General features: G+C 52.4%; 58 protein-coding genes (1 of these 58 running past the window's edge). 29 read left to right on the top strand and 29 right to left on the bottom strand.

The genetic code is table 11. The annotated features are described in order from the left end of the window. The 6 genes in view from B1C80_RS25000 to B1C80_RS24975 are tightly spaced (at most 56 nt apart) and all read right to left on the bottom strand, a layout consistent with a single transcriptional unit that may run on beyond the window. Positions 1-664: the 5' portion of a hypothetical protein gene (locus B1C80_RS25000; protein ID WP_012931294.1), read on the bottom strand. It extends 116 nt beyond the left edge of the window; only the first 664 of its 780 coding nucleotides appear in the window; it begins with the start codon at positions 662-664; its stop codon lies beyond the left edge, outside the window. A 6-nt stretch (positions 665-670) separates the two neighbouring features. Then, positions 671-1,387, bottom strand: a complete 717-nt coding sequence (locus B1C80_RS24995; RefSeq protein ID WP_012931293.1) for a DUF2231 domain-containing protein — start codon at positions 1,385-1,387, stop codon at positions 671-673. A 56-nt stretch (positions 1,388-1,443) separates the two neighbouring features. Continuing rightward, positions 1,444-1,887, bottom strand: coding sequence for a 5-fold beta-flower protein (locus B1C80_RS24990; RefSeq protein WP_012931292.1), 444 nt, complete (start codon positions 1,885-1,887; stop codon positions 1,444-1,446). After that, positions 1,884-2,567, bottom strand: coding sequence for a class I SAM-dependent methyltransferase (locus B1C80_RS24985; RefSeq protein WP_077923927.1), 684 nt, complete (start codon positions 2,565-2,567; stop codon positions 1,884-1,886). Before B1C80_RS24985 ends, B1C80_RS24990 begins: the two co-directional genes overlap by 4 nt. A 4-nt stretch (positions 2,568-2,571) precedes the next feature. After that, positions 2,572-3,438 carry a DUF2911 domain-containing protein gene (locus B1C80_RS24980; RefSeq protein WP_077923926.1) on the bottom strand — a complete coding sequence of 289 codons (867 nt, stop codon included), beginning with the start codon at positions 3,436-3,438 and terminating at the stop codon, positions 2,572-2,574. A 14-nt stretch (positions 3,439-3,452) separates the two neighbouring features. Beyond that, complete coding sequence (locus tag B1C80_RS24975) at positions 3,453-4,529, bottom strand: YncE family protein (protein WP_077923925.1); 1,077 nt, start codon at positions 4,527-4,529, stop codon at positions 3,453-3,455. 817 nt (positions 4,530-5,346) lie between these two features. Between B1C80_RS24975 and B1C80_RS24970 the strand changes: the two genes are divergently transcribed. Then, the gene (locus B1C80_RS24970; RefSeq protein ID WP_077923924.1) at positions 5,347-5,715 is read left to right on the top strand and encodes a four-helix bundle copper-binding protein; all 369 of its coding nucleotides are present in this window, start codon (positions 5,347-5,349) and stop codon (positions 5,713-5,715) included. Positions 5,716-5,771: 56 nt separating this feature from the next. Here the strand turns inward: B1C80_RS24970 and B1C80_RS24965 are convergent, their stop codons facing one another. Then, on the bottom strand, positions 5,772-6,848 hold the full coding sequence (locus B1C80_RS24965; RefSeq protein WP_236648920.1) for an exo-alpha-sialidase: 1,077 nt from the start codon (positions 6,846-6,848) through the stop codon (positions 5,772-5,774). A gap of 569 nt (positions 6,849-7,417) precedes the next feature. Here B1C80_RS24965 and B1C80_RS24955 point away from each other — a divergent pair. The 14 genes from B1C80_RS24955 (at position 7,418) to B1C80_RS24890 (ending at position 22,052) form a co-directional block, all read left to right on the top strand. Then, positions 7,418-11,842: a CusA/CzcA family heavy metal efflux RND transporter gene (locus tag B1C80_RS24955; protein WP_077923922.1), complete on the top strand. Its 4,425-nt coding sequence runs from the start codon at positions 7,418-7,420 to the stop codon at positions 11,840-11,842. Positions 11,843-11,849: 7 nt separating this feature from the next. Further along, a complete protein-coding gene (locus B1C80_RS24950; protein ID WP_077923921.1) occupies positions 11,850-13,130 on the top strand; it encodes an efflux RND transporter periplasmic adaptor subunit in 1,281 nt (426 codons plus the stop codon). Positions 13,131-13,217: 87 nt separating this feature from the next. Beyond that, positions 13,218-13,577 (top strand): hypothetical protein, encoded by a 360-nt coding sequence (locus B1C80_RS24945; protein ID WP_077923920.1) that lies wholly within the window; start codon positions 13,218-13,220, stop codon positions 13,575-13,577. After that, positions 13,574-13,936, top strand: a complete 363-nt coding sequence (locus B1C80_RS24940; protein WP_077923919.1) for a hypothetical protein — start codon at positions 13,574-13,576, stop codon at positions 13,934-13,936. Before B1C80_RS24945 ends, B1C80_RS24940 begins: the two co-directional genes overlap by 4 nt. Before the next feature lie 6 nt (positions 13,937-13,942). After that, complete coding sequence (locus B1C80_RS24935; RefSeq protein ID WP_077923918.1) at positions 13,943-14,689, top strand: ZIP family metal transporter; 747 nt, start codon at positions 13,943-13,945, stop codon at positions 14,687-14,689. A gap of 28 nt (positions 14,690-14,717) precedes the next feature. After that, complete coding sequence (locus B1C80_RS24930; protein WP_077923917.1) at positions 14,718-15,098, top strand: STAS/SEC14 domain-containing protein; 381 nt, start codon at positions 14,718-14,720, stop codon at positions 15,096-15,098. 42 nt (positions 15,099-15,140) lie between these two features. After that, complete coding sequence (locus B1C80_RS24925) at positions 15,141-15,797, top strand: DUF1345 domain-containing protein (protein WP_077923916.1); 657 nt, start codon at positions 15,141-15,143, stop codon at positions 15,795-15,797. Between the two features lie 15 nt (positions 15,798-15,812). Then, entirely contained in the window at positions 15,813-16,406 is a 594-nt protein-coding gene (gene lpcA, locus B1C80_RS24920; RefSeq protein WP_077923915.1) for a D-sedoheptulose 7-phosphate isomerase, read from the top strand. 3 nt (positions 16,407-16,409) lie between these two features. Then, positions 16,410-17,318, top strand: coding sequence for a cation diffusion facilitator family transporter (locus B1C80_RS24915; RefSeq protein ID WP_077923914.1), 909 nt, complete (start codon positions 16,410-16,412; stop codon positions 17,316-17,318). 32 nt (positions 17,319-17,350) lie between these two features. Continuing rightward, the gene (locus B1C80_RS24910; RefSeq protein WP_139361739.1) at positions 17,351-18,226 is read left to right on the top strand and encodes a PE-PGRS family protein; all 876 of its coding nucleotides are present in this window, start codon (positions 17,351-17,353) and stop codon (positions 18,224-18,226) included. Between the two features lie 11 nt (positions 18,227-18,237). Further along, a complete protein-coding gene (locus tag B1C80_RS24905; protein WP_077923913.1) occupies positions 18,238-19,137 on the top strand; it encodes a bestrophin family protein in 900 nt (299 codons plus the stop codon). Positions 19,138-19,142: 5 nt separating this feature from the next. Further along, positions 19,143-19,397, top strand: coding sequence for a hypothetical protein (locus B1C80_RS24900; RefSeq protein ID WP_077923912.1), 255 nt, complete (start codon positions 19,143-19,145; stop codon positions 19,395-19,397). Between the two features lie 34 nt (positions 19,398-19,431). Further along, positions 19,432-20,058 (top strand): hypothetical protein, encoded by a 627-nt coding sequence (locus B1C80_RS24895; RefSeq protein ID WP_077923911.1) that lies wholly within the window; start codon positions 19,432-19,434, stop codon positions 20,056-20,058. A gap of 8 nt (positions 20,059-20,066) precedes the next feature. After that, positions 20,067-22,052 (top strand): heavy metal translocating P-type ATPase, encoded by a 1,986-nt coding sequence (locus B1C80_RS24890; protein WP_077923910.1) that lies wholly within the window; start codon positions 20,067-20,069, stop codon positions 22,050-22,052. Between the two features lie 71 nt (positions 22,053-22,123). On the opposite strand, the gene B1C80_RS24885 is transcribed toward B1C80_RS24890, so the two are convergent. Further along, positions 22,124-22,345: a hypothetical protein gene (locus B1C80_RS24885; protein WP_077923909.1), complete on the bottom strand. Its 222-nt coding sequence runs from the start codon at positions 22,343-22,345 to the stop codon at positions 22,124-22,126. Positions 22,346-22,422: 77 nt separating this feature from the next. Here B1C80_RS24885 and B1C80_RS24880 point away from each other — a divergent pair, with 77 nt between their 5' ends. The 3 genes from B1C80_RS24880 (at position 22,423) to B1C80_RS24870 (ending at position 23,896) form a co-directional block, all read left to right on the top strand. Next, the gene (locus B1C80_RS24880; RefSeq protein WP_077923908.1) at positions 22,423-23,139 is read left to right on the top strand and encodes a DUF4198 domain-containing protein; all 717 of its coding nucleotides are present in this window, start codon (positions 22,423-22,425) and stop codon (positions 23,137-23,139) included. A gap of 74 nt (positions 23,140-23,213) precedes the next feature. Further along, positions 23,214-23,567, top strand: a complete 354-nt coding sequence (locus B1C80_RS24875; RefSeq protein WP_077923907.1) for a four-helix bundle copper-binding protein — start codon at positions 23,214-23,216, stop codon at positions 23,565-23,567. A 143-nt stretch (positions 23,568-23,710) separates the two neighbouring features. Next, positions 23,711-23,896: a hypothetical protein gene (locus tag B1C80_RS24870; RefSeq protein WP_077923906.1), complete on the top strand. Its 186-nt coding sequence runs from the start codon at positions 23,711-23,713 to the stop codon at positions 23,894-23,896. Positions 23,897-24,071: 175 nt separating this feature from the next. Here the strand turns inward: B1C80_RS24870 and B1C80_RS24865 are convergent, their stop codons facing one another. The 10 genes from B1C80_RS24865 to B1C80_RS24815 all read right to left on the bottom strand — a co-directional run bounded on the left by B1C80_RS24865 (position 24,072) and on the right by B1C80_RS24815 (position 32,079). After that, positions 24,072-24,446 (bottom strand): hypothetical protein, encoded by a 375-nt coding sequence (locus B1C80_RS24865; RefSeq protein ID WP_077923905.1) that lies wholly within the window; start codon positions 24,444-24,446, stop codon positions 24,072-24,074. Between the two features lie 38 nt (positions 24,447-24,484). Next, positions 24,485-24,880 carry a hypothetical protein gene (locus B1C80_RS29040; protein ID WP_369822739.1) on the bottom strand — a complete coding sequence of 132 codons (396 nt, stop codon included), beginning with the start codon at positions 24,878-24,880 and terminating at the stop codon, positions 24,485-24,487. Positions 24,881-25,192: 312 nt separating this feature from the next. Beyond that, entirely contained in the window at positions 25,193-26,443 is a 1,251-nt protein-coding gene (locus tag B1C80_RS24855) for a hypothetical protein (protein ID WP_077923903.1), read from the bottom strand. A 2-nt stretch (positions 26,444-26,445) separates the two neighbouring features. After that, positions 26,446-26,928 (bottom strand): ubiquinol-cytochrome c reductase iron-sulfur subunit, encoded by a 483-nt coding sequence (locus B1C80_RS24850; RefSeq protein WP_139361738.1) that lies wholly within the window; start codon positions 26,926-26,928, stop codon positions 26,446-26,448. Positions 26,929-26,945: 17 nt separating this feature from the next. After that, entirely contained in the window at positions 26,946-28,169 is a 1,224-nt protein-coding gene (locus B1C80_RS24845; RefSeq protein ID WP_077923902.1) for a di-heme oxidoredictase family protein, read from the bottom strand. Positions 28,170-28,317: 148 nt separating this feature from the next. Next, positions 28,318-28,638, bottom strand: coding sequence for a hypothetical protein (locus tag B1C80_RS24840; RefSeq protein ID WP_077923901.1), 321 nt, complete (start codon positions 28,636-28,638; stop codon positions 28,318-28,320). A 720-nt stretch (positions 28,639-29,358) separates the two neighbouring features. Further along, positions 29,359-29,721 (bottom strand): hypothetical protein, encoded by a 363-nt coding sequence (locus tag B1C80_RS24835; protein ID WP_077923900.1) that lies wholly within the window; start codon positions 29,719-29,721, stop codon positions 29,359-29,361. Between the two features lie 433 nt (positions 29,722-30,154). Then, positions 30,155-31,183, bottom strand: coding sequence for a hypothetical protein (locus B1C80_RS24825; protein WP_077923899.1), 1,029 nt, complete (start codon positions 31,181-31,183; stop codon positions 30,155-30,157). Between the two features lie 143 nt (positions 31,184-31,326). Beyond that, on the bottom strand, positions 31,327-31,782 hold the full coding sequence (locus tag B1C80_RS24820) for a hypothetical protein (protein ID WP_077923898.1): 456 nt from the start codon (positions 31,780-31,782) through the stop codon (positions 31,327-31,329). A gap of 45 nt (positions 31,783-31,827) precedes the next feature. Beyond that, positions 31,828-32,079 carry a hypothetical protein gene (locus tag B1C80_RS24815; RefSeq protein WP_236648919.1) on the bottom strand — a complete coding sequence of 84 codons (252 nt, stop codon included), beginning with the start codon at positions 32,077-32,079 and terminating at the stop codon, positions 31,828-31,830. Between the two features lie 213 nt (positions 32,080-32,292). On the opposite strand from B1C80_RS24815, the gene B1C80_RS24810 reads away from it, so the two are divergent. After that, positions 32,293-33,342, top strand: a complete 1,050-nt coding sequence (locus B1C80_RS24810; RefSeq protein ID WP_077923897.1) for a hypothetical protein — start codon at positions 32,293-32,295, stop codon at positions 33,340-33,342. A gap of 23 nt (positions 33,343-33,365) precedes the next feature. On the opposite strand, the gene B1C80_RS28580 is transcribed toward B1C80_RS24810, so the two are convergent. From B1C80_RS28580 to B1C80_RS24755, 11 genes are all read right to left on the bottom strand, one after another. Next, positions 33,366-34,076 (bottom strand): tyrosine-type recombinase/integrase, encoded by a 711-nt coding sequence (locus B1C80_RS28580; RefSeq protein WP_201723589.1) that lies wholly within the window; start codon positions 34,074-34,076, stop codon positions 33,366-33,368. A 36-nt stretch (positions 34,077-34,112) separates the two neighbouring features. Next, positions 34,113-35,711, bottom strand: a complete 1,599-nt coding sequence (locus B1C80_RS28575; protein ID WP_201723588.1) for a hypothetical protein — start codon at positions 35,709-35,711, stop codon at positions 34,113-34,115. 13 nt (positions 35,712-35,724) lie between these two features. Continuing rightward, the gene (locus B1C80_RS24800; RefSeq protein WP_077923896.1) at positions 35,725-36,768 is read right to left on the bottom strand and encodes a tyrosine-type recombinase/integrase; all 1,044 of its coding nucleotides are present in this window, start codon (positions 36,766-36,768) and stop codon (positions 35,725-35,727) included. A gap of 132 nt (positions 36,769-36,900) precedes the next feature. Next, positions 36,901-37,167, bottom strand: a complete 267-nt coding sequence (locus tag B1C80_RS24795) for a hypothetical protein (RefSeq protein WP_236648918.1) — start codon at positions 37,165-37,167, stop codon at positions 36,901-36,903. A 188-nt stretch (positions 37,168-37,355) separates the two neighbouring features. Next, positions 37,356-38,084 carry a LytTR family DNA-binding domain-containing protein gene (locus tag B1C80_RS24790; protein ID WP_077923895.1) on the bottom strand — a complete coding sequence of 243 codons (729 nt, stop codon included), beginning with the start codon at positions 38,082-38,084 and terminating at the stop codon, positions 37,356-37,358. After that, positions 38,084-39,370 carry a sensor histidine kinase gene (locus tag B1C80_RS24785; RefSeq protein ID WP_236648917.1) on the bottom strand — a complete coding sequence of 429 codons (1,287 nt, stop codon included), beginning with the start codon at positions 39,368-39,370 and terminating at the stop codon, positions 38,084-38,086. The genes B1C80_RS24790 and B1C80_RS24785 overlap by 1 nt, the downstream gene beginning before the upstream one ends. Positions 39,371-39,561: 191 nt before the next feature. Next, complete coding sequence (locus B1C80_RS24780; RefSeq protein WP_077923894.1) at positions 39,562-40,632, bottom strand: GNAT family N-acetyltransferase; 1,071 nt, start codon at positions 40,630-40,632, stop codon at positions 39,562-39,564. A gap of 515 nt (positions 40,633-41,147) precedes the next feature. Further along, positions 41,148-42,362, bottom strand: coding sequence for a tyrosine-type recombinase/integrase (locus tag B1C80_RS24770; RefSeq protein WP_077923893.1), 1,215 nt, complete (start codon positions 42,360-42,362; stop codon positions 41,148-41,150). Positions 42,363-42,495: 133 nt separating this feature from the next. Beyond that, positions 42,496-42,990: a hypothetical protein gene (locus B1C80_RS24765; protein WP_077923892.1), complete on the bottom strand. Its 495-nt coding sequence runs from the start codon at positions 42,988-42,990 to the stop codon at positions 42,496-42,498. An 11-nt stretch (positions 42,991-43,001) separates the two neighbouring features. Beyond that, the gene (locus tag B1C80_RS24760; protein ID WP_236648916.1) at positions 43,002-43,547 is read right to left on the bottom strand and encodes a hypothetical protein; all 546 of its coding nucleotides are present in this window, start codon (positions 43,545-43,547) and stop codon (positions 43,002-43,004) included. Continuing rightward, positions 43,522-44,499: a replication initiation protein gene (locus B1C80_RS24755; protein WP_077923890.1), complete on the bottom strand. Its 978-nt coding sequence runs from the start codon at positions 44,497-44,499 to the stop codon at positions 43,522-43,524. The genes B1C80_RS24760 and B1C80_RS24755 overlap by 26 nt, the downstream gene beginning before the upstream one ends. A 729-nt stretch (positions 44,500-45,228) precedes the next feature. Between B1C80_RS24755 and B1C80_RS24750 the strand changes: the two genes are divergently transcribed. From B1C80_RS24750 to B1C80_RS24705, 10 genes are all read left to right on the top strand, one after another. Then, positions 45,229-46,074 (top strand): hypothetical protein, encoded by an 846-nt coding sequence (locus B1C80_RS24750; RefSeq protein WP_077923889.1) that lies wholly within the window; start codon positions 45,229-45,231, stop codon positions 46,072-46,074. A 423-nt stretch (positions 46,075-46,497) separates the two neighbouring features. Beyond that, a complete protein-coding gene (locus tag B1C80_RS24745; protein WP_077923888.1) occupies positions 46,498-47,892 on the top strand; it encodes an ATP/GTP-binding protein in 1,395 nt (464 codons plus the stop codon). Next, on the top strand, positions 47,889-48,605 hold the full coding sequence (locus B1C80_RS24740; protein ID WP_077923887.1) for an RloB family protein: 717 nt from the start codon (positions 47,889-47,891) through the stop codon (positions 48,603-48,605). The genes B1C80_RS24745 and B1C80_RS24740 overlap by 4 nt, the downstream gene beginning before the upstream one ends. Positions 48,606-49,076: 471 nt before the next feature. Continuing rightward, complete coding sequence (locus B1C80_RS24735) at positions 49,077-53,825, top strand: DEAD/DEAH box helicase family protein (RefSeq protein ID WP_236648915.1); 4,749 nt, start codon at positions 49,077-49,079, stop codon at positions 53,823-53,825. Between the two features lie 82 nt (positions 53,826-53,907). After that, positions 53,908-54,177, top strand: a complete 270-nt coding sequence (locus B1C80_RS28225) for a hypothetical protein (RefSeq protein ID WP_139361737.1) — start codon at positions 53,908-53,910, stop codon at positions 54,175-54,177. Positions 54,178-54,504: 327 nt separating this feature from the next. Then, the gene (locus B1C80_RS24730) at positions 54,505-54,783 is read left to right on the top strand and encodes a hypothetical protein (protein WP_077923885.1); all 279 of its coding nucleotides are present in this window, start codon (positions 54,505-54,507) and stop codon (positions 54,781-54,783) included. 379 nt (positions 54,784-55,162) lie between these two features. Further along, a complete protein-coding gene (locus tag B1C80_RS24720; protein WP_077923883.1) occupies positions 55,163-55,495 on the top strand; it encodes a hypothetical protein in 333 nt (110 codons plus the stop codon). A gap of 51 nt (positions 55,496-55,546) precedes the next feature. Beyond that, positions 55,547-55,840, top strand: coding sequence for a hypothetical protein (locus B1C80_RS24715; RefSeq protein WP_077923882.1), 294 nt, complete (start codon positions 55,547-55,549; stop codon positions 55,838-55,840). 129 nt (positions 55,841-55,969) lie between these two features. Next, a complete protein-coding gene (locus tag B1C80_RS24710) occupies positions 55,970-56,305 on the top strand; it encodes a hypothetical protein (RefSeq protein ID WP_236648914.1) in 336 nt (111 codons plus the stop codon). Between the two features lie 377 nt (positions 56,306-56,682). Further along, positions 56,683-57,642, top strand: coding sequence for an ArdC family protein (locus tag B1C80_RS24705; RefSeq protein ID WP_077923881.1), 960 nt, complete (start codon positions 56,683-56,685; stop codon positions 57,640-57,642). Positions 57,643-57,671: the final 29 nt, after the last annotated feature.

The raw sequence follows: 57,671 nt of genomic DNA, 5'->3' as shown, positions 1-57,671 counted from the left end.
AAGCCCGCAGTAAGCCGTTGTTGATGTCGTCGCGGCCTTCGTAGTCCATCGTGTGCAGCATCCACAACAGGTCGAATATTCGCCAGGGATCGGTGCGAACGCTCTGCACGGTGCCCAACTGAGCCGCCACATATACCGTCGCGTGCGCCGGTTGCCGAAACGTTATGGCGTAGGCAGGCAGGGGTTTTTCGCGGTATTCGTGGTGGCCGTTGGTACTTGTCAGATACTCGACTCGCTCGACGGTAGATGGCCCCGCGAAGCGTTGTCTGGCTAACGCAGTAGCCTCCGCCTGCGTCAGTTCACCCCGGAGTTGTCCCGTCGCTGCGTCAGCTAACTGCACCTGCGCCATCGCGTGACCATTGCCATGTTGCATTCGGTAGTTTAGCTGGTAGATAGGCTGGTTCAGCACCTCAATAAGGGCTATGTTCAGGATAGAATCGACACCTTTTTGCTGCAAAGACCGAAGTGGAACCGACGGGGAAACCAGCGACATCGAAGCCGACAATCCGACAGCCGGGCGTTTGAGGTGGTCACCGTGGATGTCGTCCAGATTCGACCAGCTAAAATACAGCCCGCCCACCGTCCAGAGCAGAAACTGGATGCCAATGAACACCCCCAGGTAGCGGTGCGTTTTGCGAATGCGTAAATGCCAGGTTCGATTCATTCTCACTTACTTAGCTTCCTCTGGATGTTTGTGTTCGTGTCGATTTCCATCAGCAGCCCCTTCTTCATGCTGTTCGAGGTATGCCCCGCGCGGCCCAATACCGTACTGGTACGTCAATGCTCCGCCCTGATGCCCGGCCAGCCCTACGGCAATACCGGCCCCGACGAGGGCAATTGCCGTAACGCCCTCCAGCCACTTCAGCGGTCGCCAGAGCGTTACGCCTTTCAGCAGCGTACCGGCCAGCCCCAGCCAGAGGGTGTAATCGGCATAGGTTTCGTGGGTTTCTAAGGCTACCTGAGCAGCCTCGCTCAACCCATCCGTATGCGGATGCACAAACGTACCAGCCACGTATGCCCCCGCCGTTCCACCAAGGGCAACCAGGAAGGTCAACCAGTTCAGCGGACTGGATGGTCTGATCAGGGCAACCAGTTGCAGCAGCGCGGCCAGCAACAGCAGGATGATGGGCGCATGAACAACCATCGGGTGATAGGTTGGGTAGTCCGCTAAGGGGGCAGGCATGGGGGCCATTGCCTGCACCTCGTCCATGTGCATACTATCGGTAGCCATACCCGCGTGAGTCATCGGCCGGGCCGAGGTCATGGCCGAATCGTGTCGGGCCGAGTCTATGGGAGCTTTCTTCTTTTTGTGGCCGCCATGCCCAAAACTGAATTGTACTGACCCAACTAAAAGCAGCAGTACCCAGATGATGTGTCGTTGTCTCATAATCGTAGTATGTGTTAGCTAATCAGCCCGTATAGAAGGGACCTTATTATCCAGATTTATTGCTTATGTGTGTGCCCAGCCTGAAAGCAATGCAACGCACAAGCCGAGCCTTTGTAGCTGTCGTGTACGTTACCGATCTTTTTACCGTTCGCATCAACGATGTCGCAAGTCTCATCGGCGTTGTCCTTAATGGTGAACATCAGGTCGCCGTTGGCATCCATGTATGTTTTGCCATCTTTCCCCATGCGACCCATTTTTTTACCCGTTTTGGCATCTACTAAGTTGCCTTGCCCATCCACGAAAGCGATTTTCTGGCCCTTAGCATCCATAATCATCCGGTCTTTGGAAACCGTGCCAACCGTAGCGCCGGTGCCGTCTTTAACCTGCCCACTGGCATTGATGCTCATGGGATTTTTGTAGTTGGCTGACTGGGCCAGCAACAGCGAAGGCGTGCCCAACAGCAGGGCGAACAGGGCAAAAAACAGGGATTTGGTTTTCATCGTATTGTCGTTTGATTAATGTAGGTTGGTTTGACTGCATAGTACAAGGCCATTGTTCCAAAAAGGGTGTTGACTTGTCCGGTCTGAGTAATCTGCCGAAAACCACCATCGTAGAGCATATTTGGTATAAGCCCGCGTCCATTTGCCCTGGTTGTATCAAAACCGTCAAAGAGTTGAAGCCCGTAGAACAGCAGCCGCATGGCATCGTTGGCGGGTTTCCCCCAATCCGCTAAGGCAAGTGCGCCACCCGGTATCAGCACCCGCCACATCTCCCGGATTGACTGTTTTTTGTCTGTATCCGACAAGTGATGGAGCAATAAACTACAGGTCACAATGTCCATGCTTCCATCGGGATAAGGGAGGGCCGTCGAAAGTCCCTGTTCCAATGTGACGGGCCACCCGGCGTGGGCGTGTTTTTGCCTGGCTATTGCCAAAACGGTCTCGTCACCATCAAGACCAAAAACGCTGGCATCAGGAAAGAGCCGATGCAACAATAGGGCTTGTGTCCCCGTACCGCAACCGACATCCAGTACGTAACGCGGCTTTTGATCCCGTATTGGGTCAAGCAACAGCATTCGGAAGCGGTCTTCCCGCATGGTCAGGGCCATGATTTGGTCGTAAAACCGGGTCAGGCCGTTCCAACGCAAGGCTGGTTTGTAAGTCGGAGAAGACGTTTTCATAAAGTCACAGTTTCTTCTCCCACCCGGCAATGAGTTGATTGTTGAGCGTGACGTACTCGGTGAATTTTTTCTCGGCGGCTAATTCCGACGATTTGCGGGCGGCAGCTATAGCCGCTTTATAATCGCCTGTCTGGGCCAGCAACTTAGCCTGGAGGTGCAGGTAGTGGAAGGCCGGTTTGAGGGTGGCGGCTTTGGTGGCCCAGGCCAACGCCTGTTTCGGGTCTTTGCCCGCGTCAAAATAATACAGGGCCGACTGGTAGAACACGCCTGGCTGCTCGTCGGTAGCCGAGGCTGTGCGCTTCTGAATATCCGCCATAATCCGTTCGTCGGCGTTGCTCACCATCGGAAAATGCACCGACGTGTTGGCCCAGGTCAGGTACAGGTTGGCCTGATTTTTCACCACATCCTGCACCTCAATGGTGAACGATTCGTAGAACCGCGCCGACGAATCGGGTTTGACGGTAAACCGCAGTACATCGTTTTTTGCGTCGTAGCCCGTCGTGCCGTGCCCTTCGGTGTAGGAGTTCAGAATCACCGTCCACTCGGTGCGGGTCGGGATGGTGAAGAGCGAATACTTGCCGGCGGGCAGCGGTTTTCCGGCCACGGTTATCGGGTCGGAGACGGTCAGGATGGTGGCATCCGACGCGCCGGTACGCCACAACTCGCCGTAGGGAACCAGCTTGCCGAAGATGACCCGGCCCTTCACCGCCGGGCGGGAGTAGTTGATAGTCAGGTCGGTAAAGCCGATTTTCTGCATCACCGTAGCCGATGGCGATGGTTCGGGCATACTCAGTTGGGCCGACGCGGGCCGGGCCATTAAGCCAGCCAGCAGGGCAATGGCCAGCATTGATTTTGTTAAGGAATTGGTCATGTGAATTGGTTAGATTAATACTTAAGCACGATGCCGTTGGGCTTCTTGCCAACTGAAATGTCTTTGATTTTAGTGCGCTTGGCTACGTCCAGAACAGACACCGTTGCGGCTCCCTGATTGGTGATATAGGCCGTGGCTCCGTCTTTGGTGAAAACAATAGCGTGGGCATCCAGGCCCGTCATAACCTCGCCCATCTTCATCCAGGCTCCATTCATTCGCTCGAAAATGACCACTTTAGTACCCGTCCCGGCCTGACTGACCCAGAGTTCGTTCCGGGTGGGATGATAAGCGGCATAACCCGGTGTAAAGCCCAGTTTCACGGTTTCGACCACAGCCAGTGTGTTCACATCAATGACGCTGATGCTTTGGCCTTTTTCATTATCCACGTACATTCGGCCATCCGCGCCCGGCCAGGCACCAACCGGGTCTTCACCAACGGCAATAGTCTTTGCCACCGACTTGTCAGACACCTTGATAACGGTTACTGAATTGCTCATGCCGTTGGCGACGAACGCATACTGACCATTGGACGACATCGTTACCTCGGCGGGTTCCATACCGACCGTAATGGTATTTTTCAGGGCCATCGTACTGGCATTGTAAACCAATACCTTGCCGGTCATATCCATTTGGGAAGTCCAGATTTCAGTACCATCGGGCGAGAACACCGCGTTATGGTTCATCACCGGCGTTTGCTGATTCTGGGCTGTTTGGCCCGTTACCGGGTTAACGACCAGCACGCGGCCATTCATGCCGGTTGTGCCCCCCGTATGCCCGCCACTAAGGTCCATGCCCGGCACACCGATGCCCAGCTTGCTGCCATCGGGCGAGAGGTAGATATGGTGCGGCCACATAATCATGTTGCTCATGTTCATGCCCGGCATGGAAGCGTCCCCAAAGGAGATGGTTTCTTTCACCTGTTGCCCTGTCAAGTCAATAACCGACAGGCTATTTCCCTCGGCATTGACCACATAAGCGGCAGGATAGTTGATGTTCAGCATTGGCTGAGTTGCGTTCATGTTGTCCATGTTCATGCAACCTGCCAGGGGGACAAGCGGCAGCAGAGCCACCAGTTTAGTGTACTTAGTCATTGTCTTAATTGGTTTGTTGAACTGTTTAGAAATACCGGATTGCCATACGACGGATGTATATCCGAACAGAAATCAGACGATGCCGGGGAAGAGACTACATGCCAAAAACCACTGACCAGGACGCACTGATGCGTCTGCCAGCGGTAATGGCACAAACAAATCGGCTCAAATAAGCCAACTACAGAGGGAGGTTAATCGGAAACGCCCGGATCGGATTAAGGGGTCGTCAGGCTGTTGGGGAGCGGATGAAAGTTCACTAACCGGTAATAATAAGGATAGGAACCGCGCTAACTGAATAAAAGGAGGAAGATCACTAACAACCGGATTTACCTGAATAGCGTGAACCGAGTTCGACTGTTCAGTTTTTAAATGCTCGTAACGAGCGACTTCCTTACAACAGGGTGTTCTGTGGATTCTCCGGGTTGATTTGTCTTGCGGACAGGCAGCCTCATCCGAACAGGCTTTCAAACACGCCTTAGACATTAAACGGGTCTCGACCTTCTTGCCACTCATCAGGCACCAGTGGTCCACTACGGCAAAACCACTGCTGGCAAACAGCACGGACCCCGCCAGCCATAAACAGAGCAGACGAGTGAACCAGGACCGATGGACAACAGGGTTTTTCACGCTGCAAACATAGGGGTTATTCTGAATAAGTGTTGTTGTAAGATTTTACGAGGGGCTTACAAAACTTTTCGTTTGGCTATCAAAGTCAGCCGTTTACTCCTATTATCCTATCGAGTGGTCTGAGAAGAAAAACCTTACTTCATGCGACCTGTTCATCTCGTAGAAACAAAACCTCAAATCTATTTCCATTATGACAACTGCCTTAGCTCCCCAACAGTATCAGGATTGTATTGAAGCCTGCCAGGCCTGCGCTGTTAGCTGCGATGCCTGCGCCGAAGCCTGTCTGGGCGAACAGGATATAATGATGATGGTGGATTGCATCCGGCTCGACCGGGACTGCGCTAAGATCTGCTACACGGCCATTTCGTTCATGGCCAGTGGCAGTGTTCACGCGGCTGATGTATGCCAGCTTTGCGCTCATATCTGCGAAGCCTGCGCCCAGGAATGCGAAAAACACGCCGACCATATGGACCACTGCCGAGCGTGTGCCGAAGCCTGTCGCCGTTGTGCTGAGGCTTGCCGTAAGATGGCAGCGGGAGCGCATAGCATGGCAGCCTAACCAGTATTTATTCCATCAAAAAGCCCGTAACACAATCCGTTTACGGGCTTTTTGATTCAGAGCTGCACTATATCCATCATCACCTGTCCGTCATCTTCCCAAACGCATACGGCTCCTTGCTTCCCAATGGCAACGCTGGGTATCATCCCTTTCCCCAGTGGAACAGGTGTTCTATTACTTGCTTTCAACCAAACCGTGCCTCCTTCATCCCAGGCCAGTGCTGTCCCCGATGGACTGGTAGCGGCTGTTACGTTCCGACCCGTTGCTACGGCTTGTTCGGGTTCGCCGGGCCGACAGGTGTACAGCGTATTTTCCCGTCGCCAGACGGTAAGGGGTTGCGTCGGTTTTGAGGAGTTTGTTGTTAAAATTACCGCCCCGCCATCCATCGGGCAGGCGTTTAGCTTCCAGGTACCTGTACCCATCTTTTGGGCCGAATCAAACGTCACTCCGCCATCGGCTGAGTGAACAAGGTACAGGTCGCGGGAGCCGCCAAGCCAGTTGCGAAACTGGATGTACACCTCGTTTTGGTTGGCTGCTACTGATACTTTGCAGCACTCACAGACAGTGCCATCAGGTGAACGGTAAACAACCCGATTGGCAGACCAGGTGCGTCCCCCATCATGGGAGGTTGCCATCGCGAGTTTGTTTCGCTTATCGTCCCGCAAGTCGAGCCAGGTTGTGTGGAACGTACCTGTTGATGCACCGGCTACGGCTTGAAAGCCTTCTTTCGCAATCTCCGGCACGTCATTAATCCTGACGGCAGGAGACCATTTACCACTTTGACGATCAAGCGAGTATGCAAACACATCCCCCTCTCGATTAACGGCTGTAATAACGATGTATTTTTCGGTAACAGCCATTTGTGGCCCCCGTTTAGCCCCGGCTACTAAATGTGGTAACGTTCCCACAACAACCGCCTTGTTAAACGGAATGGATTTTTCACTGGCTATTGCATAGTAAATGGTTGAATCCTGACCATAGACTAAATGCAAGATCCCTTTTGAATCAGCAACGACGACGGGTAGATGCCCCCTTGCAACTCGCTGACCTATGTTTGAGTGTTGCCCTATTATGGAAAGGCTACAAAGCTGAAGTGATAAAAAGAGCAAATAACGCATGGTTTTGAAAAGCACTTAGGTTCACCCTTCTACTTGATACTGTAACCTAATGCCCGGTTGCCTGGCTTTTTTTGAGTTTTCTTTTTGACACCCGGTTGCATACTATTATGTCGTACCTTTGTGGCTGTGAAGTGGTTGACAGTCATATTGTCCGTTTATCTCCTCGGTCTGTCTCTTTGGCCGTGTGCAGATGAACCGCTGCTCCCCGTTGGGCAGTCGGGGATAGCCATGATTGGGTCGGCTTCAACCACGGTATCGGATCGGTCCGACGCATCGGCCAGCCATCATCACGAACAGGATGCCTGTTCGCCCTTTTGTACCTGTGCCTGTTGTGCGGCTACAATTACCATCGCCCCCCAATTCCACTACTCGCTTACGCCTTCGGTCGAACTTATCCCGATGGATGTAGTCTTGTTTCACTACGTTTCGGCTCACTTGGCCGACCCATTCTCTGCCATCTGGCAACCACCCAAACTTCGGGTCTGAACACCTCAGCGTTCACGCCACTATTACGCCTTTTTTGAGGGGGCGGTAGTAGCGTGAACGCATCCTTTATTTTCTCATTCATTTGTTCAGATTCCGTTATGCTGGATTCCATTATCCGTTTTTCTATTCAGAATAAACTCATTATCGGGATTTTCACCCTGGCCCTTATTGTCTGGGGTGGTTATTCGTTATCCCGATTGCCCATCGATGCCCTGCCCGACATCACCAACAACCAGGTGCAGGTCATTACCCAAAGCCCCGCCCTATCGGCCCTCGATGTCGAACGGCTCATTAGCTTTCCCATCGAGCAGACCATGGCGACCCTGCCTGATCTGGTGGAGGTTCGTTCCATTTCCCGCTTTGGCCTGTCGGTTGTTACCGTCGTGCTGAAAGATGGCGTAGATATTTATTTAGCCCGCCAGCAGGTCTTCGAGCGGCTGCAACAGGCCCGCTCCCAGATACCGGCTAATGCGGGCAATCCTGAACTGGCCCCCGTTACGACGGGTCTCGGTGAGATTTATCAGTACGTTATCCGGGCTAAACCCGGCTTCGAGCAGCGATACCCCGCGATGGAATTGCGCTCGATTCAGGACTGGATTGTTCGGCGGCAATTGCTGGGAACCAAGGGCGTGGCCGATGTGAGTAGCTTCGGCGGCTTTCTCAAGCAGTACGAAGTGGCCGTCGATCCGCAGCGGCTCAGGGCGGCCGGGGTGACGATGGACGAACTGTTCACCGCCCTCGAAAAAAACAACCAGAACGCGGGCGGTGCCTACATCGACCGGCGACCCAATGCCTACTTCATTCGCTCGGAAGGGCTGATTGGCACCTTGCAGGATATTGGCAAAGTGGTCGTCCGGCGAAGTCCCAACGGGATTCCGGTGCTGGTGCGCGATGTAGCGCAGGTGCAACTGGGGCAAGCCGTGCGCTACGGGGCCATGACCCGCAACGGGGAAGGGGAAGTAGTCGGGGCCATCGTGATGATGCTCAAAGGAGCTAACTCGTCCGAAGTGATCGGCAATGTCAAGCAGCGCATCGAGCAGATTAAAAAATCCCTGCCCGAAGGCATCGAGATTCACGCCTTCCTGGATCGCACCAAACTCGTCAACCGCGCCATTGGTACGGTCGAGAAAAACCTGCTAGAAGGTGCCCTGATCGTCGTGTTCGTCCTGGTGCTGTTGCTGGGTAACTGGCGGGCGGGACTGGTGGTAGCCTCGGTGATTCCGCTGGCGATGCTCTTTGCCGTATCACTGATGAATCTGTTCGGGGTATCGGGTAACCTGATGAGTCTGGGGGCCATCGACTTCGGACTGATTGTGGACGGGGCCGTTATCATTGTGGAGGCTACCCTGCACCACATTGCCCTGAAAAAATTCCGGCATAACCTCTCCCAGGACGAGATGGACGAGGAAGTGTTTGTATCGGCCAGCCGCATTCGATCCTCGGCGGCTTTTGGCGAAATCATCATCCTGATCGTGTACCTGCCCATTCTGGCCTTAGTCGGCATCGAAGGCAAGATGTTTCGCCCCATGGCCCAGACGGTGGCTTTTGCCATTCTGGGGGCGTTCATCCTGTCCTTAACCTACGTACCGATGCTCTCCGCCCTGCTGCTGAGTAAGAAACCTATTCGGGAAGGTAGTAAAAATATTTCCGACCGGATTATTGGCTTTTTCCATCGGGGATACGACCCGGCCATCCGCTGGACGCTTAACCACAGGGGGCTGGTCGTGGGGCTGTCGGTGGCCCTGTTTGCCGCTACGCTCTGGCTGTTCAGCACACTCGGCGGAGAATTCATTCCCCAGTTGGATGAGGGCGACTTTGCCGTTGAGACTCGCGTCATGACCGGTTCGTCGCTGGCTCAATCGGCGGATGCCTCCCTTCAGGCCGGAAAAGTCCTGAAAGAAAACTTTCCGGAAGTAATCGAGACCATCGGCAAAACCGGCGCGGGCGAAATTCCAACCGACCCCATGCCCATTGAAGCAACTGACCTGATGGTCATTCTCAAGGACCGCTCGGAGTGGACATCGGCCACCAGTCGGGAAGAACTGGCCGAGAAGATGCAGGAAAAGCTCAATCAGATTCCGGGCGTGAGCTTTGGCTTTCTGCAACCCATTCAGATGCGTTTCAGCGAACTGATCTCCGGCGTGAAGCAGGACATTGCCATTAAGCTCTACGGCGAAGACCTGAAAGTGCTGGCTGATTACGCGGCCCGAATCGGCCGCGTCGTCGGAACCGTACCGGGGGCGGAAGACCTCTACGTCGAGCAGGTATCGGGGTTACCCCAGATTGTCGTCAAATTTGACCGCGATGCCCTGGCCCGCTTTGGCCTCTCAATTGACGATGCCAATCGGTATCTCCAGGCCGCTTTTGCCGGGTCAGCCGCTGGACTGGTTTACGAAGGCGAACGGCGGTATGATCTGGTGGTGCGGTTGCAGCAGCAAAGCCGTCAGCGGCTCGAAGATGTGCAGAATCTGCTCATCAGTACGGTGGATGACGAGCAGGTGCCGCTGAGTCAGGTAGCGGACGTTTCCTTCCAGAATAGTGTCAACCAGATTCAGCGCGAAGATGCCAAACGGCGCATTATTGTGGCATTCAACGTGCGGGGTCGTGACGTGGAAAGCGTGGTGAAGGAATTGCAGGGCAAAATTGACAGTCAGATTAAACTACCTGTGGGCTATTACGTGACCTACGGCGGCCAGTTTCAGAATTTGCAGGAAGCCAAAGACCGGCTGAGTATCGCCGTGCCGGTGGCCCTTGGGCTGATTTTTCTGCTGCTGTTCTTTACGTTTGGCTCGGTGCGGCAGAGTTTACTGATTTTCTCGGCCATCCCCTTGTCCGCGATTGGCGGGGTAATCGCCCTCTGGCTGCGGGATATGCCGTTCAGTATATCGGCGGGGGTAGGCTTCATCGCCCTGTTCGGGGTCGCGGTACTCAACGGCATCGTGCTGATCGGGGAATTCAATCACCTCAAAGATGAGACGGATCTGGATTTGCGGGAGCGGATTTTGCAGGGGACAGCCACCCGCTTACGCCCCGTGATGATGACGGCCTTGGTAGCCTCGCTGGGCTTTCTGCCGATGGCCCTGGCCACGACGGCGGGGGCCGAGGTACAACGGCCCTTAGCCACAGTCGTGATCGGTGGGTTGTTATCGGCCACGTTGCTGACGCTGCTGGTACTGCCCTGTCTGTACTGGTGGGAGCAAACTAAGTTTGGGAAGAAGAAACCCGTTGTCGCTCCGGCCCCTGTTGTGGGTAAACTGGCCACCTGGTTGCTGATCGCCGGATTAGTGGGCAGTATAGCCATAAATGCGTCGGCTCAGGTTCCCCAACTGGCGACGGGTACACCGACTATCTCGTCACTCTCGCTGGAAGGGGCACTTCAACAGGCAACTACCGGCAACATAACCGCCCGCATCAACGCGCTCAACGTTGCCCAGCAACAGACGGGTCGCCGGGCAGCCCGCGACATTGGGGCGACTAACTTCTCCTGGACAGCGGGGCAGTACAACGGCCCCAACTTCGACAATAACTTCACGCTCTCGCAAAGTTTACCTAACCCCAAACTCATCCGGCAGTTGGAGCGGGTGGCCGATGCCAATGTCGTCGGCAGCGAAGCGCAGGGACGGGTCAATCTGAATGGATTGCGGGCGCAGGTGAAATCGGCCTACTATGACCTGCTCTACATCGCCGAACGCCGACGACTACTCCGAACGCAGGACAGTCTGCTCGTCGCGTTCCGGGCGGCTACGGAGCTTCGCTTAAAAACCGGGGAAGGAACAGCGGTGGAAGTAGCAACGGCTACCAACCAATTGGGGGAATTACGGAACGCGCTGAATCAGACCGAGGCTGACCGGCAGATTGCCCTGAGCCGTCTGCAAACGTTGCTCAACACCAACCAGCCCGTTGGGCTGGCCGACAGTACGCTCACGCGCCGGGCTTTGCCATTAGTGACGGATTCGGCCACATTGGCCCAGACCCCGGAACTCGCTTTTTTACGCCAGCAAACCGAGATTGCCGCCCGCCAGACGGACGTAGAACAGGCCCGGCTACTGCCTTCCTTTTCACTGGGTTACTTTAACCAGTCGCTGAAGGGTACGTACACGGTCGATAATCAGGAAGTCACCTACGGGGGCGGCAAGCGGTTTCAGGGGTTTATTGCGGGCGTTTCCATTCCGCTCTTTACCCGTCCTCAGCGCGCCCGCATCGAAGCCGCCCGGCTCGGTCAGCAACTCGGCGAGGCCACGCTGGCCCTCACCCAGCGCAATTTACAGGGCGAACTGAATGCCGTTATTCAGGAGGTCCGCAAGTTGCAGAGCAGCCTGAGCTACTACGAACAAACCGGACTGCCTACCGCCCGGCTACTGGCGGAGAAAGCAACCCTGGCGTTTCGGGCGGGCGAAATCGGCTACCTCAACTATTCGCAGGCCCTTACCCAGGCTTACCAGACCCGCGCGGGCTACGTCGATGTGCTGGGTCAATACAATCAATCCGTCATTCGCTTAGAGCAGATTCTGGGCTTACCTTAATACAACCATGAAACGAATCATTTTTTGCCTCAGCCTCTTGTGGCTGACTACTGCCTGCAACCAAACGGCCGACCAAAAAACGGCCATCACCGAAGCCAAACCTGAAGCCGAAGCCCCGCACGAAGAAGGCCCGGCCGATGTGGTCGAACTCTCTACCGACCAGCTCCGCATCGGAGCGGTAGAATTGGGCCAGGTGGAAAACCGGAATCTGGGTCAGCAACTACAGCTCAACGGGCGGCTGGCCGTACCGGCCCAAAGTCAGGTGGCCATCACGGCCATACAGGGTGGTTTTGTCAGGAGTCTGCCCCTGCTGCCCGGCCAGCCGGTGCGGAAGGGGCAAGTACTGGCCCGCATTCAAAACCCGGAGTTGGTGGCTCTACAACAGGAATACGCCGAAAACCATAGCCGCCTGACGTACTTAGATGCCGAATTTGCCCGCCAGAAAGAACTCAGCGAGCAGAACGTCAGTGCCCTGAAAGTGTTCCAGCAAACGGCCTCCGAGCGCAATCAGGTACGTTCCCGCTTGGGTGGTTTGGCCCAGCGGCTCCAGTTGGTGGGTTTGTCGCCCCAGGCCGCGTTGAACGGTACGTTCAGTGCTTATTACGTGGTGACGGCTCCGATGTCGGGCATCGTGACGAACGTAGCGGTGACGAACGGGCAGTTTGTGCAGCCCAGCGATGTGATTGCCCAGCTTACGGGTAGTCAGGGCCTGTATGCTGAACTAACGGTGTTCGAGAAAGATTTGCCCCAGATTCGGGAAGGCCAGCGCATCAGCCTCCGGCTCAACAATGAAGGGGGCAAAGAACGATCAGGACGGATTACGTACATCAACCGGGCCATCGATGCCGACCGCTCGGTACGGGTCGTGGCTAAACTCGACCAGCCCGATGCCCGTTTATCGCCCAATACCTTCCTGAAAGCGGGTCTGGATTTGGGCAAGAGCCGGGTGACGGCCCTGCCTGAAGGGGCCATTGTTTCCGCCGAAGGGAAGGATTATATTTTTATCGTTACCGACGAGAAAGCCCCCGAAGAACATGAACACGAAGAAGGGGAGAAAGCGCATTCCGACAAGGAAGAACACGACCACAAAGCGGGCGAAACCGAACAGCACGGCACCACGTTCAAGCAGATTCCCGTGCGCCGGGGAGTCACTGAAGGGGGCTATTCGCAGGTTACCCTGCCCTCCGGGTTCGACCTGGCCAAAGCGCGGGTGGTGGTGAAGGGAGCCTACGCCGTGCTGTCGCAGCTTCAGGCCGCCAGCGGGGAAGAAGAAGGACACGCACACTGATACACAGCCGGGCCTGCCCAATCTCTACGTTGGCAGGCCCGGTTTCACCGCGTCAATTTAGTATGCTAACCCCTTTCTGACAAAGCGATGAAAACAGACGATAATGTACTATTCACGCCGACGGGCCATCAGGTTCACCTGCACGCCCGCGACGGCATCCGCTCAATCCGTATCGACCGGCTTGTGTCGGAGAACGAACTGACATTTGCCCATTACCCGGCCCTGTCGCTGGCTACCTACGACGAATCCGGGTTTATGCTCTGGAGCGACGAGCTGCACCCCTACACTCAACCCGATGGTCCGCAGGAAGCCACCATCAACCGAACGTTTGCAGTGTGGGAAAGTCTGACCATTGGCATTGATGCTCACGGTGAAGCGTTCGATTTTCTGATTCGGCTGTATTATACCATCAACCCGGACGAACCGGCCAACGATACGCAATCATGACAGACCAACAAAAGGGAAGCTGGCTGTTACCCCTGCTCTTTCTGACGGTTGGCTGCGCTTCCTTTCCGCAGTACCGCCCCCTGACACCGCCCGTCAGTATGGCGACTCCCACTGATTCGGCGGGGGTTACCATCTTTCTGCTGGAGCGGGACTTGCCTGCTACAATGGATCGGTTAGGAACGGTTACCATTCATACCTACGGGTCAATTTTTGGCATTCACCAGAAGGTAGAAGATGAACTGCAAAAAGTCGGTCGTCAGAAGGGTGCCAATGGAGCCTACCGAATTGGGCATGGCACCTATGACCATGACAAAGATGGCTTGGTAACGTACCTGCTTTTTCGCTACAAAACCCAGTAACGAATTATGGACCCCTTATTTGAACAAGTAATCTCGTATGCCCTGCTGCCTACCATTGCACTGACGGGCGGGGGCCTGCTGGCCCTGTTTATCCGCTTCGGTGTTCAGGCGCGTTCTGCCATTCTGCACTTTGCCGCCGGGGTGGTCTTTTCGGTCGTGGCCGTCGAGATTCTGCCCGATGTGGTGCGGCTGCATGACCCGTGGCTGACCGCCCTGGGTTTTGGGGCGGGTATTGGCCTGATGCTGCTCATCCGCCAACTGACCGAAGCACCCGCTGAAACGTTACCCATCACCGAAATGACCACCGCACCAGCCGGCCGGTTTCCGCTGGCTTTTCTGCTGGCGATTGGGGTCGATATTTTTATCGATGGGTTGCTGCTGGGTGTCGGTTTCGCAGCCGGGGCCAAAGAAGGGGTGTTGCTGGCGTTTGCGCTGGGCGTGGAGGTACTATCCCTGGGGCTGGCTACCGCTACCTCCCTGACCAACGATGGCGTGGCCCGGTCCCGAATCATTCGCCTGCTGCTGGGTTTATCGGTGCTGTTTTTTGTGAGTGCTGTCGGCGGGGCCACGCTGCTGCATAACCTGCCCGAAGCGGGTTTAGACATCGTGCTATCCTTCGGACTGGCGGCCCTGCTGTTTTTAGTGACGGAGGAACTGCTGGTCGAAGCCCACGAAGGGCCGGAAAAGCCGTGGCTGACGGCTACGTTCTTCGCGGGGTTTCTCTTGTTTTTGATCCTGGGGATTGTGGCCTGATGGCCCTTTCCACTAACCTAAATGGCCTATGTACAAGGTATTGCTCAACCAACCCGGTCGGCTGGCCCTGCGCGTGGCCGACTTCATAACGGCGGATGATTATTACGAGCTACGCCCGCTCCTGGATACGACGCTACATAGTTCTCCGGTGGCGTGTCTGTACTGGGAGATGGAATTTTTTCGGGGCTGGCAACCCGATCAGTTATGGAAAGACCTGCAATTCGACCTGACGATAACGGCCGATTTCAGCCGCATCGCCTTAGTTGGCACAGCGGATAATCTGGCGCTTATCACCCCAGTTATGGAGGTCATATTTCGGGCGGAAATTCGGGGCTTCATGCCAGAGGAAAAAACAGCCGCCTGGAGCTGGTTCAGCGAAGGACAGCCGGAGCCATCGACCAATACATAAAGACTCGATTGAACGCACAACTAAACACGACCCCCAAACGCTATGGCTCGTAAACAAACCTGGTTGCCCAAATTAACCGCCTTTCAGCGATCCTTAATCGCGCTGAGTGCCGGTGTCCTGGTTTGGCTGCTGACGGCTGAACAGTTCATTTGGCAAACCCGGCTGCTGTTGTCGTTGCTGGCTTACGGGCTTGTGGTGCTTGGCCTGATCTGGTCGATCATTGGCTGGGCAGATGCCCGTCAGGTCGCCCGGCGGGAAGATGAAAGTCGGCTCGTGATTTTTACCCTCACCGTCGGCGGGGCACTGGCCAGTTTATTCGCTGTGGTGGTGATGCTTAGTTCCCTGCAGGGGTTGTCAGCCGCCGAAACGACCCGGCACGTGTTGCTGTCGGGCCTGACGGTGGTGAGTGCCTGGACGCTTATTCACAGCGTTTTTACCCTGCACTACGCGCATTTGTACTACTACGATGCCAATGATACCCGGCAGGAGGGGGGGCTGAATTTTCCAGGTAAACAGCCGCCTGACTACCTTGATTTTGCCTATTTCTCGTTTGTGGTCGGCATGACCTGTCAGGTTTCCGATGTTGCCGTTACCGAACAACGGCTTCGCCGGTTGACGCTCGTGCATGGGGTACTATCGTTCGGCTTCAACACGCTGATTATCGCCTTTAGTATCAATACTGTTTCCAGTTTATTCTAACTTGTTTAACTACCTATGCAGGCTCTTATTCAGCAGGAACTTCTCCAGGCCCAATCGGTTCTATCGAATTTTATGACCAATGCCGCCAACGGAGTGGCAATTGAAGCGGCCGCCCGGCTGATGGCAGACGCGCTCAACGGTGGCAGGAAAATTATTTCCTGTGGCAATGGTGGCTCCCATTGCGATGCCATGCACTTCGCCGAGGAGCTATCGGGGCGGTATCGGACGGATCGCCCGGCCTTAGCGGGTATCGCTATTTCAGACACGAGTCATCTGTCCTGCGTGGGCAATGACTATGGTTTCGAGTTTGTGTTTTCCCGCTTTATCGAAGGGCTGGGACAAGCGGGCGATGTGCTGTTGGGTATCAGCACCAGTGGCAACTCGATCAACGTGATTCGGGCCGTGGAAGCGGCCCGGCAGAAGCAAATGAACGTCGTGCTGTTGATGGGCAAGGATGGGGGACGTTTGGCCGGCAGTGCCGACGTGGAGATTTGCGTACCTCATGTCGGTTTTGCCGACCGGATTCAGGAGGTACACGGCAAGGTAATTCACATCCTGATTCTCTTGATCGAGCAGTTGGCCCAGGAGAAAGTACCCTTTAACAGCTAAACAATGAACCCGACACCACCACAAACCGCATCGGCCACGGGCCGCTACAACAAAAACCTGCGTATCGTCTTCGGGCTGACGTTTACCTACTTTTTAGTCGAGGTCGTTGTCGGCTACTGGACGAACAGTCTGGCCTTGCTGTCTGACGCGGCCCACATGCTCACCGATGTTATCGGACTGGCTCTGGCTCTGTTTGCCAACTGGATGAGCCGCCGACCCATCACGGCACGGCGCAGCTACGGGTTCTACCGGCTGGAGATTCTGTCGGCCTTTGTCAATGCGCTGATTCTGATTGGCATCTCGCTCTACATCCTGTTTGAAGCGTATGGCCGGTTTCGCAATCCACCCACCGTGGACAGCAGCAACATGACGCTGGTAGCGTTCGTTGGGTTGCTCATCAACGTACTGGGCATTTACCTGCTGCGGCAGGGAGCCAAAGACAGCCTGAACGTGAAAGGGGCATTTCTGGAAGTCGTCAGCGATTTGCTTAGTTCGATTGGGGTCATTGCTGCCGGTCTGATCATGACGTACACCGGCTGGTACTACGCCGATCCGCTGTTCAGTGCGATCATTGGCCTGTTTATCCTGCCCCGTACCCTGAAACTGATGATGGAATCGGTCAACATCCTGCTTCAGGGAACGCCCGACGAATTGGACGTGGCTGCCGTAACGCAACGTATCAACGCTGTTCCGGGCTTTGGCAACGCCCACGACCTGCACATCTGGACGCTCACGTCGGGCATTGTCGTCATGAGCGGTCACGTCGTCACGAATGAGGAGCTAACCACGGCAGACCTGACAGCCCGGCTGGAAGCGCTGGCGGGGCAACTCAACACCCAATTCAACATCAATCATATTGCCCTGCAACCCGAACGGGCCGGGCAATGTACCAATAGCCTGACGGCACTTTAAGTATGACTACGTTTCGTTCTATAACCCCAATTATGCGTCGCGTCCTGTTGAATCTGTTCGGGCTGGGACTACTGGGGGGCTGTGGCGAAAAAATCGTAACCATTCCCGGCAGCATCGACTTTGGGTCAATACCGAGCCGGGCACCGATTACACCGGGCCTGATTGATGAAGCGTCCGGGCTGGCCGACAGCCGAACCATTGATGGGCACGTCTGGGTGAACGAAGACAGCGGTACGCCCGCCCAGCTTAATCTGCTTTCGCACGGGGGGAAGCTGGCCGGGCGGCTCGCGCTGCCGGGGATTACGAACCGGGATTGGGAAGACATGGCTGCCGGTCCCGGCCCGCAACCGGGTGTTTCGTACCTGTATCTGGCCGACATCGGCGATAATCTGGCCCAAAATACGCAGAATGTTATCTACCGGCTGGCCGAACCCAAAAGCCTGACCGAGTCGGTTGGCACAATCGACCGGATCGCTTTTCGGTACGCCGACGGTCCCCGCGATGCCGAAACGCTGCTGCTCGACCCGCTCACCCGTGATCTGTGGATTGTCTCCAAAGGCGAAGCGAACGTGCGGCTCTACCACCTGCCCTATCCGCAAAACACCACGGCAGTTAATACAGCAGCTTTTCGGGGTGAGCTACCGCTTACGTTGGTCACGTCGGGCAGCATCTCGCCCGATGGGCAGGAAATTCTGCTCAAGACATACACAGGGGTTTACTACTGGCCCCGCTTTACCGGACAAACGGTGACAGAGGCATTGGTGGGTAAGAACTCCTATGCGCTCACCTACCAGCTTGAACCGCAGGGGGAAGCCATTGGCTTCGACAAGGCGGGCAACGGCTTTTTTACCCTCAGTGAGCGTGGCAACGCAGCCTCCGTAACGCTGAATTATTATAAGCATCAATAACCCCTACGGCCATGCTGCTGAACCGACCCGTTCCCTTTTCGTTTCTGCTGGGCAAGATCAAATACGAGACCCTGGCGGTGTTTGTATTTGCCAATCTGATGTTTACCCTGCGCCACTACGTGGGGCTGGAGTTTTTGTCTATTCCGTTGGCGATTCCAGCCCTGATGGGTACGTGCATCTCCCTGTTGCTGGCGTTTCGCACCAATCAGGCGTATGAACGCTGGTGGGAAGCCCGCGTCGTTTGGGGCGGTATTGTCAACGACAGCCGAACCCTGATCCGCCAACTGCTGACGTTTCTGCCCGAAGAATCAGCGTCTGCACGTATCGTTCAGACGGTGGCTCAGCGACAAATCGGCTGGTGCTATGTGTTAGGACAGACCCTGCGTGGTCAGCCTACGCAGCCAGCCATCAAAACGTATATCCCACCCACCGAGCAGGCCGGGATACTGGGGGCCACGCACCAGCCGCTGGCCGTGCTGCAGGTCCATGCCGATCAACTGCGGCAACTCTACCGGGCGGGGTATCTAACCGATTTACAGGTGGTGCAGGTGGATGCTACGATGACCCGGCTAACCGATGCGATGGGGCGGTGTGAGCGGATCAAAAACACCGTCTTCCCCCGGACATACACGTTCTACCTACAGGTGTTTATTATCCTGTTTACGGCCATGTTGCCGTTCGGCTTTGTTGAAAATTTGTTTTTCGTGGAAGTGCCCTTAGTAACCCTGATTGGGTCCGCTTTCTTTTTAATCGAAAAAAGTGCCATCCAGCTACAGGACCCGTTTGAGAACCGGCCTACCGATACGCCGATGACAGCCATTGCGAAAGGTATTGCCGGGAGTTTAACGCAGTTGACAGGTGAGTCTGTAGTCGAACAGCCAACAGCCTCGCCCACGTACTTTATCCTTTAATAACCATGCAGCATACAATTCATTTAGTACAGGATTTATTGGGGGTAGCGGTCGGCCTAAGCCTGCTGGGCTGGTGTCTGTACCGGGTAGCGATCCTGTTCGGGATTATCACGGTTAAGAAACGGCCCAAAAAGGCTAGCCGAATACCGATGAGCCGGGACGAGCGGCAGCAGCAGAAGACTCCCGTCAAGGGGCAAAAGCGACCCGTAACCAACCTGTCACGGCAAGCGCTTTACACCGCCCGTAAGGAGCGAAATTAACGGATGTGGCCCGTATCAATTAACAAAAAAGACGATGAACACACTCCTTGCCGGAAGCCTGACGCTGAGTCTGCTCCATGCGCTGATTCCCAGCCACTGGCTTCCCTTTGTGACCATTGGCCGGGCCGAGCGGTGGAGCCTGCGGCAAACGCTTACCGTCACCGCCATCGCGGGACTGGCGCATACCGTCAGCACCACGCTGTTGGGCGTACTGGTCAGTCTGGCGGGCTGGCAACTGGCGGAGAATTACCACGATCTGTCGGAGCGGGCGATACCGCTTTTGCTGCTGGCACTGGGGCTGTGGTATCTGATGCAGCACCTGCGCCACCGGCACGTACATGACCACATCGACGCAGGAACTGTGCGTAAGGCACGCTCATTTTCGGCCCTTCTTCTATCGCTGGGGCTGGCGATGTTTCTGTCGCCCTGTCTGGAGATCGAAACTTACTTCCTCAGTGCGGGCGCGAAGGGATGGGCAGCGGTGGGGCTGGTGGCTCTCATCTACAACGTCATCACGCTGTCGGGTATGCTCCTGATGGTCACGCTCGGACGACGGGGCTTGCAGCAGGTCAACCCGCACTGGTTCGAGCATAACGAGAATCTGATTACCGGCCTGACGCTCGTTGGGCTGGCCCTGTTTAATTTTTTCATTGAATTCTAACCAACACAATGGCAGACGATCACGATCATAATGAAGACGGTCACACCCACGATGATGTGGAACTGATCGAGGAGGGGACAACCCCGGCAGCAGATGCTGCACCGGCTAAAAAAGGCCCCGAACAAACCTGGCGTACCTACGCCCCAGCCGCAATAAGTTTAGTGCTGCTGTTGGGCGGTATCGCGCTGGATAATTACGCGACCGGCTGGTTCAAAGACCCGGTACGGCTTATCTGGTACGTGGTGGCTTATTTGCCGGTTGGCTGGCCGGTGCTGCGCCGGGCGTGGAGCAGTAGTATCCGGGGCGATGTGTTCACCGAATTTTTCCTGATGAGCGTAGCCACCCTGGGTGCATTCGCTATTAGGGAATACCCCGAAGGCGTAGCCGTGATGCTGTTTTATACCATCGGCGAGTTGTTCCAGGAGGCCGCCGTTCTCCGGGCGCGTCGTTCTATCAAAGCCCTGTTGGACGTGCGGCCCGATGAGGTGACGGTGCTTAAGGATGGGAAAGCCCAAGTGGTCAAAGCCGCGACGGTAGCTGTCGGCGATGTAGTGCAAATCAAACCGGGTGAGAAAGTGGGCTTAGACGGCACGATGCGTTCCGAAAGCGGCACGTTCGACACAGCAGCCCTGACGGGCGAGAGTGTGCCGCGTACCATCGAGAAAGGCGAAGCAGTACTGGCAGGCATGATTAACCGGCAGTCGCTGGTGGAGATGGACGTAACGACTCCCTATCAGGATTCTAAATTGTCGCGTATCCTAAAACTTGTACAACAGGCGACAGGCCGCAAGGCCCAGACGCAGGAGTTCATTGCCCGGTTCGCCAAGATTTATACCCCGATTATCTGTCTGCTGGCCGTGCTGATAACGGTCGTGCCATACTTTTTCGTCACTGATTACCGCTTTGCCGACTGGCTCTACCGGGGACTGGTGTTCTTAGTGATCGGTTGCCCCTGTGCCCTGGTTATCTCCATTCCATTGGGTTATTTTGGCGGTATCGGAGCCGGGTCGCGGCAGGGTATTCTGTTTAAAGGCTCCGTGTTTCTGGATTTGATGACCCAACTCAAAACGGTGGTCATGGACAAAACCGGTACGCTGACCAAAGGCGTGTTCAAGGTGCAGGAGGTGAAGCCTGTAGGTATTGACGCGACCGAACTGGCCCGGCTGACGGCGGCTTTGGAAAGCAAATCCACGCACCCGGTGGCTACGGCGATCATCGACCATGCGGATACTGGCCACGAAACGGTTTCGGTCGAGGGCGTGGAAGAAATTGCCGGGCATGGCCTGAAAGGCCGGGTCGATGGACGGGATATGCTGGCCGGAAACGCTAAACTGCTCCGCAAATTTAACGTAGCTTTCGATGAGAGCCTGACCAACATTCCGTACACGGTGGTCATGGTGGCCCTCGACGGAAAATTTGCGGGCTACTTCACCATTGCCGACGAGGTAAAACCCGATGCTACCGATGCCGTAAAACGCCTGAAAGACTATGGTATCCGCACCGTTATGCTGTCGGGCGATAAATCGGCAGTGGTTGAACTGGTTGCCAAACAGGTGGGGGTCGATGAATGGCACGGTGACTTGCTGCCCGAAGACAAAGTGGCTCAGGTGGAGCGGCTCAAAGCGGACTTAGCGGGCAACCCAAAAGCCAAACTAGCGTTCGTCGGCGACGGGGTCAATGATGCGCCCGTGGTGGCCTTAGCCGATGTCGGCATGGCGATGGGTGGTCTTGGCTCGGACGCGACGATTGAAACTGCCGACGTGATTATTCAGAATGATGAACCGGCCAAAATTGCCACCGCCATTGAGATTGGCCGGGCTACCCGCCGAATTGTCTGGCAAAATATAACCCTGTCATTAGTGGTCAAAGCCATCGTACTCGTGTTGGGCGCGGGCGGGTTAGCCACGATGTGGGAAGCGGTGTTCGCTGACGTAGGTGTGGCAATGCTGGCAATTTTAAACGCCGTTCGGGTTCAGAATCTCAAATTCAAGTGATCCATAGCCAAAGAGACCCGTATCCAATTGGGTACGGGTCTCTTTTAGATGAAACGGCGGAATACACGTAATCAGGCTACCGGGTCCGAATGCTCTTTATCGTGGCCTTCGGCGTGATGCTCGGCAGCCGCGTGGGCGTGTTCGTCGGCCAGACTGTGCTGACCATAGGCCATGTAGGCCGCGTGGGCTTCCTGCTCATGTTCGCCAGCTTCGTGAAGTTGCTGGGCTTTTTCGTGGTATTCAGCGGCCTTACGGAAATGGTAAGCGGCCTCTTTGTGATGTTCGTGTGCCATACTAAACGTTGGTATAATGAGTATTAAATTTACAACTGTCTGATCTGTTCAAAGTTCATTTTTTTCCATCAATAACCATGAAAAAATCGCTTTCATCCCTGCTTTTGTTATTGCTCCTTCCCTTGATAACTCAGGCCCACAGCTACTGGCTCGAACTCAAAGGTTCCGGTAAGGTCGGCGAACCGTTGACGGTACAGTGCTACTTCGGCGAACTTGAAAACAGCCTGCGCGAAAAAGCCGATAAGCTGGGGGGTATCAAGGCATTCACTGCGTCGGTGCTGCTGCCCGATGGCACGACGGAACCGCTCACCCTCTCACCCGCTGAGAACTGCTATCAGGCGCAATTCATACCCAAACAGGCGGGAACCTACCAGGTCCTGTTGGTCAACGATACCCGTGCCGTTCAGGATTGGACGAAGCACAATCTTGGTATCGTGCGTCCCCGTGAATACCTGCGGGCCATCTGCCAGATCGGTGGCGGAATGCTGTCGGCCAAACCTGTTTTTTATCTGGATGCAACCCCCCAGAGTAAGCCAGCAGCGGGTAAGGCAGCGACATTGCTGATTACAAAGGATGGTGCCGCCTACGCCAACGCGCCGGTCAAACTGACAATGCCCGATGGTAAGCAGAGCAAGCTAACCGCCGATGCCAACGGGCTATTGACACTAACCCTGACCGGAGCCGGGCAGTACGTCGTGGACGTGGACTTCATGGATAAAACGCCGGGCAAGTACCAGGAAAAAGAGTACCAGGCGATTCGGAATAAGATGGCTCTAACGTTGACATTGCTTTAGATACCTCAGATGCTAACTTTTACTAACTCTTTCATCGGACGACGGTTAAGTTAGGAAACAAAACCTTAACGACGATGCACCAACACAAAGATGCTCAGGATGACCAGCTCGTCCAAACCCTGATTGATTGCGCCCGCGCCTGTGAGTACTGCGCGACGGCCTGCCTACAAGAATCCGAGGTGCAGATGATGACCCGTTGCATTGCCCTCGACCGCGACTGCTCCGATATCTGCTTCCAAGGTGCGCGATTGTTGGAGCGTAATGCCGAGATCAGCCATCAGTTCTTAGTCATCTGCGAAGAAATATGCCGGATGTGCGCCGATGAATGTGGTAAGCATGAGCATGACCACTGCCGGGAATGCGCCGAGGCTTGCCGTAAATGTGCTGATGCCTGCCATCAACACCACGAAAAAATCACTCAGACGTAGATCAGTGTGCAGTCAGGGTAACACCCGGTTTTGAATCAGCGTAGGTTGTGCCTGCCGACAACACCCGCTAACAGTCGGTCATTCTGTAGTTTGGGTAAAATTGTACTTTCGCTGACAGGGGCGCGGTAAATCTCATCCCCGTAATGATTGTAGAGGACAAAGGTGCTTTGGGTAGCTCGTGGTACGATCAGATACAGGACAAATACTTCCTGCCGTTCGTAACGGGCCTGATGCATTTCCCAGCCACCACGGGCCGCGTAGGAGCGAACGTCAGCGATCAAGTCATTGAGCCAGCGCAATTGCTCGACTGGATAGTCACACCAGTGTGACGATGACGGAATCCGTAATGGCTGGCAAGTTGCCAGCCATAAGGCTACAAAGCCAATTTTAATTAATCGGTTGGAGTAAAGACCAGCCATTATCTTACACAGAAATAGCCATTTTGATAGGGCAAGTGTCAGTAAATCAAGAGTATAATCAGGTTGCGTGAGTATGGTATAATGGTCATCGTACAGATATAAATCGTCCCGGATGAGCGGCCAAAAGACGGTCGTTAGCCAGGGTAGTTACCCAAATCGAGTCGGCTCCTTCGCCCCGCCCGATTAGATCGCCGTAGTGGTTGTAGAGCAGAAACCCCCGGCTCCGACCACAGTAACGGCATAGATGCAGGACAAACACTTCCTGACCCTGATAATGGGCTTGATGTACTTCCCAACCGTAGTGATAGGTGGGCCACGACTGGGCGTTCTGAATCATCTGATTCAGCCACCGTAGCTTACGAACGGGCTGTTCGCACCAGTGTTGGTTAACCGACGGGAGGTCACCCCGACGAGGCTGAATCGCCAGCAGGCCCAGGCTGAGAAGTAGTAAGAGTTTCATGCAGGTTCAGTTTAGGAATAGTCATGGGGGTACTCAGGTTAGAACTTGATGACGATCATGGCCGCTGCGAAAGCCCCGAAGGTCGTGTAGGCAGCGGCCCGGTGATAGGGTTTCAACTCGTAGTTACGCTGGATCTGTTTCGCCAGAATATTTGTGGCAATCATCCCCGTCAGGTGAACGATGGCTAAATACTTGTGTAATTTGATGGAGTTAAGCCCCCGTTGCCGTTTCCCCAGGATTGGGGGCGGAGCCGTTAGCGATAGCAGTGCGGTGGTAGCGTAGCTGATGTTGACCGCCGTGCCAACAGCTTCATGCGCGTTCCGCAGCCGCGTGTAACGAGCACCCTCAGCATTGTAGAGGTTAGCTCCCAAAATACCCTGAGCGATAAAACCTGCCAGCGTCACAAAGCCCAATACCTGATGGCTTACCAGCATTGTGCGTCGTACTTTCAATTCTCTCTGCCGACTTTCAGTATTTAGCGGAGCCAGGCCCGTCAGCCTTAACAAGCCCTTCTCACCCCAAAAAACCCGTTGGGTAAATACCATCCGTTCCGGTAGCAGTGGTTGGGCGGTGGACGAACTATCGAATAATTCCGTCAGCAAACTATCAGCGGCCGTAGGTGCCACTATCCGCGTTGTATCCTGCGCGTACAGTGGCCCGGTCAGCAGGAAGCACAATGCCCCCCAAAGCAATATCTTCATACCAGAAAGTGGCTCACCGGAATAAACCGGTGAGCCTGACAGGGTTTAGAAATAAGTCGAAAAGCCAAACTGGAAGCCAGCGGTGCGGGCGGGCGGGTTACCCAGCAGATCCGTCTGCCAGTGATAGCGGTAGTTACCCCGAATAACCGTCGTCGGGGATGGCCGGAAGCTGATGCCGGGTACGATGGCCCAGATGTCGTCGCGGATCGGGTCGCCTGTTTCGGCAAACGTGCCGACATTGTAATCCACCCGTTCGACACGCAGAGCCGCATTGACGACAGCCTTATTCCAGCCCAACATTCGCTTACGAACCAGTGGCTGTACGATGTCCACCCAGCCCCCTTGTTGCATCCGGCCAAACTGTTGCGTATAAGTCGCTGGCACGTCGATACTGGCCCAAACCAACTCGCCGTTGATGTACGTACCCATTGGCAGCGTGGTATTGAAATCCAACGCCCAGACATCCACCCGTCGCCGTTTGTCGAGTGTCAGCCCATCGCTCTGAAACTTGTTGAAGACCCCTCCCATCCACGACAAGCCAATTTCACCTATTTTCCGACGTTTGATCGCTGATTTGAGTGTGATCAGCGGCACCCCGTTGAAGCTTTCCTCAAAGCGGTCACGGTTCGCTTTGGTGGCAGGCAGAAACGTCCGGTTCTGATTATTGGCGATAATCTGATCGTCAAAGCCGTTGGTCAAATACGCTTCGTAAGCCCATACCCAATCGCGGGTGTACTTCTTGCCGTACAGACCGAAGCCCACATTGCTCCAGGTGGAGGGAATGATGGTAATCGACGATAAAGGCCGGTCGATGAATTCCCACTTGGGGCCGTCGTGGTTCTGGTTGAACGAACCAATCGGGTTCATGATGATGCCACCCCGCAGGTTTACCAACGGGTGCAGCTCGATGTCCATTGCAGCAAACTCGATGTTGATTTCCTTCGTCCCGTCCTCGAACTCGATCTCCGAAAGAAACTTGATACGCCGGTTGATGCTCGATGCCAGAAAAATCGTCATTCGGCGGGCCTGAAACGATAATCCTTCCGTAATGCCATCGGTTTGCATGTACTGGGTGTTGGCTTCCAGATACCCCCCAACCGAGACGGGCATTTTGTTGGCGGTCAGAAACGGGCGATCATACGTTGCATCCATGTTCAACTTCAATTGCTGATCTTTCGTCCGCAGTGTCGTATCGCGGCCAAACAACTGGTTGAAGGCCGAAGTCGAGTCCGTCTGTGCCTGGGCGGGAGCCACAAGCAGCAGAATACCGATCAGGAGTAGTAGCGTGTGTTTCATCCTCAGCCGATGTTGATGTAAATGTTTCCTTCATCTGTTGTCACGCGGTACGTCGTCAGATCCTTTTCAGCAGGACCTTCCGTGACCTTTCCCTCGGCCGTGTACTCGCTGCCGTGAGCCGGGCAGGTCAGGTAGCCATCGTGGGCATTCAACTCGTTGCCCTGATGGGTACACTTCATCAGCACCGCCGTGTATTCGTCGCCGGTTCCTTTCCGGCGCAGGTAGATCGGGTGTGATTGTCCCTTCATTTCGACTAAAATGAAGGGGCGCATCGTGACTGCCCCTTTTTTGTCCACACTCTCGAATTCTTTCTTGTTGACTTGAATAGCCCGGTCTTTCAACACGGGCATCTGCGCGTAATAGACACTTTTACAGCTACTCAGCAACATGGACAACGAAGCCGTACCGAGACAAACGGCCCCACAGGTTTTGCCGAACGCGGCCCGCAGAAAATCGGTACGGGTAATGATTGGATTGGATTCCATAGTTGGTTTGAGGAGGGTTATAGGGAGTCTAAAAATTTGAGCAGTTTCGACCGATCCGTATCCGTCAGCGCTACGTATTTGCCCCGGCTTTTGGTCGCTTCTCCGCCGTGCATCCGAATGGCTTCATCCACCGAGTGAGCGCGGCCATCGTGCAGCAGAAACACCCGACCCCCCTGTGAGTTCTTCGACAGACCCAGCCCCCAAAGCGGTGGGGTACGCCACTCCGATGTTTTGGCGGTGCCTTCGGTGTAGCCATCATCTAAGCCCGAACCCATATCGTGCAGCAGCAGATCGGTATAGGGGGCAAAGGTTTGGTTAGATAATACGGCAACATCCGATTGGGGCGTTTTCCATTGGGGCGTATGGCATTTGCCGCAATCGGTACTCATGAACAGGGCTTTGCCAGCCATTACGTCAGCATCGTCCGCCGTGCGCTGTACGGGTACTTTCAGGGTTCGCAGGTAAAAGACCACCGCGTTGACTTTCGCCGAGGATACTTCGGGATCATCGGCCAAATCCCCTGCCTGCCCCGATACCGCGTAGTTAATAGGGTCTTCGGAGTCGAACTCGCTGGTAATCCCCATGTCCTGCTTGTAGGCGTTGACGGTCTGATGCAGCAGGTCGATAGCAGCAGCCTTTTTACCAAACCGCCCAATGTATTTGTCGTTCTGTGGCTTATGATACCATTGAGACTTAAAAAAGTGAGGTGGTGCAATCCAGTTGGGTACGCCCGAAATGCCATCGCCGTCTTTGTCGGCAGGGTCAGCGTTGGCTAAAATCTGCTCGTCAGACAAAGCACCCAGCAGGCCCAGGCCCGTATTGGCCGGGGGCATAAAGTTGGAGAAGGCTGCTCCTTTGGGCATTTGTTCCGGCGTATGCCCACTAATGGCCCGGTTCTGGAGTTGGGGTCCGCCCTGGTGCATAAATTGGTTACCCGTTTCGTCGGATTGTCCGAAGCGAGTTAACGTTGTGAACGGATGCCCTTTTCCGTCTCCGGCATGGCAGGAGCCGCAGGAGGTGGCCACGAATATTGGCCCCAGACCAGTAGCGGGGGTGAATATTTCGTTATTGAAAGCCGCATCACCGGCCAGAAACAGGGCGTTCTGTTCGGGGGTTAGTTCGGCAATTGGCCCGTCGAGCAGTGCGTCGTCGGCGGGTGTACCGGGCAGTAAGGTTTCGCAGGCAACAGCCGCAAAGACCAGCACTGCCCCATACAGGAAGAGTAGAGTCGTCTTCTTCATACTAAAATTGTGATAGTCTAAATGACAGAATGTTAGGAAACAAAAAGTGGGGGATACACGAGTTCGATTACTCAGCAGGATACTTGCTGAGATAGACACCGGCGACTGTATGCCCGTAATGGGGCCGATACGTCGGAGCATCGAACTGTTACACCCGCGAAGAAGACAAACGGGGTGGGCCGCGCGGAATGGGCCGGGCCAGATAGACCGTCAGGGTTGAGGGCGTAGGCCGAAAGAAAACGGGCTGAACGATGAGCCTAACCAATAGCAAAAATGCCACAAGCAAGGCAAAAGCAGGCATGAATGCCGGATTGCTAACCGCATCGAGCAGCAGCAGTTCGTGGGTCGTGTGCGGGTTGGGCGACAACGGGCACGACTTGCCGAAGATATTGTAGGGGTGTGCGTGGGTGATAATCTGCCCGTTCGCTAATCGGTGAGCATGACGGAACACCACCGAGTTGATTTGCATCAACACAAGCAGTCCCAGCAATAGCCGGGCGATTGGTTGCCGTATGTTCTCCCGTATCAACAACTATATAGCAATGTGCTTAAAATGCGTTGATTCATTTTTTCATACTCATAACACGTTGAGTGGGTAAAAGTTTAGGCTTCCCTAAATTTCTATTTTGGCTCGTAGAAAAAGATCGCTTTGCCCAGCTTTCTTATGACAGATTGCTTTGAAAAGGCTTTCAGCGCAATATAGGAAAAATACTCATTCGTAGAATTTTCTACTTACTTGGTAGAGAGTGGTAAAATTAGTCACAACCCGTTCCAACCGTTTATTTACTAAATGAATCCTACATCTATTATCTATGAAGCACCTGCATATCTTCTTATTGGTTTTTCTATTGTTCGGGTGCCATCGGTCGGAGGTAATACCCAACAGTTGTGGGGTACGGAATCCATTATCTGATCTCCCCTGGCTATCGTCTATTGTCCAACAAGCACCTATCGACTTGTCAGTTACCCAGGCAATGTCTGGGGGAAGAACCGTCTATGTGGTTAGCTCCTGTGGACGATGCTTCGCCGGGCCAAACGTAACGATCTATCAATGCGATGGAACCGTCCTTTGTAGTGGCCTGCTGCTTTACGGCAATCCCACACCAGCCTGTAGAACCATACTTGATTCTCTGACGGATAAGCGCATTCTTTTGGAGAAAAACGGCCAATGATGATTAGCCCACAATCGTCAATCCGGTTTGTCGATTTGATAGGCCGCCCTTACAAATGCCGATAAGACGTTGGTCACGACCGGAGAAAGGGCGGGATCAGACCGTATTAGATCAATAATTTGCCCCTGTGCGTAGAGTTGACGGTCCGAATGCCCAAGTTGGGCAGAGTCGGACTGCCTGATAAACTGTTCTGGTTTTACATTCAACCACCCACAAACACGTAGAAAAACGGCCATGTCTGGGCATTTTCCCACTTCTAATCGGTGGAGCGTGGAGGCACTGACATCGCCAATCTCATCAGCTACCTCCCGAAGCGGTCTGTTAGCTCGTTGACCCCGCACCATCGTGGCCAGCTTTTGGGTATCTAATTCGTAGCTCATACTGGAGTAGATGAACTATCTACGTGGACAGCGGGAGCCGGATAGACAGTCACATAACTAAAAAACTTCTGTTGACCAGTATATCGGGGGTTTCGTCCCTGTTGGACAGGCGAAAAGCCAATAGGGTACGGAAACACCGACTCAATCGTATCTGCCATCATCTTGACTTCTTCGGCAGTTTCTCCTTCTAATCGTAACCTGACCATATTTCTGTCAACTAAATATTGATTCAATTGGGACTGGTAAACCACTTCGATAAAGAGGTAGGTTTTAGCCAAGTTGAAACGAACGAAATCTATACCTAAAAATACGCTACAAATTTGATTAGACAAATTTCATAATCATTGATTTCTAATTGTGTTTTTCTAATTAGAAATCAATGATTATAAACAATCTTGACTTGGAGACACAACACAATTAGACAAAGCCCTTGTCAGTTCTCAGTTAACGCTAAGGTTGCCAACTCGTGGAAAATCACTTCATCCTGTCGGTAACGGTCGTTGATCGAAAGTGAAGCCTGTGCGCCGAACAGGGTGAAGTTAGCCGCATTATAAAGCAGCCATAAGTTTGATTCGCTCGATAGGAGTCGTTCTTCCTCAGCCATCCGAGCCATCGCTTGACGGGCTAACATCTTAGGCAATTTTGCTTCGACAAGCAGTTTCTCAGCCCGTTCATTGGTGATCGGTTGTTTAGCCATCCGCTCATACACCTTTAAAGTCAGTCCATTTTTCTGACTTAAAAACTGTCCAATAACCTTCTCCAAATACTGCTCAAAATGAGCTACGTTCAGCCCCTTATGGTGGAACTTACGGGACAGTGCCAAGTCAGATTCCTCCCCAATGTGTTCTTGATAGGTGTAAGCCTCTTGGAATGAAGTTTTCACTTCTTTAGCACTTTTATACTTCTTAGGTTTACCCTTCAACAACCAATTTAAGTAATCGTCCAGATTCATGAACTCATCCGACCAGCCCATCAACCCATTGGAGCATACTTGACGATAGTAGCTGATCCGCATCCGTGCTTCCTGATGTTTCTCGACCGTGGTTGTATTGACGACGGTACCCTGTACCTTAAAGGGCATTTTACCATTGTACGAATTATTGAAGACAAGGGAGCGGCTTAACGTATCAGTCTGCTTGCCAATCTTAAAGGTCTCTCCTGGCACAATGACATTGATGGCGAACTCACCGTTGGGCGTATAGCGTATATCCAACTTGTAGTCAGTAACCAGCCTGTCAACTACTCCTCGCAGCATCGAATTATCAATAATGCTGTACTCATTGCTCTGAACGGCGAAGATGACGGGTTTTCGGCCTGCTGGTTCGCCGACAACCAGTTGTTGGCGGTCAGTAGCTACCAGCTCGTAGTCAGGAACGAGATTGGTAAAAGGAGTCGTATAAACGGGGTAACAAACGTCCTCCCAAGCGGAGGTGATTATAGGGCGATTACTAACAGAAGCCATAATATCTGTAATTATGAATTTGCAATTGCGTAAAAATAATTACATTTTTCTAATTAGAAAAATGTAATTACAAATTTTTTATTGATGGTTACGTTGTGAATTTGATGTAACCACGAAAACTTAATTTGGACTGTTAGGTGAGATTACTGCTTATTTATATCTATCCAGAAAGCGTAGTCGTCGATACTCAAATTCATACGCATGAATTCTTCCATACCAAAGTCATTGCGCTCCAGCACGTAACGACGGAACGGCCAGCTACGCTTAGCTTCTTCTAACCCACGAGTTCGTTCACCCTCCCGTATCTGATCATTTGGCAAACCCTCCAAATACTCCTCGAAGTATAATTTAAGCAACTCATTGGCTGACCGGCTTTCTTGCTTTACCGATAGATGTTGTTCCAGCCATTCTATCAGATTTTCCGGCATCTTAGTCGTTTGGTCGTTGTTCAGTCCGGCCACGTCGTTGAATTGGTGTTGGTAGGTGTAAGCAGCGTTACCAATGCGAAATTGCCGCTCCCAGAATTCACGTTCTTCTATAGGGAACTTGGCCAGCCGCTCGGCCTGTATCTGGTTATATTTTTCGATAGGGTGTCGCATAATCGATCTACATAGGTCGTGTACTTTCTTCTTAATGTCTAATGCTTACTGAGGAGGGGTAATTTCTAAATCATAACCTGCCTCATCTTCATAAACGATAAGCTGACGAAGCAGCGGCTCCGGGTCAGAGAGCGACAGAATATAATCCCCCCAGTTGGCCGAGTTACCAAACCGTTTGTCACTGTCTGGAAGTTCGGTCAACGCAATCTGCCTGGTAAGCTGCGGATTGATGCCGTGGTTTTCAAAGAATTTGAGAAGTTGATGGAGTTGCAGGGCTTTAGCCGGTGGTCGGCCCATTATCCGAAAGTAAGGATTACGTAGAGCCGTACCAATGTACTCATTGTCCTGCCAGTCCTGAATATCCCAATGGTTGAGCAGGTAAATCTGGCGGTTTATGTGGAATCAAAGATGCTAAGGTAGTCAGTATGCAAGATTCTCCACAAAGTTGAATGAAATAAGGAACAGGCCTGTTTTGCTTTCATAATCTAATCGCGTCAGACCAACCAATTCATGACACAACCGGAGCGCAAATACAGTTACACAGGTATTATCCGCGACCTCTTGCTGAACCGAATCATTGAGCCAGACAATGCTTATTTTTACTTCAAGCATAACCTGGCAGTAGTATTCGATCAACTGTTTCAATTTGGCCAGGAGAATCTTTCTGAGGTATGTCTAAGGGAGGGCTATAACATCGAACCCGCGCGGTTCTATTTTTGCGACGATGCAGAAGTTAATGCGCTTGCATCGCGTACAAACGGACATTCTACGATTGAGATCAACAGAGGCACAGTTGAACAACTCTGGGATGTGTTCTGTCATCGATCAATTTTGCAAGATCCTGAATTGGCTGATTATAAAGCACTAAACGACTTCTATGAGCAACCACCACACAACATCTCAATCGGTTATATAATGCTCCAGTCGGCTTTGCTTTTCACATTTTATCACGAGCTTGGTCATCTGGTTCAATTTGCCAATCAGACGAGTGCTGCTGCATCGTTAGATGAACGCAACATGGCGGCCGGAACTCGACCATTTGAATTTTGGTATCACATCGTTGAATACGATGCTGACCAACACGGGGCGCAACAAAGTGCCGCTCACGTTATAGACTTCTGGTCTAAACTGCCAGAAGAAGAACGAACAAATGAAAATCTTAGTCGGCTCATTGTTGTTACTTTAGTTGGCATATTAGGTTTTTACATGATGCTTCTGGACGATCCAGAGACCGAACTCTACTTCTACGAACGTACCCACCCGCATCCGTTGATTCGCCTACAGTGGATATATGCTTCGTTGCTTGATAGGATATCGAGTAACCTTTCAGAGGTAAACGTAGATAACAGTGCTGTTCTTGCCGAGACGCTGCGGATCCTGGATGTTTACTTCAGACATAGAAACATGGGTAACATCCGAGCCAGATTCCATGAGCCTTTGTTCCAAAACTACCAGTGGATAATGTCATACATTGCTCATGTACTTGCGACAGCGAGCGGGCCACAATACGACCACTTGATAACTAATACTATACACCGCAGACCGCGCGTGGAGTCATAGTTTACGGTGTAGTTGTTATGCTTTTATGTAATGGACTGCTGACGGTTGATTGCTGGTAAGAGACTCAATGGCGTAGATTGCCCACTGTCCGGCGTCGGTACACCAGCCAGGCGGTGTAACAAAGCGTCCATCGCCCCCACTGTATCTTCAACGGCCGCCCGCTCGTCGTCCAGCAGGGGAATCGCCTGAAGCATGCGTTGGAGATGGGCCTTGCCTTCCAGCAGCCCATCTTTGGCCGAGGTTTTAGGGCGGTAGAAGGAGCACTTGGCGCAGGCCATCCGGTGGGGACACTGATCGAAGAAGTCATACGTGCAGAAGCCATGCCCCATATCGTAGTACTTCCACGGCTCACCGTTGGCAGCCGCTCCGCTTTGAATGGCTTCCTGGTCCAGCAGCACTTCAATCATGCGCACGTTTCGGTCAAAGTAGCCCGCGTCTTGGTACGCCTTGGCCAACTTGGTTGGCGTAATCTTGGCATAATATTGAGTGGAGTCCGGTGAGTTATGCCCTAACCAGGCCTGCAACTCAAACAAGCTCATTGGATCATGCGCATTGAAGAGTTGGGTAGCAATCGTTGAACGGGCCCGGTGGGAGGTAATCGGACCACGCGCATCGGCTTCTGGTACGCCAGCTTTGCGGCAAAGCAGGGGAATCAACGTGTTGTTAATGTAGGTCTGGCCAATCCGCTTGCCCCGGAAGACAAACAAAAACTGCACACGCTCACCCGTCTTCATATCCCACCCGGCAGCCGCTTCGGGCCGTACTTGCTCTCAGGTATCGATGGCTTCGCCCACCAGCCGGTCCACTGGTTTGACAAAGGCCTTACCCATTTTGTGAACCGGCACCTCCAGTAAACAGACTTGGTCTTGCCGGACCGGCTCCGATGGGACGCGTTGTTTATCAGGCGAGTTAGCGGCCGAGGATCGTTGGGGAGCCTGCCAGCGAATGCAGCCTAACCGCAGCCGCTTGATCTCGTTCGCGCGAAGGCCACCAAACAGCCAGGTCAAGGTTAATGCCCGCACCAGTTCGAAGGGGTACCAGAGTTGCGATAATGAACCGGCCGCCGTCGGGTCCTCCTCAACCGCTTCCTTAAACCGAAAATATTGGTTGTGCAAGGGCAGGTCAGCCGCCGTCAGGGTTAAACCGGCTCCCATCAGCTTGGCCCATACTTCGTCGGCGATGACCCGCGGGTTGGGGCCACGCAGGATACGTACCGAACGGGGGGTGATGATCGTCCGTCGAGGATCAAAGCGAGTTGGTATCCATTCCCATTGCTGACAGGCCAAGAAAAAACTCCGTACGGCCGCCAGCAGGGTTGCTTTTGTGTTGGGCATAATCGGCTTGCCCTTCAGGTGGGAAGGTATCAAGGTGGCCGGATGCGTCCACTCGCCAACCACCATCCGATCCACGGTGGCCACCCACTCCAGGGCCAACTCCCGTGTCCACTGCTCGGGCCTGGTTACCTCGGGATGCTGATGAGCCAGCCAACGTCCGGTCTTAACCAGGACCATGTACTTATTGGTCCGGGTCTGGGGGGCTTCGGTTGACGTCGCCCGCCAGCGATCACACCAGCTCACCCACTCGGGGGAAGCTGTATCGTTAACGCCCGAACACCGGTAGCTACCCGCCCAGGCGGAGCGGGTTAAGGGTTGAGCCAGGATACCTAACCGACACAAGGTTCTCGACAGCACCGCACAAACTCGACGGTACGTCGGTGCAATCTGATAACGGGCCTGCTCCAGCAACGAAGTCGTTATGTCTCGCAGGTTGGGGCTGTGGGCCAGTAGCAAGACATAGGCTAAGAACTGGGGCATGCCCTGCTTGACCAGCGCTTTGCCCAGACCCATCTGTCTCATCTCGGTCGCTACCGTTCGCAGCGCCGTCCGGAACACCGCTTCGCCGAATACCCGCTTGGCCAACGCGACTTGTGAGAGGTATCCCACGTGGTGAAAGGCGCTGAAGTTACCCGTCAGGTAAGCACAGATCAGCAGCAGCAGGCGTCCTCGGGGTCCGCGACGCTCAGGGATGTGGTACCGCTGGCTGAACTCGCTCCGGCTGGCTCCCAGCACTTGGTGCCATTGGTTCTCAGACCAAGTCCACCACGGTGTCTGGCGCTGGTTCATCTCAGCGATGAGCGTCTTGAGGGCCAATCGATGTTCGTGCCGATTGCCCCCAACGTGGGCATAAATTGAATCAAGTGGGTGAATCAGCCGACTCAGCCGCTGCTCACACTGAGCCGAAGAGACCCGTTGCCGGATCAGTTGCTCAGTGAGTTGGCTCAAGCCGTAGCGTTCCTCTTCGGTCAGGGTTGGCGCCAGATCCGGCGGTAGCCCCATGCCCAGCCAAGTTGCGGGCAGACAAGCGTCCATGAGAGCAATTGGGTTAGTTGACCGATGCGAGTCCCTCCAGCAGGGCAATCCGCCAGGCATGAACGGAGTTCATACTTTTGGCTAAGCGGTCGGCTAAGTCCCGACCGCTCAAGTGAATGTAGATCAACGTAGTATCCGTATGCCGGTGGCCAGCAAAGAGGGCAATCTCATGGATGTCCCAGCCGGCCCGCGCCAAGTCCGTCAAACACAGGTGCCGTAACGTATGCGACGTGAAGCGAGGCAGACCCGCTCGTCGGGCGATGGTCCGGATGGCTTTCGCCCAGGTCCAGATACTAATCGGTTGACTGCGATTACGCCGGGACTCGGACAGAAATAGCGGACCACGCTGCCGACTCAAACGTTGTCGCTGGTGCAGATAGGCCATGTAGAGCTGACCGGTAGCAGGGGAGTAGGGAACGACGCGACTTCGACGGCCTTTGGTGGCTTCCGCCCGGAGCGTGATCAGCCGTCGGGTGGGGTCCACGTCGCCCGTTTGCAGGGTACAGATCTCTTCCCGGCGCAGGGCCGCGTCGTACGACAAGGCGAACATCAGCCGATTGCGAATGGGTTCTTGCTTCAATACGGTCAGCAACGCACTCCATTCTTCATCAGAGGGAATCCAAGGTAACTTCTGATAATGGGGAATCAGGCCTCGCTCCCGGCTACCCCCGAAGCCCTTGTGGGGGGTGTAAATTCCTCGCCGAACGGGGTTGTCCTGCGTACGCAAGCCTTCCTCGACCAAAAAATCGTAGAATAGACGCACGGCTACCAGCCGCTGTTGCATAGTAGCGTTGGCTAAACCCGCCGTTCGGTCGGGTGTCGGACGAACGGCGGGTTGATTAGCCAGGTGATGCACGTAAGCGGCAATGTGTTCCCGAGTGGCGGTTTCGACAACGAAGGTATGCTGCTGAGAAAACCGGAGATAGTCGACCAACGCCCGGCCGTAGGCATCAATGGTAGCCGGTGCTAATCCTAAGTCGAATTGGATCGTTAACCAACGCCCAGCCGGGGGCAGCGAAAACAACAGGGGAAAACGAAGCACCAGACCCGCATCCATAACCGAAAGGGTGGTTAGATGGTAAAAGCAGACAACGTCTTAGCTTAAACAGTGGGTGGGCCGATTGATTGACATTGGTGGGTAAGTCGTATCAAATATGGCTATGAAAGGGCTTGAAAGCAAGTGCAATCTCTACTCATTTGCTATATTCCACGTAACTGTTAAGTGAGATAGATTCAGATAGAACAGCCCAAAGTGACACTCTTTGTCGTACCACTGATTCCGAAAATGCTGGCGAAGCTCTTTCAATTCGCTTTCTTTTTCTCCAAGTATCATGGGTGATATGGCCCGTAAATGGGCAAATCCGTCTTCTAAGGGCATCTGCTCCAGAGTCCGGTAGGCGCGGATGAAATGCAGAATCTCATCCAGAGGAATAGGTTTAATGGGCTGTTTAATCATAGCAATGTATTACGGTATCCGTTAATGACTATCTCCGGCCTACACAATTATATCTGAATAAAACTCCGGTACGCTTTTTAGCACAAGAAAGCCGTGTCCAGACTAAATGGGGGCGGCTTTTTGCGAAGTGATTGTTTCAACATAGCAACATTTAGCAAAACATGAATGGTGGATCAGCCACGCCCCGCTTATTTCTTCATGATTTTATTCTCTATCGACGTGATAAATTCTTTTCTGAACGTGTCGCCGATGGGTATCTCGTGTAGCTTTCCCTCTCGTCGAATGCAGACCGTATCCTTGTTAATTACTTCGGCTTTATTCATGGCGATAATGTACGATTTGTGGACGCGGATGAATTGGTTTTGCGGAAGGCGAGCCTCAATATCACTGATGGTTAGCGTGGCACTAAAGCGGTTCGTTTCGGTATAAAACCAGATGCCGTTACGCTCACTCTCTATCCAACATACCTCATCGAAATCAACGCGTTGTAACTTGCCATCCCAACGGACATACGTGTAGTTGTCCGTATCCGTAGCCTCCTCCTTTGTAGAAAGGCCCAGCAACTGTTTTGCCCGTTGAACGGCTTTCATAAACCGCTCGAACGAATAAGGCTTGTGTAGAAAATCAATTACGTTGTACTCGTAGCTCGGCAGGGCATATTGTGGGTAGGCAGTCGTGAAGATATACCGCGCTGAGTCACCCATAATTCGTACAAAGTCCAATCCATCGACGGCGAAATTGGGCATCTCCATATCGAGAAAAATCAAGTCAACTTTTTCATTTTCAAGATACAGAAGGGCTTCGTTAGGATCTGTAAAATAGGCCTTCGTCGTTAATGTCGGCACTTTTTCAATGTATCTGCGAAGTTGGTTGACGCAGATTTCTTCGTCGTCGAGGATTAAGCAGGTCATGGCCATTAGCTGTAGATGATTAGGTTGCAAGAAAACGTTTCATCCGTGTCCTGGATGTCGAACGTGTAGTTTTCGTAAGAAAGCTCCAAGCGTTGACGCATATTGGCGAGGCCAATGTGGTTACTTTCAAACCGTTTCTTATGGTTTTTGAGGTTGGCCGTAAAAAATTCAATGCGATCAGCAGCCACATTTACCTTGATGACGAATGGATGATTTGGATTGGTCATGTTGCCGTGTTTGAACGCATTTTCTACCAGGCCAATCAACAGAAAGGGTAGTATCTTTTTGTTATCGACATCACCCGTGACGCTAAAATCTATATACATGGGATAGCGCAATTGATGCAGACTGATGAATTGCTTCATGTAGTTGATTTCTTCGGATAGCCTGGCGGTGTTAAAATCTTCACGCATACTGTAGCGCATGATTTCGGAAAGCTTGATAATCGACTCGGCTAATTCGGGGTCAACTTCCTGCGATTTGATATAGAAGTAGTTCAGCGTGTTATACAGGAAATGCGGGTTGACCTGGGCTTTGAGGGCCTTTAGTTCGGTGCTCAACGATTCCTGCTGCTGTAGCAAGCGTCGTTCTTCGGCCAACTTCGTGGCTTCGATAGCGTCCTTGATGTCATCGGTTACTTCAGGTATTATCTTAAAGATATCCAGGGCTACCCCGGCGAAAAAATAAGCCGTAGCGGTGGCGACCGTTATAAAGATTATCCAGATATTGAAGTAGCGCGAAGCCTGTGGCGGATTGAGGTGATTGGTTCTTAAAACGGCTTGCCGGTTCAGTGCCCACGCCTGCCGCTGCTCCAAAGCTCGTTCATACCGAACGGACTCACCCGGTGTCATATAATTGAATCGGTACGAATAGCCCAATTTGCCAAACGTCACGTATATCAGTATCACCACCACAATCGCTGACCAGGACAGCATGGCCGTCCGGCCCAGCATCATGGCGGCTAAGACAATCAGCGAGTGCGCCATGGCAAAATCGGTCAGGAGTGAATCGGTCGATGGATTACCGATGCCCACCAGGTTTGCCACGCTCATCAACATCAGCGACAGGACACTTGCCCAGCGTAACGCCTGCTCGATGCGCGCGTTGCGTTTCAGCGTTGAAAAATCCAGAAGCCTACCGAAAATAGTAACCTTGCTGTCCTTCAAACTGAGGTAGGCGTAAACCCCGGAAATCAGGTTGGTCAGCCAGACTAAACCGTAAACAAACCAAAGCCGGTTGTCGGGTACGTAGGAACCTGTGGCCAACTTTTCACCCACCAGAAAGATGAGCACCAGCACCAGGTACGTGATGTTGATTACGGACAGTAACCGGCGCTGTACATCCGAAAAGGGTCGGGTTAGTTGCTGCCGGGAGCGTTCAAGCAACTGTTTCAACTGCGTTTCTTCCTGATTCATAAAGTAGCGGTTGCCTGTCAACGACAATAGTTGGATTGGAGATAGAGCGGCTAACGACCGTAAAAAGCCTATGAGTAATCAAAACAGGATACGTAAGCCGGGTCTTTACCCAGTTCAACCGTTGGGGGTAGTCCAACTGCTTTAACCATAACGTGCGTGGTTACACCCGGTTGAAACTGGCTGAAAGGCCCCATCTGCGGATTGGTCAACAGTCGAATCAGTGGGTCTTTCTCATCAATCTGCCACATGGCGGTGTGCAGGTTGAAATGAGCCAGTACGCTCTCCAGCAGAATGGGTAATAACTCCGTTCGACCGTTCTGAACATAAACCCCTTCCAACGCTACGAATGCCTGCCTGGATGGATTAAAAAAACGGCGCAGGCCGGGTACGAAAGGAGCAACGTATTTGATAAGTGGTCCCAGCTTACCCGGAATATGTACTAACGTCCAGAAGATAGGATTTGCCTGAACCCCAGCGAGAACATGGCCATCCTCTTCAAGGGTGAAGTATCCATTTTGGTAATTGATGTTCAGGAAGTTCTGAAAACCATACCCGGCGTACTGATTTTGAACCAACATCAGGGCCTGGGCCGGATGAGTCAAAGAGGCTACCTTGAACCGAGCATCTATTTTGGGCGAGAACCGTCTGAACATGAAGGTTTTAATCTGTGCAACCGACATAAAGTTTTCCTTCAGTGATGCGGCCATCGACCGCGTATTTTTGGCTTCGATGTAGGAGTAAAACAGGTAAGGTGCTGATACGTTTTGACCGATGTAGTCAATTGCGGTCGTTTTCAACAATTGTCCGTACCCTTTCCCTTGAACATTTTCCCGAACCGCCAGATAACGTCCGTAGTAGCCGGAAACTGACGTATCTGGAAACCCAACCGGCCGTTGATCCAGGCAGTATAAGCCAATCAGTTCATGCCGCCAGTAGAGGTGAAAAAAGTAAGGGTTATTGAGTTGATGTATCCTGGTTTCCTGACCCGTTTGGCGGTAACGTACCCCTTCGGTGCCATAAGTCGTTTGTTGGAGCAATGCAACGGCTCGCTCGTCAACTTGTGCTGATACACTTAGTGATAACGAGTTATGCTCATACAAAGTCGTCTGTCGGGAAGTAACTGGTTGGAATGGCTTCACGGCTAATTTTGGATGATGTAATCTTAGATATAGCAAACAAGTAGAGTTATTGTTCTATTCACAACCACCTGCTAACCCGTTTTCTAAGCTCATAACGAATTTGTCCCAGAGATCACCCTGTTTGTCCCGAAATCAGACCTGATCGGCACGAGTGCCATTAGATAATTTTATCTGGCAGTAAATTGCTTTGTGATCGTAGCCATGCGCCGTAGCGAACGAGGATGATTGGGCTACGATGGCCATTGTACTTATGATACTTACCGAATCGACCTATCCGTTTTCAGTAGCCTGTTTGGATCAACTATCGCGTGAGTTAGCCACGCCCAACTTTACTCCAACGAATGCTCAGAAAGTAATTCTTAATCAAGCACTACGCCTTCTCGATTTAGAATTAGGCTTCAAGGCCGCTGACCATCCTGAGCTTGTGGCGAGCATTAACGAATGGTTAGCATCGGATTGTTAACCTGGTAAAACCAGTGGCCGTTTGAACAATGGCTACTGGTTCTTCTTGCCCCTCAGTCGGGCATCTGCTGAAAATACGTTTTGCGCGTCTTTTTCTTGGTATAAAATTGAGTAGTCTCCAGCGTCTCATGCCGCAGGTGTTGTTGCACGTGTTCCAGGCTAACACCTTCTTCTAAAAGTAGTTGGCCGACGGTATGCCGCAGACTGTGAGCCGACATCCCCGCCCGTTTCAACCCATGTTTCCTAAGTTGCTTGTCCACTATATATCGTATTTGATGGGTTTTCAGGTCATCAAACAGATACTCTCCTCGTCGGCCCTGGGGAATGGGCCAACGGTTGGTTTCTTCCAGATGCGTTTGAAGTACCTGTCGGCAGGCCGCGAAGAATTTGATGGCTTTTTTGGTGCTTTTGCCTTTGCCCAGCACCTGTAGTTGCTGTCTCTCAAAGTCTAAATCGCCCAGTTTCAGCCGGGTTACTTCGACCGTTCGTAAGCCCTCCATTCCCAGCAAAACCAGTACGGCTTTATCACGAGTGGTCTCTACATCACCTAGAACCTGCTGTCGCTCGTTGGTTTCGAGACTATCTTTATAAAAGGTACGCTCGATAGCCAATCCCCGCACATCGTCAATATCACGTAGTGCGTTAAGTTGTTCGTCACTCAATTTGAGATCCTCGCGTCGGCGGATGCACCAGGCGGCTAATTGCTTGATTGCCGATAGGTAGAGGTTAATAGTGAACGCTGAATACTGATTGTCTTTCAGATGCTGCACAAAGTCGGATACGGTTAGCCCACTCAGTGATGCAGGCAAGCCTAACGCCGTCTGCTCATCGACATACAGGAAAAAGGCGTTGAGGGCTTTGGTATACGTTTCCTTCGAGCGGTCACCCCGCAGGCTTTTGGCTTCCCGAATGAATGTCAAGACCAACTCATTGGCGGCTGGTGGAATCTTGGTGGTCTTAGGATCAGCCACCACGGTTGGGCAACCGATAGTTTGATAGAATAAGAGGAACTTCCGAATGGGTGACACCCGATTGGAGGGAAGATCGGTGGTGAATCGGGCAAAACTAATCCCGTCGATAGGAAACCTTTTTTTGAGACAATCCTCAACAAACGCTTTAGCATGGCGGGGATAATTACTCGCTTTAGGCAGGTCAGCTCCAAAATAGCGAATCAGTTGGCTGACGGTGTAGCGGTTGACGGCCTTGCTAATGACCTGATTGGATTCTGTTTTTTCAGGTGAATGCAGAATGACTGAGGAGTCCGCCATAAGGAATATGCTTAGTTGGGCGAAGGTGGTTAAAAACCTTGATATTCACCAATTCTCGCAAAAGAGATTTTACGAGACGGTGAAACAATATCTCAAAAAAATCCGACTCCATTTTCGAGTCGGATTTTTTGCGTTAAGCGTCGGCTCCGAAAAGCGTCGGACGCAAGCAGGCGTAGGCCCAGCTCAAACCGAGCATGGCATAAAACCAGAATGCGTGTCCAACGGCTTCACCTTCGCGAAGGTGAAGCCCGATGCTCAATGTCATGCCACCAGTAAGAACACAACTCAACAGCCGGGGCGACAACCAGGATGACCCGAAGCGCATTGTATTAGCCATGCGAAACGTAAGTGTTAACGCATACCAGATACACCAGAACATAGTCACTACGATACTCAGGTGAATAAACGAGGTCAAAACCTCGGCTACGTCATGTAGCAGGTTGGCCTGACTAACAAATACCAGCAAAAGCGGCTGTAATGCCGATGACACAAGGTACAATAATCCCGATAGCAGTATCTGGCTAAAGAACAGTATATACCGCTCGTCCCGGAAGAATAGCCGCTGAAGGAGAGGATTGATAAACGGTTCTAACAGTTGAAAATAGCGCGTGTGTTCAAAGCGTTTCATGAGTTGACGAATTAGCGTTTAGATAGGGTGATTGTATATTGGTGCATTTTGCCGTCAAATGGCGAGTTGTACTCCGTTTGTTGCCAGACCATCGTCTGAGCATTTTGCTGAATAACAGTGTAGGAAAGGGCATCGTAAACCACCTCGATACGGAGTTCTTGGCCACTGGTTCGCCAACTGGCAGCGGTGAATCCGAAAATACTTTTTAGCCGGTTCTGGCAATCGGCTGAGGTGGTTAGCTGTAGCTTACCATCGGCTGAAAATACGTACCGGGTTGGGCCGACACAGTCTTTTCCGATATTTCGCTGATAGAGGGCCAACACATCAGTGGTTGACCCGTAAGTGGGCGACACTACGGCTGGATCGGCGGTTAGCTGAGTAATCTGCCAGGCACCGACTACCTGAGCCGCATCTATGACTGGCCTAACATCAGAACCGTTTTTTGAACACCCTGTCACGAAAATTAGCCATAGCAATGCAGAGGCAGACAGGCCCGTTAAATTTCTCATAAGACGTTGAGGATAAAGAACTTTACTTAACCGGAGGTTTTTGGGCAACTTCTTTCTTGAATAAAATACCCGCTATATAACGGGTTGGGTTCGTTTTTATGTCTATATATCCTTTCTGGATCAGCGAATCCAACCGCACAAATTCATCCAGCAAATGCTGCTCACTTACGATACGGCGCATTTGAACCGCCGTAAACCGGTAGTTCTGGAGCATGATTTCCATTGCCTTATTGTGCAAGACCTCGGCGGGTTGGGAGAGTACCAGTTCAATCTCATCGTTAAAGGCATCGAACGCTCTGTCTCCCTTTCGTGATTGCCGTTTAATGGTAAAAACCAGCGTTGTAATAAAACGGCCTTCGCGCCTTTCCGAAAGAAACACCTCAATGTCGGTCTTCAGATTGATTTCGTCAATGGAGCGGGACAAAACGGTTTGCTTGAAGTTAGACCACCGCACGTACTGCTGCGCTTCCAGAATTTCCTTCAGGTCAGTAACACTTACACGCCAGATACCCGTGTCGAGAAATTTGCACAACCGCGTGTAGAGTACCTGTGCATACTGACTATTGAGAGATAAGGCAGCCTGCAACTGGAGCTTAGTGTAGCCTTTGCTCAGGTCAATCATATACGGCACCAGGTGCTTGTTAACCTCCACTGTAAGAACACCCCGGCTGTAACGTGCCATCGGGAAAACAACGACCGACGTAAATTCATGCTGGGCTGGGGAATCCAGATATAACTGCCGGGAAGTAAGCCGTTGAGCCACTCGCTTGTATGTCGAGTAGTTAACCTCCGCAGACGAGTTAGGCAACTGTAAATCAGCGATTGGGATTTTAAACGCCGGAAATTCACCCGGCATTAGATCGATCTCATTCCGCCGTAGCGTCTGTAGCTGCTTAATCTCTTTCAGGATGAGCCAATACACCCGACGCTCCAGCACATCAAAGTTATTGCGGGATAGCAATAGCCGTAAGGGTTCCTGTATATGAAGGAGTTCACTCATTACCAAAATATTATTAAGCAACACAAAAATAGGTATCCAGCCATTTAAAGCAAGACAAAAGCCGCTTATAATGCCTATCGGCCTGGTCACTACCTACTTCTATCTTGCTTTAAATTTTTAATAGTCTGATTTTTAATAGGTTACTAAAATTAAATCCCAACCTATCATAGCAGAAGAATTTACATAAAACACAACGTATATATCAAAGATAAATTTAATATATACGTTGCATTTTAGATACGACATTAGACTTGCCTGAGCAAGATATACCAAATGGTTGATGCTTTAAACCTACTTTTATCTTGCCCAAACCTACCTCCATCTTGCTTTAAGGAGCGATTGTGGATACTTTTATCTTGCCTGAACCTACCTGTGTCTTGCCTAAACCTACTTCTATCTTGCCTAAACCTACCTCCATCTTGCTTTAACCTACTTCTGTCTTGCTTTGGTAAAGTTATCCACAAGTTAAATAGTTGACTATCAAAGATTTATGGCTGAGTTTTTTGACCTACAAGTATCAAACATTTCAAGTTTTCAATTTCAGAACAAGTAAAAAAATTAACAAGTTGTAATTGATCAAAAAGGCGTTTAAGGGTAAAAACTTTCTCTTGTCCGAAAGCGGATCAATAAGTTGAATCAAAAAAGGAAAAAACAAAAAGAAAGTTTATTTTTACCCTCAGGGGAAAATAAAATAGCGATTTTTCCCCGTATATTTATGCCCGGATCGCTATGAAAAAGAAGACGAAATTCTCGGACAAGGAGTACGACTACCTGTTGACAGGTTTGCTTAACGAGATTGCTAAGACTCCTACCCTTAAGCCCGACCGTGAGGATTGGGATATTGAGGGTAGCTGGCACGACTGTGGAGACATTCATTTCGTAGATAGCCGCCACATGGCTGAGTTCTCCCTCTGGCGGGACTTTGGTTGTAAAACCGTCAAACTCATCAATTACGGTCGGCCGGCCGTGAAAATGAGTTTTTACAGCAAACATAAGTACTGGCTCAAAAAGCCCCACGACCTGACGGATGAAGAACGTACTGAATACATTACGGAACATTTAAGTGGTTTATCACAATCAGTTGTTTTGCTACAGGCTAAAGTGGATCAGCAGCCACCACTGGCACAGGCAGAGATTCGTAAGCGGATTGATGCGATGCTCAAAGAAATTGATACCTGGCAACTGATTCAGGCCAGCAGCCAGCAGTATGAATTGGCGGTATCCACCTACCAGCGAGGTTATGCCTATTTATATGTGAGCTACAAGTTTATCATGCCGAATGGGGATTATGACAATGCTTCGGAACACCTCTTGCACCATACCCGCGACCGGATCGGTAATATTACCCAAACCAAGCAGAATGTTATTTTCGTCAATATGACTGAAATTAACCGGGTACATCCGCAACAGAATAAGGAGATTGAATCATATTTAGGCCGGTTTCCGCACAAGAGCACCAGTGGAGCCGCACGGCTGTATGCCCGGCTTCGCGCTGAGGTGGATAGTCAAGAGTCATTTGGGATTCGCAACCCAGACGCTGACCCGGCTCAGTTAGATTTATTTGTCAGTAAATAAGGGTATTTTAGCGGAAAAGGGATATTTCTTCCAACGGGGCAGATTTACACGTTAGTGAACTAATATATTAGTTGATACTTGGTTATGGCCTTCTTCTTCCAACGGGCAGATTTGGTTGCAACTACCAAAGCGGGCCAGATATCAAATATGGGGTCGTTCTGCGGAAAAGTACATAATTCGTCGTTTGGGCAAGCGACACTTACAAAGACGTTTTCTGGGCTTCTTTTAGTAAATGGACAAAGAATTACGCTAAGGAAATTGGATACACATTTTCACTAACTATCAATTGTTTAGAAAAACGGTCGTAGAGCGAGATGCAGCTCTGGGAGGATTTGTAATACAATAATAGCCAATAAAAAGAGGTAATGTAAATTATATCATCACTTCTTACGTTATTTGTGCAAATAAAGACCACATTCAGCCATGTTGGTACAATTTTCTGTTCAGAACTATAAATCGTTCCGCGACGAGGCTAAGCTGAGTCTGCTGGCATCGGGCTACGACAAAGACCCGCTCACCGAAGCCAACCTGATTGCGGGTGAGTTGACCGGCCCAGTTCGGTTACTCAGGACAGCCGCCATTTACGGAGCCAATGCCGCCGGCAAAAGCAAATTAGTGGAGGCCATGCACGTTATGCGGCTCTTTATCCTGCGGTCGGCTGCCAGCACGGGGCAAAAAATACCGGTTGTGCCATTCCGCCTAAACCCAGACACGGACCAGGCTCCTTCGGAGTTTGAACTGGTTTTTCTGCATGAAGGCGACCTATTTCGGTATGGCTTTGCGGCCACCGCCGATCATGTCGTATCCGAATGGCTGTTCTATCGGCCCGACCTGGCCCGCCCTAAAACGAAAGAGATCGAAATTTTCTACCGTGACGGGCAAACCTTCGATGCCGTGCATCCGCGTCAGTTCAAAATTGGGGCCAGACTAATTAAAGACGGTATGATCCGGCCCGACGCGCTGCTGCTGTCGGTGGCGGCTCAGTTCAACGAAGTGCTGGCCCAGCGTGTGTTTGGCTGGCTTGGCCGCTTCAACATTATTTCGGGTTTGCAGGAGGAGGGCTACGAAGGGTTTACCGTCAGTAAGGTAATGCACCCAACTGGAAAAGGAGCCATCATGGGCTTTTTGCGGGAGGCTGACCTCGGCATTACCGACGTTCGGGTACGGGCGATTGAACATGAGAGTGACTTACCAGGAAACCTACCGGCCGACCTGCGGGAACGACTCACAGCCGCTTTAACCGAAAAAGACGGGGTAATTTTCGGCGGGGCAAAAGCCGTGCATCGGGTCTATGACTCGTCGGGCAACCGGACGGGTGTCCTGGAGTTTGACATGGAAGACGAATCATCGGGAACCCAGAAATACTTTGCCCTGTCGGGGCCGATTTTAGAGACGTTGCAACAGGGCGACGTGCTGGTGATTGACGAACTGGAATCGAAGCTACACCCGAATCTGGTACAGAAGATCGTGGGTCTGTTTCATTCGCCGGTCACAAATCCCCGCCATGCCCAGCTTATTTTTAATACCCACGACAGCAACCTGATGACCGCCGAAGGCCCATCCGGTGCGGGTTCTTCGACTCCCCTGCTCCGGCGCGATCAGATCTGGTTTGTTAAAAAAGACCGATACGGCGCATCTTCGCTGTATTCGCTGGCCGGTTTTAAAACTGATCAGGTACGTAAAACCGACGATTTCCGGGAAAAATACTTACAGGGACGGTACGGTGCCGTACCCTACCTCAACGAATACGAAGAAGGTGTTGGCCAGTTGGTACAATCAACGCAAGATCTGTCAGCGGAGCCGGTCGGTGTTTTATGAGACGATTGGACAAAGCCGCCCTCGAAGCTGAGCAGCGGGAAAAACGCCGACTGGCTAAACGTAAATCGTTTTCACTGACGCGCAGCGATCCGCCAACCGATGTTTCGCTCCGGTTACTGATTATCTCGGAAGGGGTAAATACAGAAGTGAGCTATTTCCGGCAGTTTGAGCAGCCTAATATTCGGGTAAAAGCGGTCGGAACCGGCTTCAATACCGTTTCTTTGGTGCGCCGGGCCGAACAGATTCGGGCCGACGAAGCCGCCAAAAGTCGCCACTACGATCAGGTTTGGTGCGTCTTTGATCGGGACGACTTTCCGTCGCAGGATTTCAACGAGGCCGTCCGATTGGCCGAGCAACTGTTTGGACCGGGCCGGGTGGCCTACTCCAACCAGGCATTCGAGTACTGGCTGTTGCTGCACTTTCTGGACCACCAGGGCGGAGCCATACACCGCCGACAATACGATGCCCGGCTTAACGAGTGCCTACATCCATTCGGCGTTCGGTACGATGGTCAGGACAGTAAACGAATCGGCAGTGATTTCTTTGACCTGTTACTTTCTGTGGACCCTAAAACCGATAAACCGCGCATTCGCCAGGCCATCGAACGGGCTGAACGACTGTATGGCCAATACGACCACAGCAGCCCAGCCACAGAGGAGTCTTCAACGACTGTCTTTCGGTTGGTGAAGGTGATTTTGGGTGACCGACTTTAATTTAAGAGCTACATAGGTGAAATGATTGAGTAGAAGATTACACAAAATATAAACTGACGAAAGGGAGCGAAGGCTCCGGCTGTATCTTCCTGGAACCTTGCCATACCGCCTAAAAAGCGGTATTTTTATAGTGTTCCTTCTGCGCGGCTCCGACGTGTTACTTCGGGCAAAATCAGGATGCGTCAACGCCGACATATCCCGGTTGACCGTATGCAGGTCAGCCCACCCAATAGTATCCAGCTAAGTCTGTTTGGGTTTCTTTCGGGAGCTTCCGCGCTGCCCCTCTCCCATCCTGAACCCGTGCGGGTTCTTGCATCACTTGGCGAAAGTCTGACCGACCAGCCAGACGTAATTTTGCCATCTATTCAGGTATGTACCGACCTAAACGGGAGGAATTACAGGCTTAGTCCTGACCTATTCAACTCGAAAACGGTAGGCGAACGTATAAAGGTTAACGTTACCGCTGTCCGGTTGGCAAAAATTATTCATGCCGAAGGGCGCGAAGCGACAACCGACGAGAAGGCCCAATTGGTGCAGTTTTCCGGTTGGGGTGGTTTGGCATCGGCTTTTGAGGAAGGGAGCCGTTATTTATCTGTTTTAGATGAAGTACTGACTACCGAAGAACGACAGGCCGCAGCCGCTTCATGCCTGACTGCTTTTTATACGCCCCCGGCCATCATTACCGCCGTTTGGCAAGCCGTCGAGGAGTTTGGTTTTATGGGTGGGCGTGTGCTGGAGCCGGGCGCGGGAATTGGTCATTTTTTGGGCTTTTCGCCCCCTTCTGTCAACGTTCGTAGTGAGTGGGTAGCCGTTGAAAAAGACCCAATTGCCGGGCTGATGATAGGTTTGTTATATCCAGATGCAACGGTCGAAGTGAGCGGATTTGAGCAGGCCGAGTTAACTAACAGTTCGTTTGATTTGGTTATCGGCAATGTGCCGTTTGGTGCGTACAGCGTTTATGACCGGCAAAATCCCGATTTGTCAGCTTATCCGATTCATAACTATTTCATTGGCAAGTCGGCGCGATTAGTAAAGCCGGGCGGGTTGATGACCCTAATAACATCGTCGGGAACTCTTGACCAGAGCGGGGCCGAGTTCCGGCAGTGGTTAAGCCGACAGGCTGAAACCGAATTGGTTGGAGCCATCCGCCTACCGTCGTGCGCGTTTGAAACCCACACCAATACCAGCGTGACGACTGATGTATTATTTCTGCAACGGCGGGAAGGTGTAAACCGTCAATTTGCCGGACATTCGTTTGAGCGGACGGTCAGCATTCGGAGCCGGACGATAGAGGAGGACGGGGAGCCAACAACCAGCAATCTGTATGTGAACGAATATTTTGCTCAACGTCCGGGGCAACTGTTGGGGGAAATGGTTTGGGCTGATGAGGTGGGTAAAGGTGGTTTATATCGGGCCGACCGGCCCACGCTATTTCTGGAACAACCGGAGGAATTAGGCCAGCGACTAACCGAAGCCATCGCCCAATTACCAAAAGCCTTCCTGACAGCCAATAAAAAGGATAAGCAACGGCCAGAGAAGCTAATAGACCAGATAGCCGCCGGTATTCCGGGTTCGCTACGCATCAAAGGCCGAACGTATAGCCAGCTTACCATCATTCGGCAATACCGGAAATTGAAAGAGACATTGACCGCCCTGTTAGAAGCCGAACGCGAAGGAAAAGAAGATTGGGAAGTTGAGGTTTTAAGGACGCACCTAAATAACCAATATGACGAATTTACGGCGTTTTTCGGCCCGTTGACCAGCAACCGCCAACTATCGTTTTTAGAAACGTATGATTCCCGTTTTGCTCAGGTACAGGCGTTAGAAATACCGCAAAAAGAGCAAGGAAAAACCTTCTTAAAAAAGGCCGCTATTTTTCGGGAGCGGGTAAACGTGGCTCTCCCCTACCCTACTACGGCGGCATCTGTAGCCGACGCGGTGAATCTGTCGATGTGGTTTCATGGTGGCTTAAAAATGGTCGCTATAACGAATTGGTTAGCTAAGTCAGTGACCGATGTTACCGATCAGTTACTATCCGCAGGGTTGACTTTCATTGACCCGATAACGGGCAATCTCATCGAACGCGATGCCTATTTGTCGGGTAATATTCGGCAGAAGCTGGCCATTGCCGAGGACAAGGCCCGAAACGAACCGCGTTATCAGGCCAATGTATATGCGTTGCAACAGATTGTACCGCCGACTATTCCAGCCGCATTGATTTCGTTTGGATTGGGTTCTATCTGGTTGCCGGATGAATTGGTAACAAACTTTATTCAGGCTACTTTACAACTCCCTGATGTATCGACCCGATACAACAACCGGAGCCGACAATATGAAATTGACGCGCCTACCCACTTCTATTCGTCATTGAATCAGTCGTTGGGTACGTCGCACCGGACAGCCCTACAATTGATTGACGCGGCCCTGAACAGTCGGAGCGTCGTTATTACCAAGACGATTACCCAAGACGGGAAGGAGCGTAGCGTTCGGGATGTTGAAGCGACCAGTCAGGCTATTGCCGCGCAGGAACGGTTAGGCGAACTATTCGTTGATTTTGCCCGTGAACAGTACGAATCGGTTATTGAGGAGACGTTTAACCGGCTGTATAACACCCACGTACCCCGCCGTTTTGCCCGGCCAACCTTTCCGCATTATCCCAATGCAAACCCGGCGATTTCGTTGCGCGACCACCAGTTTAGGGCTGTCGAGCGTATCAAAATTCAGGATACGATGTTAGCCCACGCCGTAGGAAGCGGTAAAACTTATACGATGATTACCGGCGCGATGGAGCTAAAACGGTTGGGGATTGCCCGTAAACCGCTCCTTGTGGTGCAGAACTCAACGGTTGAGGACGTGGCCCGTAGTTGGCGGTTATTGTATCCGTCGGCGGTGGTGTATGTGCCGCAACGGTCTGACTTAGATGCAGCCGGGCGCAAGCGATTTTTGCAACGTATCGCTACCAACCATTTCGACGGGATTATCATTCCGCAGAGTTTTCTTAAACTGATTCCCGACGACCCGGCCAGTGAACAGGCGTTTTTGCAGGAAGAAATAGACCGCGTAGAAGCCGCCGTTGCCGCAGCATCCCGCCAAGACAAAAGTAAAAAGTCGTTAGTGAAGCGGCTCAATGAATTACGCCTACGGTTGGAAGCCCGCCGACTTCGTCAGGCCGACCGGAAGAAAGATAATATCTTGTCGTTTGATGAATTAGGCATTGACGCGCTGTTTCTGGATGAATGCCATAAATACAAGCGATTGGGCTTCTTTACGTCCCGGCGTGGCATCAAAGGGATTGACCCAGCAGGTTCCGAGGATGCGTTGAGCGCGATGTTTAAATGCCGGTCAGTGCAGGCCCGGCAGGGGCGGGTTGTGCTGGCTACGGGAACGCCGATTTCTAACACAATGGCCGAAGCATGGACGATGTTACGGTTCATCGCCCCCGACCACTTAGACGAAGCCCGGATTTCAACGTTTGACCAGTTCGCCGGAGCGTTCGGGCAACTTATCGCATCGTTCGAGTTGACGACTACCGGCCAGTTTAAAGCCGTTTCCCGGTTTGCCCGGTTTGTCAATGTCCGACAGTTATCGGAGTTGTACCGCGCCCATGTTGATGTAGTGCTGAATGATGATGTAGTCGAGTTTCAGCGCGACCAGACCTTACCCATTCTTAAAGACGGAGGATTTACCAAGATTGTGTTGCCGCAGACGGAAGGCGTTCAGGCTGAGTTAGATACGATTCGGGAACGGCTACGCTGGTTTGAGGAATTGACAGGCAGCGAGAAGCGGGAGAATAGCCATTTACCGTTAGTGCTATTCGGCCAGGCCCGGAAAGCAACGCTTGATATTCGGTTACTATCGGCTCTGAATGAAGATGAGCCAGGTTCAAAACTAAACCGGGCCGCGACGGAAATTGTCCGGCTTTATCAGCAGTCGGATTCCTACAAAGGCACTCAATTAGTCTTTGCCGACGTGTACCAGTCGCCTTTAAATCTGTTTGTTGACGAGGACGAGCGTTTATCTGTTGGCCCCCGATTTAACTTATTTGACGACCTGAAATTAAAATTAGTTGCGGCAGGTATTCCGGCCAACGAGGTAGCGGTTTGCCCCGCCGAAGCAGACAAACGGGAATCGGTTTTTGCCAAAGTTCGGACGGGTGAGATTCGCGTAATGCTCGGTACATCGGAGCGGATGGGTATTGGGGTTAACGTGCAGGAACGGTTAGTTGGCCTTCACCACCTTGACGCGCCTAACCGTCCTACTGATTTCGAGCAACGGAATGGCCGCATTATCCGGCAAGGGAATTTACACGCCAGTTGGGGTGTTCCCATTGAAATTCTGACCTACGGCGTTGACCGGACGCTCGATGCAACCGCCTACGGACGGTTAGCCATTAAGCAGAAGTTTATCAATCAGGTATTGAAAGGCCATTTGACCGACGAGGGGATGAACGATATTTCAGCCGACGACGATTTTGCTGCTATGTCGTTTGACCAGATGATGGCAACGTTATCGGGCAGTCAGTACGCCTTAGCCTATGCCGCCAAGCAACTCGATTTGTCGCGGTTGCTGACTGCCCGAAAGAACTGGCAACGGGGCGTTTTGGATGCACAAACGCAGGTGGAACGCGCCCGGCGTATCTTATTAGTGCAGGTGCCGCTACTGCCCACGCTTGAATCAGAGGTAGCCGTATTGAAAACCCGTTTTGCAACAGACGAACAGCCGGACGCGGCCCGAACGTATCAACTGAATACCGTTATTGTTGAGAGCATTACCTATACCGAGAAGTTTGGCGGGCCGGTGCAACAACTACTTGACCGGATGCGCGGCCAGTTGAAGCGACGATTAACGCCCCAGGCAGTAATTACGGTCAACGGGCTACCGCTTACCTTGACCGGAGAGGTTCGGCAGGACGTGTTTACGTTGCGGAACGAGTACGTATTTACCTACCAGTGGGGAAGCAGTTTGCAGGGTGAAGTAATGAGCGGCCCCGGCCTGTTTCAGTCATTACGGCAGTCGGTGGCTCATGCCCCGCACTTACCCGCCCAATGTCAGCAACGCATTGACCGCGCCCATGCTGATGAAGCCGCCTTTATCCAGAAAGTCAACGAGCCGTTCCGACACAGCCAGAAAATAACGCAATTAGAAGCCGAGATTGCCGACCTGCAAGATGCCATGTTGCGCGAATCCGAGCCAATAAATGAACCAGTATTGGCAGAATAATAGGGTTAGTGGGCCGGAATCCCCCGGCCCACTATTAGGGTCACAATGGTAAAGAACAGAAAAACCTTAACTAAATTTCGACATGAGAGCTCCTTTAAGTAAACTCGCTAAGGAAATATTAGATGATCCCGACTCGGCCAGGCAATTGGATAACTGGTTAGAAAGCCGACGAGAAACGGGCGACATAACGTTAACTGATAGCACAGGCAAGGTAAAACAGGTAAAAGCGACTCGTTTAAACACGACAGTAGCCACACACGGCTTTGAGCCGAAAAAAAGGAGTTGGTCAAAGAAAGTCAGTGACTTTTTTAACGAGTTGTTAGCTGTATTTGTCAATCCATTTGGTTCCTAAATTTTGAGCAGGCTAAGTGCCTGGCCCCTTCACTGTTCTCACCACTCCCCTCCCTCCTATCGTCGGTCAGGAAGCCGTGTGAACTAATTTTTTGCGGGGAGTCGCTGAAGGACGACAACCCGCTTTCACACTCACGTTCACTAAAAACGCCACGCACACGTCCAAAACACGGCACGTTTTATCACAAGAATTAACCTGACAAAAGGGGGCAGAGGAGTTGGTATAAATAGCTGTACATCAGCCATATATCTTGCCTAATTGGCTGTTTAGCTGTATCTTTATACTGTTCTCCAAGCGCGGCACCGACGTGTTATTTCGGGCGACTGTATGTATTACGCCGTTGCAACTTGCCCGGTGCGGCAGGCTATTGACAACCGCCTGAACCGCGACCTGATTGCCCAGGCCCGCGAACAGGGTTTTGTATTCTCTGACCCGTTCGCCGATGCCGATATGTGGCGCGGATTAGAAACCGCCGATTTAGAAAATCCCGACCAGCGGTGCGACCCCGACGAGGCAGATTGGCTATTTGGAAAGTCCATCGAAGCCACCTTGTTTTTTCTGTACCAGCAAACCCGTCGAGTTGTCGGTCAACGTTCCCAATTATGACACGCGCCAACATTCTGCTAACCCGAAACGGGCAAAAGTGCGTCTGTGTCATCGACAGCAGTGCTTACCCCGACAATTTACCGGAAATGCTGGCTTGTTTCGATGATTGGGTCGGCGAGTGGCACGAGCTACGAATAAACGCTGAGTACGTGTACGAAATCAATTTCGACACACGTATCGTTCGCGGATGGCGGCACTCTTGCCGGGATTGGTCGGCGTATTCAATACAGACTGCATTGAAGCAGTTGCTATCCCCAAAAATAGCTCTGTGGCTTCCCAAAGGTTGGCGATTAAACCGCGACAAAAGCCCGGTTCAATTTGCTGACTATGGCATTGACGAGGATGGAGCCGTTTGTACTACAGGAACCAACGTCTGCCAATGAACCAGCCGAGACGCGCCATGAACCCCCGCGTTCAGGCCATTTACAACCATATTGGCCCGCTGGCCTTCGCCCGGATGAGGGCCAGCGCATTCAGCCCGGATAACCGCATGAATGCGTTGAAGTGGAAAATGAAGGAGAGCCGATACACGTCTATCCGGGTAGAGAGCCGACAGGATGGTAACGGTTATCAGGTCAGCTTTTTCATCATCAACCGCCAGCAGTTCACCGAAATTGTCATTGAGCAGGTAGCCGCCGAAGAATTGACCAGTACAATTGAGCAAATGAACAACGTGCGGTTGTCAACGGTAGCCGCTGACTTAATTTTGTGATTTTGTCGAAGTCCTGGCCCGTTTGCGGAATAGAAACTAAACAGCAAGAGAATGGAAGCATCACAAGCGTATTTATGGAACCGCCTGACAGCAGACCCGACCTATGTGGCCTTTCACCTGGCCCGAATGGCCCCGGTTTTTGCCATTACACCGGCAGATTTGGTATGTCTGGTAGCAGACAATGAAAAGCTGATCCGGTTAGCTGCCTGTCGGGTTGATGCCCATATCGGAGAAGCGTGGGTTGCAAAGGTTAGTCAATACACGGGTATAGCGAGTGAAACGCTCGACCTGTGCTTGGTGCCAATGATTCAGGGCTATTTTGATACACTGACGATGAACGAATAGTAAAACAACATAACGCCCGGCTCCGAGGTGTCATTTCGGGCTAACCAGATGATGAATGAAGTCCAGCCCGTCTCACGCCCGGCGTACTCCCCTCCTACCCCGCCTGTCAGGACATTAGACGATTTCAGATTGCGAACGAACAGCCTGACCGAAGATCACCAATTGACAGCAGCCGGTAAAGATTTGGTGAGAGCCTATGAGTGGAAGTTTGTCGGCGACTCGTACCGCCAGGCGTGGGGCTATCTGTTCAGCCGCGCACGGCAACTTGGATTGACGTACTGTAAGCATTTCAAACGGTTTTACAAGCCGCTACCACCCAAACCAGCCATCGGCGACCGGGTGAGGCTCACCAGCACCGGAGCCACCGGCATCGTAACAGGCTATAGCCGATTTGATGTGTTAGTGAGTCTTGATAATGAGAAGCGCGAAGTTGAGGTAAGCACCGAGTACCTCGAAAAAATCTGACTTACAAACTCCGTGCGGGCTGGATTTACTCCGGCCTGCACAATGCCAAATGCTCATTCCGGGCGAACACGCAATACACTGGCCACACCGCTCCTGGCTTCCCTCCTGTCGTCGGTCGGCAGAGCCGCGTGGCCTAATGCTACCTTGCGAACAGCCGCTATAGGGCGGCCCTCCGCTCACGACATCACCAAAACACATTCATCAATATCAGCCCAGCACATTCACTTATTACACGTACTGGTAATGGACGAAAGGGGGCAGAGGGTTCCGTGTAAACTTCTGTTAGTCAGCTATATATCTTGGATGAGCGCGAATAGTGCCGTATCTTTATAGTGTTCTTCAAGCGCGGCTCCGACGTGTTACTTCGGGCAACTTCAATGCAGAATGCCAAGACTTCCGCGCAGCGGGGAGGTGCCGACCTGTACACCCGCGTTACTGAACTGATTGTGGCCGAACTGGAAAAAGGCCGTATCCCCTGGCGCAAACGGTGGGGGATTCTGGAAAACGGTCAGGTTGAGGTGGCCAGAAATTACGTGAGCAAACGGAATTATACCGGCATCAATAGTGTGTTGCTGGGCTGTGCAAACTACGAACGTCCGTACTATCTTACCTTCAAACAGGCGACCGAGTTGGGCGGTAACATCCGCAAAGGGGCAAAGGGAAATCTGGTTGTTTTCTGGAACGTGCTGGAAAAAGAGAAGGAAGTAACGAACCGGAAAGGCGAAACCAAGACTAAAAAAGTAGGTGTTCCCCTGCTCAAGCATTATTTCGTTTTCAACGTGGCCGACGTGGAGGGAATTACCATCGAGTTGCCAAAACTGTTACCGCCCGATGCCATTACCGAAGCGCACCGGATCGAGGCTTGCGACGCGGTTTGTGCCAGTTACGCAAACGCTCCCGATATTGTCCACCGTGACCCGGCCCGCGCGTTTTACAGCCCCCTGTTCGATTATGTGAATATGCCCCGCCCCTCGGCGTTCGACTGCCCGGAAGCCTATTATAGCGTACTATTCCATGAACTCGTTCACTCAACGGGCCACCGCGACCGGCTGAACCGGGAGGAGTTGGTAAACTCGGACGGATTCGGTGGGGAGCGTTACGCCAAAGAGGAGTTAACCGCCGAAATTGGAGCCTGTTACCTAGCCGGTAGTTGTGGCCTTGACCTGACCGACCACCGGCTACTGACCAATGCAGCCGCGTACCTAAACAACTGGCTAGCAGCCCTCAAAGGCGACAAAACGCTGATTTTCCGGGCATCGGGCCAGGCGCAAAAAGCCGTTGATTATGTGCTGAATGGAGTAGCAGAGGAAGTAGAGCCGGAAACGGTTGCTGCCTAAAACGAGGATGGCCGGGCGAAAGCCCGGCC

The organism is Spirosoma sp. 209 (assembly GCF_002006735.1).
GTDB classification, from domain to species: domain Bacteria; phylum Bacteroidota; class Bacteroidia; order Cytophagales; family Spirosomataceae; genus Spirosoma; species Spirosoma sordidisoli.
Note: the sequence above shows the minus strand (reverse complement) of the source record. Positions and strands in the feature narration are given on the sequence as shown.

Coding starts and splice junctions, on each gene's coding strand:
- B1C80_RS24870 (WP_077923906.1), top strand. CDS start 23,711: ATGATTGTAGAGGACAAAGGTGCTTTGGGTAGCTCGTGGTACGATCAG.
- B1C80_RS24985 (WP_077923927.1), bottom strand. CDS start 2,567: ATGAAAACGTCTTCTCCGACTTACAAACCAGCCTTGCGTTGGAACGGC.
- B1C80_RS24880 (WP_077923908.1), top strand. CDS start 22,423: ATGAAAAAATCGCTTTCATCCCTGCTTTTGTTATTGCTCCTTCCCTTG.
- B1C80_RS24975 (WP_077923925.1), bottom strand. CDS start 4,529: ATGACTAAGTACACTAAACTGGTGGCTCTGCTGCCGCTTGTCCCCCTG.
- B1C80_RS24740 (WP_077923887.1), top strand. CDS start 47,889: ATGAGACGATTGGACAAAGCCGCCCTCGAAGCTGAGCAGCGGGAAAAA.
- B1C80_RS24930 (WP_077923917.1), top strand. CDS start 14,718: ATGTACAAGGTATTGCTCAACCAACCCGGTCGGCTGGCCCTGCGCGTG.
- B1C80_RS24995 (WP_012931293.1), bottom strand. CDS start 1,387: ATGAGACAACGACACATCATCTGGGTACTGCTGCTTTTAGTTGGGTCA.
- B1C80_RS24795 (WP_236648918.1), bottom strand. CDS start 37,167: ATGATTAAACAGCCCATTAAACCTATTCCTCTGGATGAGATTCTGCAT.
- B1C80_RS24895 (WP_077923911.1), top strand. CDS start 19,432: ATGAACACACTCCTTGCCGGAAGCCTGACGCTGAGTCTGCTCCATGCG.
- B1C80_RS24885 (WP_077923909.1), bottom strand. CDS start 22,345: ATGGCACACGAACATCACAAAGAGGCCGCTTACCATTTCCGTAAGGCC.
- B1C80_RS24945 (WP_077923920.1), top strand. CDS start 13,218: ATGAAAACAGACGATAATGTACTATTCACGCCGACGGGCCATCAGGTT.
- B1C80_RS24865 (WP_077923905.1), bottom strand. CDS start 24,446: ATGAAACTCTTACTACTTCTCAGCCTGGGCCTGCTGGCGATTCAGCCT.
- B1C80_RS24730 (WP_077923885.1), top strand. CDS start 54,505: ATGTATTACGCCGTTGCAACTTGCCCGGTGCGGCAGGCTATTGACAAC.
- B1C80_RS24815 (WP_236648919.1), bottom strand. CDS start 32,079: ATGGGCCGACCACCGGCTAAAGCCCTGCAACTCCATCAACTTCTCAAA.
- B1C80_RS24875 (WP_077923907.1), top strand. CDS start 23,214: ATGCACCAACACAAAGATGCTCAGGATGACCAGCTCGTCCAAACCCTG.
- B1C80_RS24790 (WP_077923895.1), bottom strand. CDS start 38,084: ATGGCCATGACCTGCTTAATCCTCGACGACGAAGAAATCTGCGTCAAC.
- B1C80_RS24750 (WP_077923889.1), top strand. CDS start 45,229: ATGAAAAAGAAGACGAAATTCTCGGACAAGGAGTACGACTACCTGTTG.
- B1C80_RS24715 (WP_077923882.1), top strand. CDS start 55,547: ATGGAAGCATCACAAGCGTATTTATGGAACCGCCTGACAGCAGACCCG.
- B1C80_RS24935 (WP_077923918.1), top strand. CDS start 13,943: ATGGACCCCTTATTTGAACAAGTAATCTCGTATGCCCTGCTGCCTACC.
- B1C80_RS24940 (WP_077923919.1), top strand. CDS start 13,574: ATGACAGACCAACAAAAGGGAAGCTGGCTGTTACCCCTGCTCTTTCTG.
- B1C80_RS24835 (WP_077923900.1), bottom strand. CDS start 29,721: ATGAGCTACGAATTAGATACCCAAAAGCTGGCCACGATGGTGCGGGGT.
- B1C80_RS24980 (WP_077923926.1), bottom strand. CDS start 3,438: ATGACCAATTCCTTAACAAAATCAATGCTGGCCATTGCCCTGCTGGCT.
- B1C80_RS24745 (WP_077923888.1), top strand. CDS start 46,498: ATGTTGGTACAATTTTCTGTTCAGAACTATAAATCGTTCCGCGACGAG.
- B1C80_RS24925 (WP_077923916.1), top strand. CDS start 15,141: ATGGCTCGTAAACAAACCTGGTTGCCCAAATTAACCGCCTTTCAGCGA.
- B1C80_RS24770 (WP_077923893.1), bottom strand. CDS start 42,362: ATGGCGGACTCCTCAGTCATTCTGCATTCACCTGAAAAAACAGAATCC.
- B1C80_RS24990 (WP_012931292.1), bottom strand. CDS start 1,887: ATGAAAACCAAATCCCTGTTTTTTGCCCTGTTCGCCCTGCTGTTGGGC.
- B1C80_RS24755 (WP_077923890.1), bottom strand. CDS start 44,499: ATGAGTGAACTCCTTCATATACAGGAACCCTTACGGCTATTGCTATCC.
- B1C80_RS24800 (WP_077923896.1), bottom strand. CDS start 36,768: ATGGATGCGGGTCTGGTGCTTCGTTTTCCCCTGTTGTTTTCGCTGCCC.
- B1C80_RS24970 (WP_077923924.1), top strand. CDS start 5,347: ATGACAACTGCCTTAGCTCCCCAACAGTATCAGGATTGTATTGAAGCC.
- B1C80_RS24705 (WP_077923881.1), top strand. CDS start 56,683: ATGCAGAATGCCAAGACTTCCGCGCAGCGGGGAGGTGCCGACCTGTAC.
- B1C80_RS24810 (WP_077923897.1), top strand. CDS start 32,293: ATGACACAACCGGAGCGCAAATACAGTTACACAGGTATTATCCGCGAC.
- B1C80_RS28225 (WP_139361737.1), top strand. CDS start 53,908: ATGAGAGCTCCTTTAAGTAAACTCGCTAAGGAAATATTAGATGATCCC.
- B1C80_RS24890 (WP_077923910.1), top strand. CDS start 20,067: ATGGCAGACGATCACGATCATAATGAAGACGGTCACACCCACGATGAT.
- B1C80_RS24720 (WP_077923883.1), top strand. CDS start 55,163: ATGAACCAGCCGAGACGCGCCATGAACCCCCGCGTTCAGGCCATTTAC.
- B1C80_RS28575 (WP_201723588.1), bottom strand. CDS start 35,711: ATGGACGCTTGTCTGCCCGCAACTTGGCTGGGCATGGGGCTACCGCCG.
- B1C80_RS28580 (WP_201723589.1), bottom strand. CDS start 34,076: ATGAAGACGGGTGAGCGTGTGCAGTTTTTGTTTGTCTTCCGGGGCAAG.
- B1C80_RS29040 (WP_369822739.1), bottom strand. CDS start 24,880: ATGCTGGTAAGCCATCAGGTATTGGGCTTTGTGACGCTGGCAGGTTTT.
- B1C80_RS24825 (WP_077923899.1), bottom strand. CDS start 31,183: ATGGCTTCTGTTAGTAATCGCCCTATAATCACCTCCGCTTGGGAGGAC.
- B1C80_RS24840 (WP_077923901.1), bottom strand. CDS start 28,638: ATGCAAATCAACTCGGTGGTGTTCCGTCATGCTCACCGATTAGCGAAC.
- lpcA (WP_077923915.1), top strand. CDS start 15,813: ATGCAGGCTCTTATTCAGCAGGAACTTCTCCAGGCCCAATCGGTTCTA.
- B1C80_RS24855 (WP_077923903.1), bottom strand. CDS start 26,443: ATGAAACACACGCTACTACTCCTGATCGGTATTCTGCTGCTTGTGGCT.
- B1C80_RS24910 (WP_139361739.1), top strand. CDS start 17,351: ATGCGTCGCGTCCTGTTGAATCTGTTCGGGCTGGGACTACTGGGGGGC.
- B1C80_RS24845 (WP_077923902.1), bottom strand. CDS start 28,169: ATGAAGAAGACGACTCTACTCTTCCTGTATGGGGCAGTGCTGGTCTTT.
- B1C80_RS24850 (WP_139361738.1), bottom strand. CDS start 26,928: ATGGAATCCAATCCAATCATTACCCGTACCGATTTTCTGCGGGCCGCG.
- B1C80_RS24765 (WP_077923892.1), bottom strand. CDS start 42,990: ATGAAACGCTTTGAACACACGCGCTATTTTCAACTGTTAGAACCGTTT.
- B1C80_RS24950 (WP_077923921.1), top strand. CDS start 11,850: ATGAAACGAATCATTTTTTGCCTCAGCCTCTTGTGGCTGACTACTGCC.
- B1C80_RS24820 (WP_077923898.1), bottom strand. CDS start 31,782: ATGCGACACCCTATCGAAAAATATAACCAGATACAGGCCGAGCGGCTG.
- B1C80_RS24915 (WP_077923914.1), top strand. CDS start 16,410: ATGAACCCGACACCACCACAAACCGCATCGGCCACGGGCCGCTACAAC.
- B1C80_RS24900 (WP_077923912.1), top strand. CDS start 19,143: ATGCAGCATACAATTCATTTAGTACAGGATTTATTGGGGGTAGCGGTC.
- B1C80_RS24955 (WP_077923922.1), top strand. CDS start 7,418: ATGCTGGATTCCATTATCCGTTTTTCTATTCAGAATAAACTCATTATC.
- B1C80_RS24905 (WP_077923913.1), top strand. CDS start 18,238: ATGCTGCTGAACCGACCCGTTCCCTTTTCGTTTCTGCTGGGCAAGATC.